The sequence below is a fragment of the Gemmatirosa kalamazoonensis genome (assembly GCF_000522985.1).
Taxonomy (GTDB): Bacteria; Gemmatimonadota; Gemmatimonadetes; order Gemmatimonadales; family Gemmatimonadaceae; genus Gemmatirosa; species Gemmatirosa kalamazoonensis.
Genome location: NZ_CP007128.1, coordinates 1,545,616 through 1,603,286, shown reverse-complemented (window position 1 = coordinate 1,603,286; position 57,671 = coordinate 1,545,616). Strand labels below are relative to the sequence as shown.

Below are 57,671 nucleotides of genomic sequence, written 5' to 3'. Positions count from 1 at the left end.
CCGACGGATCGGGCGCGGCCGACTCGACGAGCGCCGGGTGCCTAACGCGGAGCCACAGGAGCCGGCGGCGCCGCTCCTCGGCGGCCGTGCGGCGGACGACGCCGAACAGCCACGTCTTCGGGTGCGAGCGGCCGTCGAACCGCGCCCGGCCGTCGAGGATCTTGAGGTAAGTCGCCTGCAGCACGTCCTCGGCCTCCGCGCGGTCTCTCCCGCAGCACGCGAGCGCCCAGGCGAAGCACGCGGCGTGGTACCGCTCGAGCGCACATCGGATGTCCGCGGTGTCCATGCGCGTCGCTCGGCGGACGGGTCGAGAATGAGTGGCGCGAGCGACGATTCCATATGACAGCCGGCCGCGGGGCGACTCACCCCCGGCGTCCCACCCCGAACTGGTCGCCGGTGCGCACCGGATCGCGGCCGCGGAACACGACCTCGACGACCTTCTCGCTCGCGACGGGGAGGCCCTGCTCGTCGGAGAGCGCGTGGACGATGCGCTTCGTGCGCGTGTCGACGATCTCGCCGGTGGACGCGAGCGCGAGCCGGCCGTCGAGCGTGAACGTGATCCACCCCGGCTGGTCACGGACCACGATGCTCTGCACGAGCCGCGGCGGCGAAACGGTGGCGTCGAACACGTGCACGCGGCTGTTCGCGCCGTCGCACAGCCAGATCTCGCGCTCGTCGGGCGTGAGGCCCACGCCATGGCTCGGGCAGCCGTGGCGCTTCACCGGCCCCTTCGCGAACCCCGGCACCTCCACGCGGTGCAGCACCTTGCCCGTCTCGAGGTCGCCGATCTCGAAGCCGAGCAGGTCGTTCACGTTGACGTAGCAGCGCCGCTCCGCGCCGTCGACGGTGAACGGCCGGATCACGCCGCCGAACGGACCGACCTGCGACACGACGGCGCGCGTGCGCGTGTCGGCGACGCGCAGCGACGTGGAGCCGAGCCCCGCGAGGTACGCGCGCGCGCCGGCCGCGCCGCAGATCGTGTTGTGCGCGCCGGAGTTCGTGTCGATGCGCGCGAGCACGTCGCCGGTCACCGCGTCGAGCACGCTCCAGAACGGACCCTCGAGCGACGGGAGCCAGATCGCGGATCCGTCGGGCGTGATCGCCATGCGGTCGCAGCCGCGCTCGTACTCGCGGTTCCAGAGCAGCCGGTCGGTGCGGAGGTCGTACGCGAGCAGGCGCGTGATGGTGCTCACGTACACGCGCCCCGCCGCCGCGCTCGCGCAGATCCCCTTCACGTTCTCCACGCTGCCGCCCTTGCCGAGGATCGGCGCGGGGATGCGGCGCAGCAGCCGGAAGCCGTCGGCGATGTCGTAGACGAGGAGGCCGACGCCGCCCCACTCGGTGTAGTTGCGTATGCCGGGCACCGCGACGTAGAGCAGGCTGCGCTCGTCGGCGCGCAGCAGGTGCGCGGCGAGCGCGAGGCTGCCTAACGTGACGAACTCACGCCTGCCGATGCCGTCGTTCACCATGACCTCCGCCTGGGGACGCTACCAAGCTGCCGGCGAGACGCGTGGAACGCCACGGCCCGCGCGTGCTGGCGGCGCCGCGGACGATCCGACATCTTGCCGCACCCGTCCCGACTGGAGGGCACCATGGGAGCCAGCGCCGGAGCAGCCGCTGCCGCCGCCGTCATGCGCGCGACGAAGGCATCGGGCGCCATCGTCCGCATCGAGCCGGCCGACTTTCTCCGACTGCTCGCGCGGAGCGAGACGCGCCTCGTCGTGTCGGCGTACGGTGGGCTGCTCCGGAAGCGCCACCGGTATCTCACGAGCTACAAGGGACTCTTCTTCTTCACGGAGAGCCCCGACGCGCTCGCGCTGCCGCGGGACTGCGAGGTGGTGGCGGCGGACCGGATCTGGGTTCCCGACTGAGCGTCGACGCCCGCGATCACCGCGCGTGGCCGACGATCACCTCGGGCGAGAACCCGAGGAACAGCCCCGTCTCGACGACGCCGGGGCGCGCGCGGATCGCCGCCGCGACGCCTTCGGGGTCGGCGAGACCGCCGGCGAACGTGACGTCGAGGATGAGGTTCCCGCCGTCGGTGCGATACGGCGTGCCGTCGCGCGCGCGGAGCACCGGCTCGCCGCCGAGCGCGCGGATCGGGTCGAGGTGCGTCGTCCAGCCGAACGGCGTGACCTCGATCGGCACCGGGAACGTCGCGCCGAGCCGCTCGACGAGCTTGGACGCGTCGACGACGATGGCGAGGCGGCGCGACGCGGTGGCGACGATCTTCTCGCGGAGCAGCGCGCCGCCGCCGCCCTTGATGAGGCGTCCGTGCGGGTCCACCTCGTCGGCGCCGTCGATCGTGAGCTCGACGCGCGGGTGGCGATCGAGCGTGGAGAGCGGGATGCCTAACGCGGCGGCCTGTCGCTCGGTCGCCTCCGACGTCGGCACGCCGACGATGTCGTGCAGGTCGCCGGCCGCGAGGCGGCGGCCGATCTCGTCGACGGCGAGCTTCGCGGTGGAGCCGGTGCCGAGGCCCAGCACCATGCCGGAGCGCACGAGGTCGACGGCGCGGCGCGCGGCGTCCTGCTTGGCGAGATCCTGAGAGGTGGTCATTCGGGTCGGGTCGGTCGCTGCGTCCGGATGATAGTCGGCGCGTAGATTTCGCGGCATGGCCGACGACCCGCTCGCCCTCTTCCATCCCCTCGTCGCCCGGTGGTTCGCCGAGACGCTGGGCGAGCCGAGCGCCCCGCAGCGCGCCGGCTGGCCCGCGATCGCCGAGGGGCACGACACGCTCATCCTCGCGCCGACCGGCACGGGCAAGACGCTGACGGCGTTCCTGTGGGAGCTGAACCAGCTCGTCGTCGAGGGCGAGCGGGGACCGCTGCCGAACGCGGTGCACCTGCTGTACGTGTCGCCGCTGAAGGCGCTGAACAACGACGTGCAGCGCAACCTCGAGACGCCGCTGCAGCAGCTGAAGGACCGGTTCTGGGAGGCCGCCGCGCCGTTCCCCGAGATCCGTGTCGCGGTGCGCACCGGCGACACACCGCAGAGCGAGCGCGCGCGGATGCTGCGCAAGAACCCGCACGTCCTCATCACGACGCCGGAGTCGCTGCACATCCTGCTCACGAGCGCGCGCGGCCGGACGATGTTCACGCACCTGCGCGCGGTGATCCTCGACGAGATCCACGCCGTGGCCGGCACGAAGCGCGGCGCGCACCTCGCGCTCACGCTGGAGCGGTTAGGCGCGCTCGCGCCGGACGCGCCGCAGCGCATCGGGCTCTCGGCCACGCAGAAGCCGCTGGAGGAGATTGCACGGTTCCTCGGCGGATGTGATGTCCGTGACTCGGGACTCGGGACTCGGGACTCGCGACTCGGGTCGGAAGGGGCCCCGAGTCCCGAGTCCCGAGTCCCGAGTCCCGACGTCCGCTTCCGTCCTGTCCACATCGTCGACTGCGGTCTCGTGAAGCGCATGGAGACCGAGGTCGTCTCGCCGGTCGAGGATCTCGCGCACGTCGAGGGGACGATCTGGCCGAAGACCGCGCAGCTCGTGCTCGACCGCATCCGGGGCGCGCGCACGACGCTCGTGTTCGTGAACAACCGCGGGCAGGCCGAGCGCATGGCGGCGCGCGTGAACCAGCTCGCCGGGGAGGAGGTCGCGCTGCCGTACCACGGGTCGCTGTCGCGCGAGCGGCGCTTCCTGCTCGAGGGACGGCTCAAGGCGGGGGAGCTGCGCGCGCTCGTCGCCACCAGCTCGCTGGAGCTCGGCATCGACATCGGCTCGGTGGACCTCGTGATCCAGCTCCAGAGCCCGAAGCGCGTCTCGAACGCGCTGCAGCGCGTGGGGCGCGCCGGCCATACGTTAGGCGCGGTGAGCCGCGGCACGTTCGTCCCCACGTTCCGCGACGACGCGCTCGAGGAGCTGGCGATCATCGCCGCGATGCAGGACGGCGACGTGGAGCCGACGCGCGTCGTGCAGAACCCGCTCGACGTGCTCGCGCAGCTCATCGTCGCGATGGTCGCGTCCGACGAACCGGAATGGACGGCGACGGGGCTCTACGACTTCGTGCGGCGCGCCTACCCGTACCACGCGCTGACGCGCGCCGCGTTCGACGAGACGCTGGGCATGCTCGCCGGCAAGTATCCGAGCGACGTGACCGCGGAGCTCGACGCGCGCGTGCACTGGGACCGCGTGAGCGACGTGCTGTCGCCGGCGCGCGGCGCACGGATGGTGGCGACGATCTCCGGCGGCACGATCCCCGACCGCGGGCTGTACACGGTGAACCTCCCCGACAAGACGCGCCTCGGGGAGCTCGACGAGGAGTTCGTGCACGAGTCGCGCGTCGGCGACGCGTTCCAGCTGGGCAGCTCGACGTGGCGCATCAAGTCGATCGAGCACGACCGCGTAGTGGTGACACCGGCGCCCGGCGCGCCGGCGCGGATGCCGTTCTGGCACGGCGAGTTCATGGCGCGCTCGCTCCATCTCGCGGTGCGCGTCGGCTCGCTCCGCCGCGCGCTCGACGAGGCGACGACGCTCGACGCCATCGAGACGCTGCAGCGCGTCTATCGCGCCGACCGGCCGACGATCGTGTCGCTCGCCGAGTACGTGCAGAGCCAGCGCGCGATCACCGGCATCGTGCCTGACGAGCGGCGGCTCGTGCTCGAGCACTTCCGCGACGAGGTCGGGAGCGTGCGCCTCGTGCTGCACGCGCCGTTCGGGGGCCGCGTGAACGCGCCGTGGGGCATGGCGCTCGCCCGCCGCGCGCGCGAGCGGCTCGGCGTCGAGGTGCAGGTGCAGACGACCGACGACGGGCTGATGCTGCGGCTCCCCGACCTCGGCGCGGAGCCGCCGGTCGACATCATCCGATCGTTAGGCATCGAGGAGGCGGGGCGGCTCGTGCTCGAGGAGGTCGGGCAGTCGTCGCTGTTCGGCGCGCGCTTCCGCATGAACGCCGCGCGCGCGCTGCTGCTGCCGCGCGGCAACCCGCGCCGCCGCATGCCGCTCTGGCTGCAGCGGCTGAAGGCGGCGGACCTGCTGCAGTCGGTGCGCGAGCACCCGTCGTTCCCCGTCGTGGTGGAGACGTACCGCGACGTGCTGCAGGACGCGTTCGACATGGAGGGGCTGCGCGACGTGCTGGGCCGGCTGGCTGCGGGCGACGTCTCGATCCGCGTCGTGAAGACGGAGGGCCCGTCGCCGTTCGCCGCGTCGCTGCAGTTCGGGTTCGTGATCGACTGGATGTACGGCGACGACACGCCGCGCGCCGAGGCTCGCGCGGCATTGCTGTCGCTCGACCGCGCGCTGCTCGACGAGCTGATGGGCGGCAAGGGCGCCGACGAGGCGACGCTCGCGGTGCTCGACGAGGTGCTCGCTCGGCGGCGCGGCACGGCGCCGGGCCGCCAGGCGCGCGACGCCGACGAGCTGGCGGTGCTCGTCGACCGCGCCGGCGATCTGACGGAGGACGAGCTGCGCGCGCGCGTCGCGCCGCCGACCGAGTGGACGCGCGGCGACCCGCTGGAAGCGCTGACAGGAAGCGGCCGCCTGATCCCCGTGAACATCCCGACAGGAGCGACACGAGAGACGGGGAACAAGACGGACAAGACGGACAGGCATCCCGTCCCTCCTGTTCATCCTGTCCAAGATCTTCGACAGGATGAACAGGATGGACAGGATGACTCGTTCCTGTCGACTCGGCGCTTCGTCCTCGTCGACTCGTATGCGCGATATGCCGCCGCGTTCGGGGCGGGGACCTTGGGCGGCGCCGATCGTGTCCCCGAACCGTTGCGCGCGGCGGTGCTCGAGCCGAAGGCCGCGCGGCGCGAGATCCTGTCGCGCTTCGTCGCGCTCGCCGGCCCGGTGAGCGTCGACGGCGTGCGCGCGCGGTACGACTTCGCTGCGCCGTGGGTGCTGCGCCGCCTCGAGGACATGGAGCGCGCGGGCATCCTCGTGCGCGGCTCCTTCGGTAGCGATCGCGCGGCCGCGCGCTGGTGCTCGCGTCGGCTGCTGGAGCAGGCGCGGCGCCGCGAGCTCGCGCTGGCGCGCAAGCAGATCGAGGCGGTCTCCGTCGTCGACTTCGCGTGGTTCCTCCAGCGGTGGCAGCACGTCGCGCCCGAGGCGCGGCTCACCGGCGCCGACGCCGCGTCGCGCGCGCTCGCGCAGCTCTACGGGCTCGGCCGCCCCGCCGTGGCGTGGGAGCGCGACTACCTGCCGGCGCGCGTGACGCCGTACGATCCGACCGCGTTAGGCATGCTCGCCGCGAGCGGTCGGCTGGCGTGGGCCGCCGAGCCGCCGGCATCGGATACGACGCCCGGGCAGTCGGTGGGACGACTCCGCTTCTTCGAGCGCGGCACGGGGCGCCTCTGGCTCGCGCCGCCGATCGACGACGCGCGGCTCAGCGACGCGGCCCGGCGCGTGCGCGACGCGCTGAAGGCGGAGGGTGCGTCGTTCACGCTCGACCTCGCGGCCGCGTCGGGGCTCGGCCCGCAGCGCGTGCGCGATGCGCTGCGCGAGCTCGTGGCGGCGGGGCTCGTGACGAACGACACGATCGACGCGCTGCGCGACGTGCTGGGGTGGCGGCCGGTGTTCCCCGTGCGGCGCACGGACGAGCCGGACCCCACGCGGTGGCTCCCCGCCGACTTCACGCGGTCGCGCCCCGTCGTGCAGCGCCGCGTGAGCCCGCGGTCGCTCGCGAAGTGGAAGCGCCCCGACCGCCCCGACGCGGCGGCGCGGTGGGGCGGCCGCTGGTCGCTCGTGCACACCGCCGGCACGTTAGGCATCGAGACGGAGGACGGTCCCTCGGGTGCCGAGCTCGTGGCGCGGCAGTGGCTCGCGCGCTACGGCGTCGTGAGCCGCGACTGGTGGCGGCGCGAGCGGCCGGCGGTGTCGTGGCGGGACGTGTACCACGAGCTGAAGCGGCTCGAGTTCCGCGGCGAGGTGCGGCGCGGCTACTTCGTCGCCGGGCTCGCCGGCGCGCAGTTCGCCCTGCCCGACGCGGTGGAGCTGCTGCGCGAGCCGAACACACCGACCGCACCGGCGAGCGACCCGGTGGTGCTCTCCGTCTCCGACCCGTCGAACGTGTACGCGCTCCCACTGGGCCCCGACGTCGCCGTCGACCCGCTCGCGCGGCCGCGCGGCGCGGGCGCGCTGCTCGTCACCATCGGCGGCCGCATCGTCGTGACCGCGGAGGGGCGCGGTGCTCGGCTCCGCGTGCGCGACGACGCGTCGGAGGACGACGTCCGCGTGGCGATTCGGGTGCTGCTCGCGCGGTTGGCGCGGCCGAACGAGCGCGGGCGGCGGCACGACGTCGTCGTGGAGACCGTCGATGGCGAGAGCGCGTCCGCGTCGCGCTGGGCGGCCGTGCTCCGCGAGAGCGGCTTCCGGTCGTCGGGCGGCTCCATGCGGTACTACGCGGACTTGCGGTGACCCGCCCGTGCAGGGCTCCACGTACGAGTTTCTCGAGGACTGAAGAAGGACTGAAGAGAGACTGAAGAAGGACCAAACACAGAAAGCGTTGTCGGTCCTTCTTCAGTCCTCCTTCAGTCCTTCTTTAGTCCTACAACGACACGTACGTGGAGCCATGAGAAGCGCACCTCACCGCGTGAGATAGTACGACACCTTCACGAGGAACACGTTCGCCGGCCGCAGCCGGAACAGGTCCCGCAGATCGCCGCCCGCGTCGGCCGGCCCGTTTCCGTCCATCGGCGTGTTTCCCTGGCGCCCCTGGTTCCACACCGCGAACAGCGTCGACCCGGGCCGGTACTCCCACCGGAACACCACGTTCGACTGCAGCTGCTTGAAGTCGAACCCGCCCGGGTCCGCGGTGACCGACGCATCGCCGTACGGCGCGAACCGCGACGCGTACGATGCCGCGCGCGGCGTGGCCGAGAGCTGCCGCACGTCGGTGTACGTCCCCTTCGAGATGAACGGCTGCGCGTACACCTGCAGCGACACGCTGGGCGCGAACGTGTAGTTCAGCCGTACCGTGGCCGAGCGCGTCGTCTGGTCGAGGTGCGCGAACGTGTAGTGCGCGACGCCCGCGCTGTCGGTGAAGTTGCCGAACCATTGCGCGTCGTCGACGTTGCGCGAGTAGCCTAACGAGAGCGCCGCGCTGAACCGCCCGAGCATCTTGTAGTTCAGCTGCGGGCTCAGGTTCCACGACGTGTGGCGCCCGCCGCTGCCGCGGAAGTAGTTCACGCTCATCGACGGCACCACCGACTTGCGGTCGTCGCCGTTCATGAACAGCCACGGAGCGAGGTACGCGTCCTGCCGCACCGCCGGCCCGCCGCGCGCCGCGCGGTCGTCGTACGTGGCGCCGAGCTGGCCCACCGTGCCGCCCATGTGCCAGCCCCAGTTGTTGCGGAACGTGACGTGAAAGTTCGTGTTGTACGCCGCCTCGAGCGGCAGCCCCGCCGCCGTCCAGTACTGCCACCAGTTGTTGTTCCACTGGAGGCTGTTGTACAGCCTGCGCTGGTGCCGGTCGAAGTAGCCGACCCAGTTGTTCCACGATGCCTGGTCGGCGCGGCGCAGGTATCCGAGGTCGTTCACCTCGAACCCCGGCGAGCGCCGCTGGTACGATGTCTCGAACATGAGATGCTGCCCACCCACCTTGCCGAACCGCACCTCCTCCGCATCGCCGCCGAGCGACGTGCGTGTCGTGTCGAGCGGCAGGTCGGCGTCGGGGCGCTGGTAATAGTGCACGGCGCTCGTCTGCAGCGACGCCACGGCGGTCCGGCTTCCGCGCACCTCGCTCCGGTCGAGCGACCCGCCCACCTCGTACTGGTCGCGCAGGAACCGGTGCCGCCCGTCCACCGCCACGGCGTACGCGCCCGACGCGAGGTACGGCGACACCCACCGGTCGGCGCCGCGGTTCACGGCGGTGACGATCGCGCCTAACGCCGACGCGCCGTGCCGCAGGTCCTGCTGCACGCGCGCCACGGTGAAGTTGGTCCGCGGCTCGTAGGTCGTGTCGCCGGGGCTCGACGCGCGCTGGGTCACCGCGTCGAGCACGCCGATCGTGAGCCCGCGCGGGAACCGGCCGAGCAGCTTCGCCGCGCCGAGGATCGTCGTCGGCTGCTGCGGCACCGTGTCGCCGTAGACGCCCGCGAGCTGCGGCGTGCGGCCGATGCGCCGGCTGTAGTAGAGCCCCTCGCTGCTGCAGTTCACCGCGCTGCAGTTCACGTCGAAGCGGAACAGACCGCGCCCCGCCACGAAGAACGGGCGACGCTCGTCGAAGAACGACTCGTACGCCGAGAGGTTCAGCACCGCGGGGTCGGCCTCCACCTGGCCGAAGTCCGGGTTGATCGTCCCGTCGAGCGTGAGGTTCGACGCGACGCGGTACTTGAAGTCCCCGCCGACGTCCGCGTTCGCGCGGCTCGCGTACCGGTTCGCGACGATGCGCGGCGCCTGGCGCGTGACCACGTACGGCGTCGCCTCCAGCCGACGCGGTGCCTCGAGGTCGTCGAGCCCCGTGACCGTGCCGAACTGCGACACGAACCCCGTCCGCGACTGCCGGATCACCGGCCACGACACGCGCTCGGCGTAGCGGTAGATGTCGCGGTCGATCGTGATGCCGAACGTGTGCGTGCGCTGGGTGCTGTAGCGGAGCTGCGACAGCGGGATGCGGTACTCCGCCACCCAGCCCGACGAGTCGACGCGCGTCGCGACGTCCCACACCGCGTCCCACGCGCCGTCCTCACGGCCGTCGTCGTAGATCGCCTGGTCCATCTTCACGCCCGCGGCGTTGACGCCGAACTCGTAGCCGGTGCGGCGGTCGTGGTACGAGTCGACGAACAGCCACACCATGTCCGACGCCGTGAACGTGTCGCGCCGCTCGAGGATCTTGATGATGCTGTCCGGGTGCGGGTCGAACGCCCGCACGAGCACGTACAGGTTCGCGGCGTCGTACGCGATCTTCGCCTCCGTCCGGAAGCGCGGCGCCTTGTCCTCCGTCGGGCGCCACTCGCGGAAGCCCGTGATCGGCGGCGCCGCGCGCCACACCGGGTCATCGTCGCGGCCGTCGATCTCCGGCGGCGCCGCGGCGCGGACCGCCACGGCCGTCGAGTCCGTCGGTGGCGTCACGACCGGTGGCTGAGCCTGGAGCGCGAGCAGCAGTACTGCCATCCCGACGAGCATGGCGTCCCTCCGCGAGGTCTCGTCTGGGACACCCTACGAGCCGCGAAGGTTGAATGCTTCACATCACATCTTCGTGTTGCTGACGAACGCGAGCCGCTTCCCGTCGGGCGACCACGACGGGACGTTGATCGTCCCCTGGCCGCCGTACAGGTACGCGATGACGCGCGCCCTGCCGCCCGCGATCGGCATCAGCCGCAGCGTGACGTGCTTGTAGAACGGATGGTCGGTCGCCGACACCTCCGGCGGCGGCGGGAACGCGATGTACACGATCCACTTCCCGTCCGGCGACACGTGCGGGAACCAGTTGTTGAAGCCGTCGTCGGTGATCTGCGTCTGCTCGCTGCCGTCCGGCTTCATGCGCCAGATCTGCATGCGGCCCGTGCGCGACGAGTTGAAGTAGATGTACCGGCCGTCGGGCGAGTACTCCGGTCCGTCGTCGAGCCCCTCGGCGGTCGTCAGGCGGATCTCCGCGCCGCCGGCGGTCGGGATCTTGTACACGTCGAACACGCCGTCACGCTGTCCGGTGAACGCCATCCACTTGCCGTCCGGCGAGAAGCCGTGGAAGTACGACGGCCCGCGCTCCGTCACGCGCCGCGGCGTGCCGCCCGTCGCGGGCACCACGTAGACGAGCGACTGCCCGGGGGGCGCACTCTGGTCGCTGATCCCCATCAGCTTCCCGTCGAACGACAGCACGTGGTCGTTGTTGTTCTTGTTCGCGAACGCGGTGTTGATCTCCCTCGGCGCGCGCGACGCGAGGTCGAAGCGATAGAGCTTCCCATCCTGCGCGTAGACGAGCGCCTTGCCGTCGTGCGTCCAGTTCGGCGCCTGGAACGATCCCGCGTACGTGTGGATGACCGTCGCGTTCCCCGACCCGACGTCGAGGATCTCGAGGCGGCTGCCGAGGAAGTCGCGATACGTCCGCAGCTCGGCCCACGCCGGCACCGTGATGCGCACGTTCGAGAAGCGCGCCCGCTCGACGACGGTGTCGTTGTGCGCGCACACGTACAGGCCGACGTACACGGAGTCGGGCAGCGACACGTCGGCGAGCCGAGTCGTGACGAGCGTGTCCCCCCACCGCGCGACCGACATGAGATACACGCCGTCGCGCCGCTCGAGCTGTACGACGGCGTCGGAGGGATCGGACAGGCTGTCGGGCGACACGACCTGCTCGGTGGTCGCGCCGCGCGTGCGCCGCGTCTGTAACGACACGAGCCCGTTGCCGTGCAGCGCGGCGGTGACGTGGGGCCCGTCGGCGTCGAGCGTCGGGCGGATCGTCCATCCGATCTTGCGGTGCGCCTCGACGCCGCGGCCGACGAAGCGCGCGCGGGTCGTGAGGATGAAGTTCCCCGTCATGCGCTTCCACACGAAGTGGAAGTCGTCGCGCCCCGCCCACATGTTCTGCCCCGAGCCCGAGATCACGTACTCCTCGGTCCTCGGGTCGTACCGCACGGTGCCCGGCGTGCGCACGGTGCCGACGTCGCCGTGGCCGTCGAAGAGGCCTAACGGCGCCTGCGCGCCGGCGGTGGAGAGGGCCATGAGCGCGAGCAGGAGGGGAGCGTGACGCACGAAAATCCTCGGGGTGGCGGTCGGACCCGAGCATGCGCCGGCGAACTGCGAACGGCAAGTGCGCCGGCGGTACGGCGCTGACCGTACGGCGCGATGGTGCGCGAACGACGCAAACACCGCTGAACTGCGCCGTACTGCGCGGTTCAGCGGTGTTTGCGATTCGTGCGCCTCATCGCGCCCTATCGTCAGCGCCGCTTCGCCGGCGCCGTCATCAGCGCCGTCGAATCAGTAGAACTGGCGCAACTCGACTCGGGAGTTGTTCAGGAACACGCCGTACAGCCTAACGGCGTCGCCCGAGCGGAGGCTCACGAACTTGTTCTGGTCCGCGCGGCTGACGTTGTACGGCAGCGACACGGTGAGCGTGCCGTAGTTGCTCGTGTTGATCGTGAACAGCCCGTTCGCCTGGTCGATCTGGCGCACCGTGCCGCTGAGCGACTGGACGTTCGCGTTCGACGACGACGTGTTCCCCGACCCCTGCACCGCGGCGTCGACCTGCACGAGGTCCGTGTAGTACGCGTTCCCGTTCTGCTGGATGCGCGCCGTGACCTGGTCGCCGGCGTCGAGCGACGTGACGCCGTAGCGCTGGTTCTGGTAGACGACCTGGGTGTTGTTGTCGTACTGCAGCCCCACCGTCTGGCCGTTCGAGAGCTGCAGGCCGATCTGCTGGTTGCGCGTGTCCACGCCACGCACCGTGCCGCTCACCTGGTTGGCCGCCTGCCCGCCCTGCTGCCCGAGCACGCTGCCGAGGATCTCGCCGATGTTCCCGGCGTTCGAGCACGCGCTCGTCGTCGCCACGAGCGCCAGCGCGAGGAGGGCGGTCCCCCGTCGCGCGATCCTGTCTATGTGCTGCATCCGCTGCATCTGCATCCTGTCCTCCACGTCGAGACCGCCTCGGAAAAGGCAAGGCTGGTGCCGCCATCCGTTCGGGAGGCCGATCCCGTGGGTCCGCCTGCGGGCCTGGCGCGGCCGAGCACGCCTTGATTCGGCGCGCCGGCCAGACCTCCATCGCGGGGACGCGTGTTCGGCGGTACGATACGCGATCACGCGACGCCGAGGACGTGCCGCGATGTCCACCGATATCCATTTCCCGCTGCCGTACGTCGCCCGTCCGGGCGACGTGCTCGTCGAGCTGCCGCACACGCTGACGGCCGCGACGCGGGGGCCGTTCGACGCGCGCGCCCGCTCGGTGCTCCCGTCGGCGACGAGCTTCGCGCGCCACGCGACCGACCCGCGTCTGGTGCTCGACGCCCGCGGCTGCGCGGTGATGGACGAGACCGGCCTCGCCACGCTCTGGGCGCTGCGCCGCGCGGCCGCCGCGGCGGGGGTGGAGATCGTCGTCGTCGACGCGCCGCCCGCGCTCGCCGCGTGGCTCGCGAGCGGCCGCCAGCCGCCGATGCCGCTCGCCTTCCGCAGCGAGGACCCGGAGCCCGCCGCCGTGCCGGCGGCGCCTAACGCTCCGCCCGAGCCGGGCGTCCTCCCGCTCGACGACGCCGCCCGCGCGCGGCTGGCCCGGCGCCGGCGGCGCTGAACCGCGACGCGTGACGCCCGACGAGATCGCGCGGCTCGTCTCGCGCGCGGTCCCCGGCCGGCGCGTCGTCGCGGTCGAGCCGCTCACGGGCGGGTTGAGCAACGTGACCCTCCGCGTGCGGCTCGACCCCCCGCTCGACGTCGTGCTGCGCCGCTACGCGCGCGACCCCGCGGCGTGCGCCAAGGAGATCGCGCTGCTCTCGCGCGTGCGCGACACCGTGCCGGTGCCCGAGGTGCTCGACGCGGCGCCCGACGGCGCGGACGGCGTCGGGCCGTTCGCGGTGCTGCGGTGGGTCGACGGGATCACGTTCCGCGCGCTGAAGCACACGGGCGACCGCGCGGCGCTCGCCACCGCGTCGGCGTCGGTGGGGGCCGTGCTCGGGGCGATCGGCCGGCACGCGTTCCCACGCGGCGGCTGGCTCGACGCGGGGCCCGACGGCCTCGTCGTCGGCGCGCCGCTGCTCCACGGCCCGGACGCCATGCCACGCTTCGTCGACGCGTGCCTCGACTCGCCGCATCTCGTGCGCCGGGTGGACGGCGCGCTGCGCGACGGCGTGCACGCGCTGATGTGGGCGTGGCGCGACCGCCTAACGACGTTGGGCACCGAGCGGCGCCTCGCGCACGGCGACTTCCGCACGCTGAACGTCGTCGTGGCCGAGTCGCGCGGGGGCTGGCGCGTCGCGGCAGTGCTCGACTGGGAGTTCGCGGTCGCCGGCACTCCGCTCATGGACATCGCGAACTTCCTCCGCTACGAGCGCGACGACGCCGCGACGGCGGAGCCGCACTTCTCGCGCGCGTACGTCGCGCACGGCGGCGAGCTGCCCGACGACTGGCGGGCGCTGTCGCGCGTGGTCGATCTCGTGGCGTTGTGCGAGATGCTCGCCCGCGAGCGGACGCCGGACGACATCGGCGCGGAGCTCGCGGGGCTCGTCGCGCGGACCGTCGCGCGCCTCGGCTCACGACACGCGCAGCCCCGGTAGCTCCACCACGAACCGCGCTCCGCCCCCCGGCGCGTCCTCCACCGTCGCCGCGCCGCCGTACTGCGCCATGAGGTCGCGCACGACCGCCAGCCCGAGCCCCGACCCGCCGGCGCCCGAGCGCTGCGCGCGCTCGGTGCGGTAGAACGCGTCCCACACCGCGGCGCGCTCCGCCTCCGGGACGCCGGCGCCCTGATCGTCGACCCACAGCCGCACGCGCGCGCCGCCGTTCGGCGCCGCCACGTGCCGCGCGCCGACGGTCACCGTCTGCCCCTTGGGGCCGTACTTCACCGCGTTCTCGAGGAAGTTGAGCAGCACCTGCCGCAGCGCCTGCGCGTCGATGCGCGCGCGCGTCCCGTCCTCGAGCGACGCCACCACGCGCGCGCCGCGCTCGGCGGCGAGCGGCGCGAACGACTCGATCACCTGCCGCGCCTCGGCGGCGACGTCGGCGGCGAGCGGCGTCACGAACCGCTGGCGGCGGCGCAGGCTCGTGTAGCTCAGGATGTTGTCGACGAGGATCGTGAGCCGCCCCGCCTCCTTCTCGATGATGCCTAACGCGCGGTCCGCCTCCGCCGGCTCCCGCAGCGATCCCTTGCGCAGCAGCTCGGCGAACATGCGGATCTGCGCGAGCGGCGTCCGCAGCTCGTGCGACACGGCGGAGACGAAGTCCCCGCGCAGCTGCGCGAGCGCCGTCTCGCGACGGGCGCGCGCCGCGCGCACGAGGAACACGATGGTGAGCGCGGCGAGCGTCGCGATCGTCGCCAGGATCACCTCCTCGACCGCGATCGCCGGACGCACGCGCGCGAACAGCGCGTCGGTACGCAGCTCCCGCACGAGCGCCCAGCCGAGCGTCGGCACCGGCGCGGCAGCGTACGCGACGCTCGGCGCGTACAGGCCGCGTCCCGCGCCGTGCGCCGCTGCGCCGCCGAGCGCGGCACGCACATGCGGCGGCAGCTCGCCGAGCGCGAACGCGCGGCGCGGCGTCGGCTCGTCGCCGCTGACGGACGTCGACACGACGACCGCCGAGTCGCCGAGCCGCGCGAGCAGCGTCGTGCGGCCGCCGTTCGTGCCCGCGCGGGTGGGGTTCAGCATCGCAAACGTCGTGTCGGTGAGCCGCAGCCGCAGGACCACGGTGCCTAACGACGCCCCCTCGCGCGCGCCCGCCGGTGCCGCGATCGGCGCGACGACGTCGGCGTGCACGCCGCCCGCGTCGACGCCGGTCTCCACGCGCGTCGCACCGGCCGCGCGCCGCGGCGGCGGTGCGCCCGCGCCGCCGGCGATGACCTGGCCCGCCGAATCGTAGGCCCACGCGCCGACGATCGGGCCGCGCGTGTCGATGGCGCCGAGCACCGCGCCGATCCGTGTCGCCGGCTCCAGCGCGGCGACGCGCGCCGCGAGCGCCGCCTGCGCCACGTACGCGTCGCGCCACAGGTCGAGCGCGGGTCGCGTCACGTCGAGCGTGCGCGGGAGCTGCGCGGCCGTCTCGTCGACGAGCGCGCGCCGCACCCACAGCACGCGCGCCGTGATCGCGGCGGCGAGCACGGCGGCGAACAGCAGCGCGCCGAGCGCCGCGCGGCGCCCGATGCGCCACGTCATGGGCGTCTCACGCGTCGCTCACGGGTCGAAGCGGTACCCCGCCTTCCACACCGTCACCAGGTGCCGCGGGTGCGCCGGCACGCGCTCCAGCTTACGCCGCAGCTCCGCGACGTGGATGTCGACGGTGCGCGTGAGCACGTCGGCGGCGTGCCCCCACACGTCGCGCAGCAGCGACACGCGCGACAGCACCTCGCCCGGTCGGCGCACGAACGTGAGCAGCAGGTCGAACTCCTTCGGCGTGAGGGCGACCCGCTCCCCGCCCCGCGTCACGACGCGCGAGCGCGGGTCGATGACGACGTCGTCGAAGCCGAGCGTCTCGTCGGCGCCGTCGGCGTTCGGCGCGTTCGGTGGCTCGGCCGGGCGCGCCCGCCGCAGCAGCGCGCCGACGCGCGCCACGAGCTCCGAGAGCCCGAACGGCTTCGTGACGTAGTCGTCGGCGCCGAGCCCGAAGCCGTGCACCTTGTCGGTCTCGTCGCCGCGCGCGGTGAGCATGAGCACAGGCGCCGTCATCCCGCGCTCGCGCAGCGCGCGCAGCACGCCGAAGCCGTCGACGCCCGGCAGCATCACGTCGAGGATGACGAGGTCGGGGCGCGCGTCGAGCGCCGCGCGGATCCCCGACGGCCCGTCGGCGGCGACGGCGACGTCGTAGCCTTCCCCCTCGAGCGTGCGGCGGAGGCCGAACGCCAGATCGTCGTTGTCCTCGACCAGCAAGATCCTCATACGGGTGGTCCGACGAACTGATGACTAACGGCGGGACGCTGCACGGCGGGACGACTAACGGCGGGACGCCTGACGGCGGGACGACTGACCGCGGGACGACTGACCGCGGGACGACTGACGGCGGGATGGACACGGGGCGGATCGGGATGCGTTCGGAGGGATCCAGCCGGCGTCGGATTGGTACGGCCGCTCGAGCGGCGCGTAGCACCTTGGGCGAAGGGGGGGGAGCCCCCCTGGGACCTAGGTACCGCGCCCGCCGTCGACCGTCCCGCGGTCGATCGTCCCGCCGTATCCATCCCGCCGTTCAGCGTCCCGCCGTGCGGCGTCCCGCCGTTAGTCGTCCCGCCGTGCAGCGTCCCGCCGTGCAGCGTCCCGCAGTCAATCGTCACTGCCTGCACTCCCCGTGCGGATCCGGCTTCGCCCGGTCGACGACGAGCCGGTGGTCGAGGTTCGCGATGCGCACCGCGACGTCGCGCACGAGCGTCGTCACGCGCGCGTAATGGTCGTAGTCGATGTATTGCGGCTCGTCGGTCACCTCGTGGTAGTCGCGGTGGCCGCCGGTGGAGAAGAACGTGATCGGGATGCCGTAGCGCGCGTACTCGTAGTGGTCGCTGCGGCAGTAGTACTGCTCCGGATGTCCGTTCGCGTCGTACGCGTAGTCGAACCGGAAGCCGGCGTCCGTCTCGCGATTGACGCGCTCGATCAGGTCGCCGAGCTCCGTGGAGAGCCGGCGCGAGCCGATGAGCTGCAGGTACGCCGGCCCGCCGCCCGTGACGTCGGACGCGCTGCCGCGCCCGATCATGTCCATGTTGAGCTGCGCGACGATCGAGTCGCGCGGCACCGTCGGATGGTCGGTGAACCACTGCGAGCCATACAGGCCCAGCTCCTCGCCGGTGTGCCACACGAACACGATCGACCGCTTCGGCGCCGTCGGCAGCGACGCGAGCTGCTCCGCGATCTCGAGCAGCGCCATCGAGCCGGAGCCGTCGTCGTCGGCGCCGTTGTAGATCGAGTCGGGGCGCGCGCCGCCGTGGGCGCGGTGCAGGCTGTCGGTGAGCGCGCGCACGCGCCGCTGCTGCGCCGCGGTGAGCGGCCGCTCGGGGCTGTCGGCGCCGAGCGGCCGCGCGACGGTGAGCACGGCGCGCATCGAGTCGTGGTCCACCGGGTTGCGCGTGTAGCCGACGTGATCGTTGTGCGCCCCGAGCGCGACGTACTGACCGCGCATCGCGGGGTCGCTCCCCGGCAGGATCGCGACGACGTTCCGCGCCGGCGCCGGCTGGTCGCCGAACGCGACGTCGCCGCGCACCGTGCGCCCCGGCGCGCCTAACAGCGCGGCACGGAGCGCCCGCGTCACGTACAGGAACACGGGCGCCGGCGTCGCGCCCGTGGTGACGACCGGCGCCTCGCCGTCGGCGAGCGACACCGGCGTGTCGGACAGCGCGCCGCGCACGTCGGGCGGCATGGAGTCGTACGACGCGACGGCGATCCCGGCCGCGCCTCGATAGCGCTTCAGGAGATGCGCGCGGTCGGCCTCCCACCCGCGCCGCACGTCCACGACGACGAGCTTTCCGTTCGCGGCGGCGGGCGCGACGTACGTCGACGAGTCGCCCCACGTGCCGCCGTACACCGTCGCCGCGCCGTCGACCGACCGCTGGGCGGCGCCGGGGTCGCGCACGAGAAAGTCGCGTCCGGCGACGAATCGCGCGCCGTCGACGCCGTCGATCGTCAGCGCGGCGTCCTGCCCGACGCCACGGCGCACGAGCGGCACCTGCTGGAAGAACGAGCCGCCGTCGCCGCCGGGCACGAGGCCGAGGCGGCGCAGCTCGCGCTCGATGTACGCCGTGGCGCGGAGGTTGTCCGCCGTGCCCGCGGCGCGCCCCATCATGGAGTCGGCGGCGAAGACGTACAGCCGGCGGCGCAGATCCGCCGGCGTGATCGCGGCCGTCGTCGGACCGGTGTCGGTCGGCGCCGCCTTCGTCACGCGCTGGCCATGCAGCGCGCCGGGGAGGCAGCAGAGGAGGCTGAGCGTGGCGGCTCTCGGCATGCGCGGCGGACGGTGTCGTCCGGAAGCTAACGACGGGCGACGACGGCGCGCGCTCACCCCTGCACCCGCGCCAGCACCCCCGCGCGCAGCGCGGCGAGCGTGGACGCGTCGAGCCACCGTCCACCGACGAACAGGCCGGCCACCTTGCGCAGGTTCGCCGTGTCGACGAGCGGGTTCGCGTCCAGCAGCACGAGATCGGCGCGCTTCCCGGCCGCGACCGTCCCGGCGTCGGTGCGGCCTAACCACTCGGCCGGGTTGCGCGTCGCCGCCTCGAGCGCGGCGTACGGCGTGAGCCCCGCGGCGACGAACGCATCGATCTCGCGCAGCGCGGCGTCGCCCGGCGCCATGTACAGCTGCGGCGAGTCGGACCCGACGAGCAGCTTGGCCCCGGCGTCGTGCAGCGCGCGCACGATGCGCCGTCGCAGCGTCACGAACGCGGCGCGCCCCTCGGCCGGTGCGGCGAGGATCTGCGCCTTCGCCGGCGCCCACCGCGCCACCTCGGCCGCCGGCAGATAGCGCAGGCCGGGGCGTTGCGCGAGCTGCTCGGGTGTCTCGTCCGACGCCAGCGTCTCGAACAGCGCGAGCGTGGGGCCGTTCCAAATCCCGCGCCTAACGGTTTCGCGCACCACCGAGTCGAGCTTCCGCGCGTCGACACGCGCGAGCACCGCGGGGTCGAGCACGAGCTGCCCCGGCGGCACCGCCACGCCGTCGGCGACGATGGCGGCGATCCAGCCGTCGAGATGCTCGATCTGCTGCCCCGCGGCGTACGCGCGCGCGAGGCCGTACTCCGGCGTCACGTGGCCGACGAGCGCGAGCCCGTCGCGCTTCGCCGCCGCCGCCACGCTGTCGTACGCCTCGGCGGACAGCCCGCCGTGCGTCTTCAGCAGGTCGAAGCCGGCGCGCTTCGCGTCGTCGACCATGCGCACCCCCGCCGCCGGCGACGTCACGCTCCCCCCGTTCAGCGAGGGCCCGGCGACGTACAGCGTGGGACCGAGCACCTCGCCGCGCGCCACGCGGTCGCGCAGCCGGAGCTGGGCCGGCAGGATCGGCGTCGGCGCGGAGAGGCCGCGCACCGTGGCGAAGCCGTTCGCGAGGTAGAGCGCGAGCTGGCGCCCGGCCGCGGTGCCGAGCGACTCGTCGCCGGCCGAGAGGTGCGCGTGCATGTCGACGAGCGCCGGCGCGACGAACTTCCCGCGCCCGTCGATGCGCGCGGCGCCGGCCGGCACCGGCGTGCCGCGCGCCGCGCCTAACGCGACGATGCGGCTGTCGCGCACGACGACCGTCTGGTGCTCGAGGATCCGCTCGCGATCCATCGGCACGACGGTGACGTCGACGATCGCGGCGTACGCCGGCGCGGGGACGTGCGCGAGGACATCGTCGGGCGCGGCCGGCTGCGCGGGGAGCGCGGCGGTCGCGAGCATGGCGAGCGCGGCGGCGAGAGCGGTTCTTCGCATCGGGTCCGTCGGGAGAGGCGCGTACGTGGATGGTGCGGAGGCGCGGCGTGTCGCTGGCCGGTGAACCGCAGAGGGCCGCAGAGGGCCGCAGAGGACGGCAACTTCAACCGCGTCTTACCACAGAGGACACAGAGGACACAGAGGAGAACGTCTTCAAGAAGTTGGTGTCCTCCGTGTCCTCCGTGTCCTCTGTGGTTCAATTCAGAAGGGCAGTCCTCCGCGGCCCTCTGCGGCCCTCTGTGGTTCACTTCAAGAGGCCTCGCGCCCACGGCTCCGCGTGAGGCCGACGAGAATCCTGCACCGCGTCCCACCCTCGGCGAGGGCGCGGAGCGACGGAGGTGGTAAGCGTTTTGAAAGGACTCGTCCGGGCGCGGGACCTAGGTCCCAGGGGGGTCCCCCCCCTGCGCCCAAGGTGCTACGCCGCGACCGCGCCGCAGTACCATTCGGACGCGTGCCATCACATTCCGACGCGTGGAGGGCTCCCCGAGCGCACCCGGGTGTATTGCATGCAAGGGGGCGCGGCTGACCGGCGGCGCTCGTCCGTGTTCACAACCGTACCGCACGACATGCGACCCACGATCCGTCAGCTCACCGCGCTGCTCGGCGTCGCCGCGCTCGGCGCGCCCACGTCGGCGCGCGCCCAGCAGCAGCGGCCGCCGCAGACGCCCGCCCAGCGCGAGGCCCACGCGCGCGGCGTCGGCGACACGTCGATCTTCGCGCCGCTCGACTACACGTCGAGCACCCTGTACCGCAGCGGCGCCGGCCGCCCCGGGCCGCGCTACTGGCAGAACCGCGCCGACTACGACCTGCACGGCACGCTCGACACCGCCGCGAAGTCACTCGCCGGCACCATGACGCTGCGCTACACGAACAACTCGCCGGACACGCTCACGTTCGTGTGGTTCCAGGTCGAGCAGAACGCCTTCCGTGGCAACTCGCTGAACTCGCTCGTCTTCGCCGCGGAGTCGCGCTTCGGCGCGCGCAACTTCGAGGGCGGCGACGTGCTCGATCGCTTCGACCAGGTCGTCGGCGGCAAGCACAGTGCGCTGAAGACGCGCGTCGAGGGGACGATCATGAAGGTCGACCTCGCGCAGCCGCTCGCGCCCGGTGCCACGGCGACGTTCGACGTCGCGTGGCACTTCAACATCCCCGAGCACGGCGCCGACCGCATGGGCCGCGACGGCGCGCTGTACGAGCTCGCGCAGTGGTACCCGCGCGTCTGCGTCTACGACGACCTGCGCGGCTGGAACACCGAGCCGTACCTCGGGCAGGGCGAGTTCTACCTCGAGTACGGCGACTACAACCTCAGCGTCACCGTGCCCGCCGGCTACATCGTCGCCGCGACGGGCGCGCTGCAGAACGCGAGCGAGGTGCTGACGCCGACGCAGGTGCAGCGGCTCGCGCAGGCGTCGAAGAGCGACACGCCGGTGCACATCGTCACCGAGGCGGAGCTGAAGAACGGCTCCGCGCGCCCGCGAAAGACCGGCACGCTGACGTGGCGCTTCGCGGCGAAGAACGTGCGCGACGCGGTGTGGGCGGCGAGCCCCGACTACATGTGGGACGCGTCGAGCTACAAGGGCATCCTCGCCATGGGCTACTACCGGCCGAGCGCGATCGAGACGTGGAAGGACGCCGCCGACATGTCGCGCATGTCGATCCAGGAGTACTCCGAGCGCTGGTTCCCGTACCCGTGGCCGCACATCAGCGCGGTCGAGGGGCCGATCAGCGGCATGGAGTACCCGATGCTCGCGATGGAGAACAAGAGCGAGGACAAGTACGACCTGTACAACGTGATCACGCACGAGATCGGGCACATGTGGTACCCGATGATCGTCGGCTCGAACGAGCGCGCGCACATGTGGCAGGACGAGGGCTTCAACACGTTCATCAACTACTACTCCGAGGGGCGCCGCTTCCCGGAGAAGGGGACGGCGAACGCGCGCGCCCTCGAGAACATGCGCCTCGTCGAGCAGTACATGCAGAACGACGTCGACCAGCCGCTGGAGATCAACCCCGACCGCATCAACCCGGCGCTGCTCGGCGAGAACGCGTACGTGAAGACCGCGGTCGGCCTGCACCTGCTGCGCGAGGAGATCCTCGGCCCCGACGCGTTCGACGACGCGTTCCGCGCGTACACCGCGGCGTGGGCGTTCAAGCACCCGAGCCCGGCGGACTTCTTCCGCACGATGGAGAACGCGAGCGGCAAGCGGCTCGACTGGTTCTGGCGCGAGTGGTTCCTCGAGAACCCGCACTTCGACCAGAAGATCGACACCGTCGCCACGCAGATGCAGGGCGACACGCTGCGCGTCGCGGTGATGTACGGCAACGCCGCCCGCGGCGTGCTCCCGATCCACGCCCGCTTCACGTTCGCCGACGGCTCGAAGGAGGACTTCGACTATCCGGCCGAGGTGTGGAGCACGAACACGTCGCACTACATCCGACGCTACGCGTTCCCGGCGTCGAAGAAGCTCGCGAAGATCGAGCTCGATCCCGATCAGCGGCTGGTCGACATCGATCGGTCGAACAACACGTGGCCGGTGAAGGCGATGTGAGGTAGGGCTGCGTGGCTGCGAGGCGGCGCCGGCGATCGCTCGCCCGTCCCGGCGCACGGCAAGGCCGCCGAACGTGGGGAGGCGGAGCCCGCGGACACCGTCACGACCGGCCGATCGGGTCCGCCAGGCCGCGGGTGATAACGGGGTGATAACGCGGTGGGGGCGCCGCATAGGCTGTCCGGCGTCGCACCGGCCGCCGCTGGCCGTCGACCCGCGCCCCCGACCGGCGCTCCGCGCCTGCCTCCCAGGATCACCCCATGCGACCCGACTACGTCTCGATCGTGCGGTCCACCTGGTCCCTCGCCAAGCCGCACGCCCTGTCGATCGGACTCCACTTCTACGAGCGGCTGTTCGAGCTCGACCCCTCGCTGCGCCCGATCTTCCCGTCCGACCTCGACGCGCAGGTCGCGAAGCTGATGCAGACGCTCGGGGTCGCCGTCGGCGCCATCGACCGGCTGGAAACGCTGACCCCGGCGCTGGACGCGCTCGGCAGGCGCCACGTCGCCTACGGCGTGAGCGACCACCACTACGACGTCGTCGGCCGCGCGCTGCTCGATACCCTCGCCTCGACGTTCGGCAGCGCGTTCACCGCCGATGTCCGCGCGGCGTGGACGGAGACGTATCTCACAATTACCAACGTGATGCGACGCGCCGCCTACGCGGCGGCCGCCTGATCGCCTGATTGAGGACCATACGATGATGCACTCCTCGGAGCGCCACCTCGCCCGGGCGACGTGGGCCGCCGCGTCGGCCGACCCGGAGCGATTGCTCGCCCACTTCTTCGACCGGCTCTACCTGCTCGATCCGTCGCTGCGGCTGCTCGTCATCGGCGAGGATCCGTCGGCGCAGGGGCGCACGCTGCTCCACACGATCGGGGTGGCGGTGATGCACCTCGACCGGCTGGACGGGATCGTCGCGCGGCTGCACGGCGACGGCGACCTCGACGACGGCGGCGTGGTCGGTGCCGCGCTGCTGTGGGCGGTGGAGCAGTCGCTCGGCCCCGCCCTCTGGACGCCGCCGGTCCGCGTGGCGTGGCAGCACTGCGTCGCGCTGCTCGCCCGTAGCCAGCGGTCGCCGTCGGTCGGGCGCTCGGCCCGCGTCGCCTGAGGCCGGGCGTGACACCCGACGAACGTCGTCTCCTGCAGGAGAGCTGGCCGATGCGCTCGCGTGGACGGTGAGCGTGCTCGACACCCCCGAGCAGCTCGTGCCGGCGCCGCCGCGTGGGCGCAAGCGTACGGGCTGCTCGCCGGCGTCATGCGCCGCGCCGCGGATCACATGCGCTCGTCCGCCGACGGGCCGTACATCCCCGGCACGGGCACGTCGAGCAGCCGGAGGTAAACGCTGAGCTGCCCGCGGTGGTGCACGAGGTGGTTGATGCCGAGCGTGCGGAACGCCGCGACGCGCGGCATCGCGAAGATCACGTGGTCGCCGCGCCGGAACGTCCACTGCCGCTGCCACGCCGCCTCGTCGGCCACCGCCGCGATCGACTCGCGCACGCTCGCCACCGTGGCGTCGAACCGCTCGAGCAGCTCGGCGCGGCTCGTCACCTTCGCCGGTGGGGCGCCGTCGCGCGCCAGGATGTCCAACTCGTCGCGGCGCACGACCGCGTTCTGCAGCCCGATCACCATCGCGACGTGCGACGCGAGGTCGCCGAGCGAGGCGCTCTTCGCATGCGGCTTCCAGTTCCAGTGCTCGTCCGGCACGCGCTCGAGGATGCGGCGCGTGGACTGCATCTCGGCGTCGAAGTCGCCGAGCCCGAGCTGCTGCAGCGACGGGGCGGTGGCGGGTGCGGTCATCGGGGCGATCGCGTTGAGGTGAAGTGTGGCCGGTCGTGCACGATATGCGGCGGGCACGCGATGCGGGAGCGCCCCTCACGACTCCACGTACGAGTGCACGTGGGACTGAAGCAGGACTGAAGAAGGACCAACACTTCTTGTTGGAGTTTCCTTCTTCAGTCCCTCTTCAGTCCTTCTTCAGTCCTATACAGACTCGTACGTGGAGTCGTGAGCCCCACACCGAGGGTCGCGTCCCGCCGGGAGCGACGCTAAGCTGTGCCGCGCGCCCCGCCCGCACCGACCCTCGTCCCCACCGACGTGTCGCTCCGCCGTCTCGCTCTCGCCTCGCTCGCGCCGCTCGCGCTCGCCGCCCAGCAGCCCGTCACGAAGGACGCGCGCCCGCTCGTCGGCTTCACGCCGGCGAACGCGGCGCGGGAGTCGGCCGCCGAAGCCGCCGCCATCGCGCGTCCCGATCCGGCGCGCGCCCGCGCGCACTCGCGCGCGCTCTCCGCGGAGACGCACGTCGCCGGCACGCCGGCGCAGGCGCGCACGCGCGACTACGTGATCGCCGAGATGAAGAAGCTCGGCCTCGAGACCGAGGTGCGCGCGTACCGCGTGTGGATGCCGCACGCGACCGCGGTGCACGTGTGGCGCCTAACGCCCGACGGTCGATCGGAGGAGCTCGCGCTCGCCGAGCCGCCGGTGCCGGGCGACTCCACGTCGTACCTGCCGCAGTACCCCACCGTGAACGGGTCGAGCGCGGCCGGCGACGCGACCGGCGACGTGGTGTACGTCAACTACGGTCTCATCGAGGACTACGCGCAGCTCGACTCGGTCGGCGTGTCGGTGCGCGGCAAGGTGGTGCTCGCGCGCTACGGGCGGTCGTTTCGCGGCATCAAGGCGCGCGAGGCGGAGAAGCGCGGCGCGGTCGCGCTCCTCATCTACAGCGATCCCGCCGACGACGGCTACGTGCGCGGCGACGTGTATCCCGCGGGACCCATGCGCAACGCGAACGGCGTGCAGCGCGGCTCCGTGTTCAACGGCGACGGCGATCCGTGCACGCCGGGCTATCCGAGCCTGCCGAACGCGCCGTGCGTCTCCGCCGACCGCATGGGCGTGCCGCACATCCCGGTCGTGCCCATCTCGTACGGCAACGCGGCGCGTCTGCTCGAGCCGTTAGGCGGCGCGGCGATACCCGCGTCGTGGCAGGGCGGGCTGCCGTTCCGCTACCACGTCGGCCCCGGTCCGGTGCGCGCGCGCGTGCAGGTGCGCGACGACTCGGCGACCGCGGCGTACAAGACGATCTGGGACACCTTCGGTGTCGTGCGCGGCGCCGAGCTGCCCGACGAGCTGGTGATCATCGGCGGACACCGCGACGGCTGGGGCCCCGGCGCCGCCGACAACGTGAGCGGCACGGTGAGCGTGCTCGAGGCGGCGCGCGCGGTCGCGGAGCAGCTGAAGGCCGGCCACCGCCCGAGACGCACCATCGTGTTCGCGACGTGGGACGCGGAGGAGTGGGGGCTGGTCGGATCCACGGAGTACGTCGAGGACGACTCGCTGCGCCTCGCGCGCCACGCCGTGGCCTACCTCAACCAGGACGTCGCCGCGCAGGGGCCGGCGTTCGGCGGCGGCGGCTCGCCGTCGCTGCGCGCGGTGCTGCGCGACGTCGCGTCGACGGTGCCGGATCCGAGCGGCCGCGGGAGCGTGTACGACGTGTGGCGCCGCCGCGCGGGCGTCGTGGACACGGCGACGCCGAACATGGGCGATCCCGGCGGCGGCAGCGACTTCGCCGGCTTCTACAACCACCTCGGCATTCCCATCGCGGAGTGGGGGTTCGGCGGCGCGGGCGGCGTGTATCACTCGCAGTACGACTCGTACGCGTGGATGACGAAGTTCGGCGATCCCACGTACGCGTACCACGCGGCCGCGGCGCGCGTCGCCGCCGGCATGGTGCTGCGTCTCGCCGACGCCGACGTGCTCCCGTACGACTACGTGGAGTACGCGCGCACCCTGCGACGCTACGTCGGCCCGATCGTGCGCTCGCTCGCCACGCGCGGGTGGACGGGGACGCCCGGCGGCGCGCAGCCGAGCCTCGCGCCGGTGTCGGCCGCGCTCGACCGCATGGAGCGCGCGGCCGCCGACTTCGCCGCCGCGCGCGACGCGCGTCTCGCCACGCCTAACGCGCCGACGCGCCAGTCGCTCGCCGCGGCGAACGAGGCGCTGAAGCAGGTGGAGCGCGCGCTCACCCGCCCCGAAGGGCTTCGCACGCGGCCGTGGTTCCGCAACCTCGTGTACGCGTCGGACGAGGACAACGGCTACGCGAACATCCCGCTGCCGTCGGTGAGCGAGGCCGCGCGCGCCGGCGACCGCACACTGCTGGAGCGCGAGATCGCCGACCTGGCCGGCCGCATCGACGCGGCGACGGCGGCGCTCGGCCGCGCGGTGGAGGCGCTGCGATGACGCGGACGCTCGTCGCGATCGGCGCCTCGCTCGCGCTCGCGCGCGCGGCGCAGGCGCAGGTGAGCCTCGGCCTCCTCGCCGGCGCGAGCTACTCGCGTCCCATCGGCGGCGCGGAGGCGATCCAGTCGGGCACCACGGGCCCCGTGGTCGGCGGATCGCTGCGCGTGTGGGGGACGCAGCGCGTGTCGCTGCAGTCGGAGCTGCTCTTCGTGAGGAAAGGGTTCACGTTCGCCATGCCGACGACGGGCGGCGTGGGAAGCGAGTCGGTGCAGGTCGACTACCTCGAGGTGCCCGTGATGGTGCGCCTGCACATCCCCACCGGCCGACGGGTGCTCGCCCACGTCTTCGCGGGCCCGTCGTTCGCCACGCGGGTGCGGTGCGACGTGGAGCTCGCCGGTCCGCGCGCGACCACGAGCGGCGTGTGCGACGGATCGGGCAAGCAGATCGCCGGACCGTTCCAGGAGGTGAACCCGCTGTCGCTCGGCCTGATGGGCGGCGGCGGCGGCTCGGTGGCCTTCGGCGAGCGCCAGATCCAGCTCGACCTGCGCTACGGCATGGGGCTGACGAAGGTCTCGCCCGGCTCCAGCGCGCGGCACTCGACGATCATGCTCGTCGCGAGCTTCGAGTTCGGGATGAACGATCAGTGACGCGCGACGCGTGACGCATCTGCCTAACGGCGCGCGTCACCCGTCACTCGTCACGCGCTCTCGGCAGGGTCAGCGTGAACGTGCTCCCCTTGCCGACCTCGCTCTCCACCGTGAGGTCGCCGCCCATGCCGCGCGCGAGGTCGCGGCTGATGGCGAGGCCGAGGCCCGTGCCCTCGTGCCGGCGCGTGAGCCCGGCGTGCACCTGCACGAACGCGTCGAACACCGCCTCCTGCTTGTCCGCCGGGATGCCGATGCCGGTGTCCGAGACGCGGATCAGCACCACGTCGGGGCGCGCATCATCGTTCACCACCTCGACGCCCACGCGGCCGCCGGCCGGCGTGAACTTCACGGCGTTCGACAGCAGGTTGAGCAGGATCTGCCGCACGCGCTCGGCGTCCGCGCGCACCGACACGTCGCTTCCCGGGCCGCCCGGCAGGCGCACGTCGAACGTGAGCTGCTGCGCGACGACCTGGGGCTCGATCATCGGCACCACGTCGGCCACGAGGCCGGCGAGGCGGATCACGCGTAGATCGTACTCCACGCGCCCGCCCTCGATGCGCGCGAAGTTCAGGATGTCGTTGATGAGCGTGAGCAGGTGCCGCTGGCTGCGTCGGATGCGCGCGAGGTCCTCGCGCTGCTGCTCGGTCACCGACCCGCGCAGGCCGAGCTCCATGAGCTCCGCGTAGCCGCCGATCGCGTTCAGCGGCGTGCGCAGCTCGTGGCTCATCGACGCGAGGAACTCGCTCTTCGCGCGGTTCGCCTCCTCGGCCCGCTCGCGCGCGGCGTCCGCGTCCGCGCGCGCGTGCTCGAGATCCGTGATGAGCCGCTGGCGCTCGGCGGCCGTGTGCTCGACCTCGCGCTTCGCCGCTTCGAGCTCCATCACGCGGCGCGACAGCTCCTCCGCCGTCTCCTGGAGCTGCTCGTTCGCGACCTCCATCTCCGCCGCCTGCTCCTGCAGCTGCTCCTGCGAGACCTCGAGCTCCGCGGCCTGCTGCTGGAGCTGTTCGTGCGTGATCTCGAGCTCCGTCGCCTGCTCCTGCAGCTGCGCGGCCTGCATCTCGAGCTCCGCGGCCTGCTCCTGCAGGCGCTCGTTCTGCACCGACAGCTCCTCGGCCTGCTCGGCGAGCTGCTCGCGGTCGCGCAGCGCGTGCTCGTACAACCGCGCGCGCTCGAGCGCGAGCGCGGCACGGCGCGCGAGCTCGGACGCGACCTCGACGTCCCGCTCCGTGTAGCGGCGCTCGCTCTCCGCGGACACGAAGGTGATCGCACCGAGGACCGACGGCGCCGCATCCGTCGCCGGGCGCGGCGCGCCGTGGGGCAGCTCGAGCTGCGCGACCGCCTCCAGGATCGGCACGACGATGTACGAGCAGAGGCCCAGCGTCTTCAGTGCCGCGAGGTGTTCGGCGTCGCGCGCCGAGGCCTCGAGCAACGCGGCCGGGATCTCGCGCACGAGATCGGGACGGCCGGTGCGCAGCACGTGCGGCACACCGTGCGGCGCGTCGCTCGCGTCCGGGTACCGCTCGGCGAGCCGCAGCGCGAGCGCGACCTTCTCCGGGTCGCGGTGCTCGACGGCGACGCGGTGCGTGCCTAACGATCCGTCGGGGCGCCGCTCGGCGAGATCCACCGCGCACCAGTCGGCGAGCGTGGGCACGGCCGCGCGCGCCGCGGCGGCGAGCGCGGGCTCCACGGCGAGCGCGCCGCCGAGCAGCTCGCCGGCGCGCGCGAGGATCGCCATCGCCTCCTCGTTGCGCGTCGCATCGTCGACGTCGGTGCACGTGCCCAGCCATCGGACCACCGCGCCGGCCGCGTCGCGCAGCGGTGCCGCGCGGCCGAGGAACCACCGGTACGCGTCGCCCGCTTCCTTCAGGCGAAAGCGCGCGTCGAGCGTCTCGCCGGTGTGCAGTACGCGCCGCCACGCGGCCGCGGCGGCGTCGACGTCGTCGGGGTGCAGCCCGTCGAGCCAGCTTCCACGCGGCGACGCGCCGTTGCCGTCGTCGTCCGGACGCGCGCTGCCGGTGAACGCGTACCAGCGCTCGTTGAAGTAGTCCACGGTCCCGTCCGGCCGCGCCGACCACACGAGGTGCGGCATCGCTTCGGCCATGAGACGGAACGTGAGGTCGGGCGGCGCCGGATGCAGCGCGCCGGCCGCGACGCGCGTCGACGCGTCGACCGGCTCCAGCATTCCCTCGATGTCGGTCGGACCATCCATGTCACTGCTCCGTACGTCGCTGCGGACCGGCTCCTGGACGGTCCTCCTCTGAGGTACCCGGACGGTATCGGGACGTGCCGGCGAAGTGAAGCGTACGTGCGCGTCACGGTGCGATGCGTCACGGGGGGCTGCGTCGCGTTCGCATGGTACGGCGACCGGTCGAACGTGGTGCTATGATGGGCGTGGGGGGGGAGCCCCCCAGGACCTAGGTACGGACCTGGGTACGCGGTCGTACCGTTCACCCGCTCATGCTCCGCACTCCGATGCGTCCCTCGCCCGCGCTCGTCGTGCTGTCGCTCGCCGCGTCGTCGCTCGTCGCGTCGCCCGTTCTCTCGTCGCTCGGCGCACAGTCCACGCCCACGGAGCGCGCCGCCGCCGCGCAGGTGCTCACCGAGATCGACGCGCTGCAGGCGCGCATCGCGCCCGCGCCGCTCGCGCGCCGGATGGCCGAGCGCGCCGACGCCGACCGCGACCGCGTGCTCGCGCGCGTGGAGTCGTACTGGACCGGCGGCATGCAGGGGCTCAGCGACTGGATCGGCCGCCACCCCGAGGTCGGCTTCAAGGAGGTGCTCGCCGTCGACACGCTCACGAAGGTGCTGCGCGCGGCCGGCTTCCGCGTCGACACCGGCGTGGCGGGGCTGCACACCGCGTTCGTCGCGCGGTGGGACTCGCCGGCCGGCACCAACGGGCCGACGTTGGGCCTCATCGGCGAGTACGACGCGCTGCGCGGCACGCAGGGCGACTTTCACGGCGACCAGCACAACGCGCAGTCGCCGGTGGCGATCGCCGCGGCGCTCGCGCTGAAGGACTACATGACCGAGAAGCGCGTCCCCGGCCGCATCGCGATCTACGGCACGCCGGGCGAGGAGGTGGACCCGCCGGCGAAGACGATCATGTGGCGCGCCGGCGTGTTCAAGGGCGCCGACATCCTCGTGCGCAGCCACTCGACGACGCGCACGACGCGCGCGCGCGCGGGGTTCGGCGTGTGCTGCCTGAACATCAACTCGGTGAAGTACGTCTTCAAAGGACGCCCGTCGCACCAGATGAGCTCCTGGAACGGGCGCAACGCGCTCGAGGCGGCGGTGATGTTCTACACCGCGGTCGACCGGCTGCGTCCGAGCTTCCGCCCCGAAGCGTCGATCCAGGGGATCATCCCCGAGGGCGGCGCGGCGCCCAACGTCGTGCCCGACCGCGCGCGGGTGGAGTACTACATCCGCTACCCCGACGAGATCTACCTCGCGCACATCGACTCGATGATGGCGAACGCGGCGCGCGGCGCGGCGCTCGCGATGGGTGTGGAGGTCGAGATCGAGCACGTCGGCGAGTACCGCGACGGGATCTCGTTAGGCTCGCTCGAGGAGCTGCAGTTCGCGTACGCGCGCAAGCTCGGCGCGCCGAAGCTCGTCGACGAAGCGGAGCGGCCGTCGGGCTACGAAGAATCGGGGTGGGTGTCGCGCGAGATCCCGGGCGTGGGCGTGCGCGTGGCGAGCTCGGAGCACGCGAACCACACCTACGAGATGACCGCCGACAACTTCACCGCGATGGGACACACCGCGTTCCTCATGGACGCGAAGGTCGAGGCGGCGGTGCTGTTCGACTTCCTCACGAACGCGTCGTTCCGCGCGACGGTGCAGACCGAGCAGAAGACGATGGCGGCGCTGTTCGACCGGTACGTGGCGGGGCTGCGGGAGGCATACGCGCCGGAGCTGAAGCCCTAGGGCAGGAGGGCAGGAGGGCAGGAGGGCAGGAGGGCAGGAGAGTCGTTAGGCTCTCCTGCCCTCGCGCGTTTCGCGCGCGCCCTCCTGCCCTCCTGCCCTCGCCGTGCTACCGCATCCCCGACGCCGCGCACGCGTCCGCGCCCGGCGGGTCGGCCGCGCCGTACGTCGAGCGCACCAGCCGCGCCGCGCCGCCGTCGTTAGGCAGCACGAGCACGAACAGCGACGCGTACTGCGCGTCGCACAGATCCTTCATCGCCGGACCGCCGAGCGCGCGGATCACCGCCGGGATCGTGTTGCTGTGCTCCACGACGAGCACCGTGTGGCCGCGGTGCTTGCCGCGGATCGCCGCCGCGACGGCCGCCGCGTGCTCCGGCGCGCCGCCGGCGCCGATGGGGACGATCTCCGGCGTGAGCCCGGCGCGCGCGGCGAGCGGCGCCGCGGTGGCGCGCGTGCGCGCGTACGGCGTGCTGAGCACCGCGTCGACGTGCGCGTCGGCGAGCGCTGCGGCGAGCGCCTGCGCGCGTGCCTCGCCCGCCGGCGTGAGCGCGGGATCCGTCGCCGGCTCGGCGGCCTTCTCGGCGTGGCGCACGAGGACGACCACCGTGGGGGCGGCGGCCGTGGCGTCCTTCGTCACGGGCTGCGCGGCGATCCCCGCGTACGAGGGGATGACGACCGTGACGGCGAGGGCGAGGAGCGGTGCGAGGCGGCGCGACATCGGCGATGGGCTGGTGCGTCGGAATGCGACGGCACGCGTCGTTCTGATACCGCGGTGCGCGCCGCCGAGTGGAACCTTGGGCGAAGGGGGGGGAGCCCCCCTGGATACTAGGTACCGCGCGCGCTCAGAGCCCGAGTCCGACGTCGAGGATCCAGAGCACGCGCCGCGCGCCGCTCGTCGGCACGAACGCACCGAGCCGCGGCCCCACCGCGAGGAGCGGCAGCACCTGCACCTCGGCCCCGGCGTACGTGCGCGGCGGGCCCACCATGCGCCAGGTGCGCAGCGCGCTCGCTCGCGCCGTCACGAACGATCCGAACCCGCCGCGCAGCGCGTACGCGTAGCCCACCGACGCGCGGCCGCCGCGCAGCCCCGGCTCGACGAGCAGCACCGCGCCGCTCGCCGCGTCGTGGCGCGGATCCTCGCCGAGCCACACGCCCACCGACGCCGACGCGCGCACGGGACCGGCGACGTGCAGCCCGAACACCGGCTGCTGCGCGCGCACCGGAGCGGCGAGCGCGAGCCCGAGCGCGAGCGAGGAGAGATGTCGGACGGATCGCATGGCGACGAACCTCGCTGCCTCGCGCGCCGCACGCCAGCCCGTCACGCCAGGTCGCCAGTGAGCCAGCGTCGACGACGCGGCTCGGGAAACCGCTCGATCGCGTAGCGCAGCGTCGTGCGCGGCAGCCGCGCGTAGTGCCGACGCATGAATCCCTCGGCCGCCGCGGCGTCGCGGTGCCACGTCTCGCGCAGCATCCATCCGACCGCCTTGTGAATGAGATCGTGCCCGTCGTCGAGCAGCCGCTCGGCGATGTGCAGCGCGGGACGCATCTCGCCGAGCCGGATGTGGTGGAGCGTCGCGATCATCGCGATGCGCCGGTGCCACAGCGACGGCGCGCTCGCCAGTCGGTCGAGCAGCGAGACGTCGTCTGACGACACGTGTGGGCCGACGATGCGCGCCGCCGACGCGTCCACGAGATCCCAGTTGTCGACGCGCGTGTCGGGCGACAGGTAGACGTCGAGGATCCGGCGCCGCAGCTCGGCGTCCGCGCCGTCGTGCGCGTCGACGAGCAGCAGGATCGCGAGCAGCCGCTCCTCGTGCCACTCGGACCGCAGCAGCGCGACGACGTCGTGGAACGGGAGCGTGCGATGCGAGCGCGCGAGCCGGCGCACCTGCGGCACCGTGAGGCCGAGGAACCGGTCCCCTTCCCCATACTGGCCCGGACCGACGCGGAAGAAGCGCGCCGCGCCCTCCGCCCGCGCCGGATCGGCGAGCGCGCGCACCTCGGCGACGAGCGCCTGGAGCGTCACGGCCGGTGGCGCCACGACCACGCCGCCGGCCCGCAGCGTACCGGGAGACCGTGCTCGTGCCGAGGTCGAACGAGACGGGCGCGTCATCAGTGCAGCCCCACCTGCCCCTTGACCGACGCGAACAGCTTCGCCGAGTCGTAGCCGACGCCGTCCTTGAACACCGTCTCCACGTTCTCCACGTCGGCGATGCGCGCCGACGGATCGCCGCGCACGACGACGAGATCCGCGCGCTTGCCGACGGCGATCGAGCCGACGCGGTCCGCGCGGCCGAGGTAGCGCGCGCCGTGCAGCGTGCCGACCGTGATCGCCTCGAGCGGCGTCAGACCCGCCTCGACGAGCAGCTCGAGCTCGCGCGCGTTCGAGTAGCCCGCGACGACGCCGCCGTAGCCGGTGGGATCGGTGCCCGCGAGGAGCAGCCCGCCGGCGCGCAGGAACTCGCGCTCGAAGCGCATCTCCTTCGCGAGCAGCATCGTCCACGGCGACGCCGGCTGCGACGCGATCGCGAGGCGCCGGCGGAGGTACTGCTCGCGCGCCTCGGGGAGCATCGCGTCCAGCGCACCGTTAGGCGCGGGCGGCCGGTTCGGCGCGAACGTCTCGAACACGGTGAGCGTCGAGGTGAGCGCGACCTTCCGCGTCGCGAGGTCGCGCGCGAGGGCGACGATCGAGTCGTCCGGCGCCGCGGCGACCGACGCCTGCTGGTTCGCGGGGCACGCGTCGGGCGTCTTGCCGGCGGCGAAGTCGCTCGCCACGACGACCCCGTGCTCCAGGTTGTCGATGCCTAACGCCGCGGCCTCGCGGAACGTCACCGAGCAGAGGTGGCCGGTGATCTTGAGCCCGCGCCGGTGCGCCTCGTCGGCCGCGACCTTCAGCTCGGCCCGCGTGATGTGCATGTACGCCTTGAACGACGTCGCGCCGCGGTCGGCCCAGTGCGCGACCATCTGCCGCGCGTCGTCGGGACCGGTGAGCGCGTGCACCTGGTAGATCGGCAGCCCCGGCCCCTCGAGGTACGGCGCGGTGACGTCGAGCGCCGGGCCTAACGCCCGCCCCTCGTCGATCGCGCTCTTCAGCTCGAGGTCCGCGTAGCCCACCATGTTCCCCGCCGTGCGCGCGGTGGTGACGCCGCCGGCGAGGTAGAGGCGCGGGAAGCTGAACGCCTGCTCGTTGTACACGGTGCCGCCGCCCGACGGGTAGAACATGTGCTCGTGCACCATCACGAGCCCCGGCAGCACCGTGCGTCCCGCGAGATCGATCGTGCGCGCGCCGGCCGGCACCACGACCGACGCGGCGTCGCCCACCGCGCGGATGGCGCCGCCCTCGATGACGATCGTCTGGTCCGCGCGCGGCGGCGCGCCGGTGCCGTCGATCACGCGCGCGTGGGTGAGTGCGACGACCGGTGCGTCGACGCTCACGAACGGCCGCAGCTCGGCCGCGAGCGCGGGCTGGGCGGCGGCGTTCGTCACGGCGCTCAGCGTGACGGCGGGGACGAGCGCGGCGAGCCGCGCGGCACGGATGGCGTCAGGCATCTCGCGGGGTCGGTTCGCGGTACCTAGGTCCCGGGGGGGCTCCCCCCCCTTCGCCCAGTATTGCACCGCCGGAATCTCGCTCCGGTACCATGCGAGCGCGCGACGGATCCCGCGAACGCGTCAGCGCCCGTCACACGGCAGCGCGAGCAGCTGCCGCCCGAGCGCCCGCAGCGCCCGCGGCACCGGTCCGCCGCGCGGCAGCGTCGTCACCTCCGGCCGAGTGACACCGACGCGCCACTCTACCGACTCGGCCGCGTCGGTCGACGCATCCCAGATGAACCCGCGCTGCCCGCCGCCGCGCGCGCGCCGCACCAGCTCCACGCGCCGGATCGTGTCGCGCGCGGCACGCACGAACAGCACCGTGCGCGAGCCGTCGGCGAGCCGCGCGCGCAGCCGCCGTCGCACGGCGCTCGTGTCGCGCCGCAGCAGCGGCTCGCACGACGCGACATCGGTGTCGCGCAGCGCCTCGCGCGTCAGCACCGCGCGCACCGCGAACGCCTCGGCCAACGCCGGCGGCAGGCTCGCGAGCGCCGCGCTGTCGCCACGCACACTGTCGGCGACCGAGCGGGTTGCGCGCGCGGCGTGCCCCGACGGTCGGTCGCAGGCGGTGAGTAGCGCCGCGAGCGCGACGACGGCGTCGGACGCGGAGACGCGGAGAACGCGGAGAACTGCCTTGGCTGTGTGCGTTGACCGCAGAGGACGCAGAGGACGCAGAGGAAACCAACAAGAATTGGTTGTCCTCTGCGTCCTCTGCGTCCTCTGCGGTTCGATACAAGAAACAGCTCTCCGCGTTCTCCGCGCCTCCGCGTGAGCCACGTACAGCCCGTCCCATATCGTCACCCGCCCGGCTCCGCGTTCGCCCGGTGCACGAGCTCGCGGATGCGCGCCTCGTCCGTCTCCTCCCACGCGCCTTCGTCGTCGGGCAGCGGCTTGCGCAGGCGGATGGCGCCGTTCGCGGACGTCATCTCGGTGCGCGTCAGTCGACTGCCGCGCACGTGCACCTCGCGCACGCCGGTGCGGCGCACCAGCTCGGCCACGTGCGCCTCGCGTATGCCGCCGCCGGCCAGCACGGTGAGACGGTCCGCGGCACGCCGCACGAGCGCGGCGATCGCGTCGGCGCCCTCGATCGCCGACGGCGCGCCGCCGGACGTCAGCACGCGCGACACGCCGCAGGCGACGAGCGCGTCGAGCGCGGCGTCGCGGTCGGCCACGAGATCGAACGCGCGGTGGAACGTCACCGGCAGTCCCTCGGCGGCGTCGACGAGCGCGCGCGTCGCCGCGTCGTCCACCGTGCCGTCGGGCCGCAGCGCGCCGATCACCACGCCGTCGGCGCCGAGCCGCCGGGCGGCGATCACGTCGCGGCGCATGACGTCCAGCTCCTCGGCGGAGTAGACGAAGCCGCCACCGCGCGGTCGGACGATGACGAACACGGGAACGCGCACGCGCTCCTTCACCGCCGCGATCATCCCCGCGCTCGGCGTCGTGCCGGCGTCGTGCAGCGCGTCGCACAGCTCCACGCGCGCGGCGCCGCCACGCTCGGCCGCCACGGCGGAGGCGACGGAATCGATGCAGGCTTCGACGACGACGGGCATGGCGGAACGATAGCCGCCGTCGTCAGCGCGCGGCCCGCCTCGCGCGACAGACCGGCTGCTCGCCCGCCATGAGCACACCGGCGACGGCACCGGCGACGGGCAGCGTCACCGACGCCATCGCCCTGGCCTTGTGATGCGCGCGCGTGTCGCCGTGCAGGCCGTCGCCGAGCTCCCCGGGTAAGTTCACGAGGAAGGCGACCAGGCTCCCGCTCGAGAAGCCGAGCATGCCGTTCACGACCCGCGCCGCGCGACACGACACGGCGCCGAGCGACGATCGCCCGGAAACGGTGCGCATCGCTCTCGGGCAGAACGGCAGCCTGTGCGCGAGTGGAACGTCCGCGTACGAGACGACCCCGACGACCGCTCCGACGACGCCGACGCCGAGGAACGTGTCGCGTGACGGCAGGTGGCCCGGTGTCATCGACAGCGCCGCCAGGTCACCCATCACGTAGCCCATGTAGCCCCCGATCCCGAGCACCGCGGCCCGCGAGAGCTGGCAGCCGGCGTTGAGCCGGAATGCCTCCTGGGACACGACGGCGGCCGACGAATCGCCGGCGACGAGGGCCCCCGTCGGGTGCGCGATGGGACCGCGTTGCGCGCTGTCGGGCTGCTGCGCCCTGAGTGTCGTCGATGCGCACGCGGAAACGAGCAGCAGCGCGACGGCCCGCGCGAGGCCGTCGTGGATTCGGGGAGGACGCACGTCGCACCCGTGAAGCGGACGCCGGTGCTCGTACGGTCGCCGCGTCGTCGCGGCTCAGTACGCTGCCGGGCGCCGAACATATCGGCGCGCTACCTCGACCGACAGGGCGTTCGGCGGTGCGCGTCGAACGCGCCGGCCGTCGCGCCGGCGAGCGGGAGCCCGATCACGATCATCTTCCGGTCGCGCCGTCGGTGCGCCTTCGTGCGGCCGCCGAGGAACTCGAACACCGTCACCGTCGGCGCGACGACGGCGGCGGCGACCGAGCCGCTCGACATGCCGAGCATCCCCGCGGTGATCTGCGACGCCCGACAGCCGATGGTGCCGTTCGGGGAGCGGCCGGAGATCGTGCGCATCTCCGCCGGGCAGAGCGGGATCGGCCGAGGCAGCGGCTCGAACATCGCCCACGCCACCGCCGTGGCGGCGCCGACCGCCTCCGCGCCGAAGACGATCGCCGGCGGGCCGTGCCAGCTCCGCACCGTCACGTGCGTGAGGCTGCCGGCACGGTACCCCTGGTACGCGGCCATGCCGAGCACCGCCCCGCGCACCATCCGGCACCCCTGCTCCGAGCGGAGCGGCGCCACGGAGTCGAGGCGGACGCCGGCGGCGCGGACGGCGGAGTCGATCCGCGTGAAGATGACCGCGGCACGCTGGACCGGGCCGCGCGACAGGGTGTCTCCGCGTTGCGCGCGGAGTGGCGGCGTCGTGGTGAGGACCCAACCGGCGAGCGCCAGCACCGTCAGCGTCCGGTGCGAGACCCGCGACCGTTCGAACGCGACGTGCATACGTCCTCCTGCATTGAGGACGTGGCTCCCGAGTGCAGATCACGCGCCGACCGCGACCGCTATGTGACGAACCGCGTCGCCCGAGCGAGCGCGCGCCTGACGCGTGGCGCGGGACCGGACCCACTGTCGCCCGGTGGTGACACCGCTGTCGCCGCGGAGGGACGCCGCCCTCGGGCGAATGAACGTCCGTGGCAGGTAAAGCGTAGTAGATGTGGAGCTTGCGCACGCGGCGGGTGACCCCCGCCGGTGGCACCCTCTTGGCGTTGCGCACTCGAGCGTCTCGCCAGATCGTGGAGGAGGCCACGCCGTTCTCGTCGCGCAGGTCGCCGGCCCGCTTGGCCGATCACATGTGCCGGGGAAGTCCCATGTCGCGTCACCGTTTCGGCAGTCGCACGTCGCTCTCGGCGCTCTCGCTCGTCGCGTGTCTCGCCGCACCGGCCGCGGCGGCGCTCGCTCAGGGCGGGGGGCCTGGCAAGGGGTTCCTGCTCGGCACACCGGTCGGGTCGCTGTCCATCCGGGCGGGGTACGACCACGCCACGGCGGGCAGCGACATCTTCACCGACCCCTCCACGATCGGGAAGCTCACCCTGTCGAAGGGCGATTTCAGCGCGCCGTCGCTGGCGGCGGACATCGGCGTCCGGATCTCCGACCGGCTCGACTTCGTGCTCGGCAGCTCGTACGCGGGCAACCGGACGCGGTCGCACTACCGCGACTTCACCGAGACGGTCGGCAGCAACCAGAACGCGGAGATCGAGCAGACGACGACGTTCCAGCGCGTGCCGATCACGGGGAGCCTCAAGCTGTACCTGACGCCGCGCGGCCGGTCGATCGGGAAGTTCGCCTGGGTGCCGAGCCGTCTCTCGCCGTACCTCGGCGGCGGCGGCGGGTTCATCTGGTACCGCTTCCAGCAGCAGGGCGACTTCGTCGACTTCAACACGCCGAACACGCGGATCTTCACGGCGACGTTCGAGTCGTCGAACTGGACGGGTGAGGCGCACGCATTCGGGGGCTTGGATTACACGCTGAATCCGCGACTCGCGCTCACGGCGGAGACGCGGTATACGTGGGGGCGCGCGGGGCTCAGCTCGGATTATGCGGGCTTCCAGCGCATCGATCTGTCGGGGCTCGCAGCGACGGCCGGCCTGACCGTCCGATTCTGACCGAGGAGCAGACCATGAGAGCACGGATCACGTACACGCTCGCGGCGACGCTCGTCGTCGGCGCCCTCGCGTCGACCACGGCCGGGGCCCAGAGCGGCGCCCAGACCGACACGCGCTGGCGGGCGTTCGTCGGCTGCTGGCAGCCGGTGTCGCCGGACAACGCCATCACGACGACGGACGACGCGAAGGCGATGCGCGTCTGCGTCGTGCCGAGCGGCGGCCCGTCCGAGGTCGACGTCATGAACGTCGTGAACGGCAAGGTGGCCGAGCGCACGCACGTCGACGCGACGGGTGCGAAGCACGAGATCGGCCGCGAGGGATGCACCGGGGTCGAGAGCGCCGAGTGGTCGGCGGACGGCCTGCGCGTGTACCTGAAGGCCGACCTCACCTGCGACGGCGTGAAGCGCTCGACGAGCGGCATCCTCGCGTTCGCGCCGAGCGGCGAGTGGCTCGACGTGCAGGGCGTGACGACGGGGAAGAACAGCGGCGTGCACGTCACGCGCTATCGCCCGGTGACCGACCTCGCGGGCCTGCCGGCCGAGGTGACGAGCCGGATCTCCGGCGCCGCGCTGGCGGTGAGCACCGCGCGCGGCGCGGCGGCGGGCCCGATCGGCCCCGAGGACGTCACCGACGCGGTGAAGCACGCGCAGACGCCGGTCGTCGAGGCGTGGCTGCTCGAGCGCGGCCAGGGCTTCGCGCTCGACGCGAAGGACCTCGTGTCGCTCGCCGACGCGGGCGTGCCGGGGAGCGTGACGGACCTCATGGTGGCGCTCACGTTCCCGAAGACGTTCGCGATCAACCGCGGCTCGCGTGACGCCGACCTGCTCCGCCCGTCGAACGCGTCGCAGGGGAACGTCGTGAGCGGCCGGACGATCCCGGTGTACATCGACCCGTACGGCTACTCGCCGTTCGGCTGGGGCGCGTACGGGTCGTACTACTCGCCGTATGGCTACCGGTACGGCTACGGCAGCCCGTACGGGTACCCGTACGGCGGCTACGGCTACGGCTACAGCGGCCCGATCATCATCGTCCGCAACGGCGACACGCCGGCGACTCCGAGCACGAACCCGCGCGTCGTGCGCGGCCAGGGCTACACGGAGAACCGCTCGGAGCCGTCGGTGTCGCGCGGCAGCGGGTACACGAACGCCGGGTCGAGCAGCTCGTCGGGCAGCTCGTCGGGATCGTCGTCGACGCCGTCCAGCTCGACCGGCTCGAGCAGCTCGGGCGGCGAGCGCACCGCGCACCCGCGGGTGCCGTGACGAGCGCCCAACGACGTTAGGCAGCGCACGCGACGGCGGCTCGGGATCGAGCCGCCGTCGGCGTTTTCACCCGTGGACGACGCGGTTCACCGGGTTCACGCGGCCGCCGTGCGCTGCGGGTTCCACGTGTGCGTCTCGTCGCGCGCCTCGCGGCACCAGGCATAGAGCGCGTCGTACAGCACGAAGCCGTGGCGGAGCATCTCGTGGTCGTCGCGGAAGAGGCGCGACAGGCCGAGCGAGATCGCGAGCAGCCCGGCCGCCTGCGGCGCGAGGTCGAGCCGCGCGGTGTCGGCGCCGCGCACGATGGTCGCGATCGTGTCGAGCGCGGGATCGTCGACGGCGTACTTCGCGAGGAACGCGTCGAAGCTGCAGCGCGGGCCGTCGTGCGACAGCTCCACGCCGTCGACGTCGAACGGGACCGCGCCCGTGCGCGCCGCCTCGGACGCGACGTCGTCCGGCGGCACGAACAGGAACTCGGCTTCCGCGTCGATGAAGCGCGCGACGAGCCACGGGCAGGCGACGCGGTCGATCTTCGGGTGCTGGCGCGTGATCCACTGCATGGCGCGACCTCCGATGGGTGGGCCTCAGGTGCCTAACACGAGCGCGACGCCGCGGCCGAGCGCGCACGCCCGCTCGTAGATCACGGCCGCGGCGGCGACGTCCTCGAGCGCGGTGCCGGTGCTGTCGAACACCACGACCTCGTCGTCGCGCAGGCGGCCGGGCCGGCGGCCGCTCACCACGTCGGCGAGCTCGCCGCGCACGTCGTCGCGCCGCATCGCACCGGCGTCGAGCGCGTGGTGCAGGTCGCCGATCGCGGCGCACTGCGCGAGCACGTCGACGACGACGGCGCTCGACGCGAGCAGCGCGGGCGTGAGCTCCTGCTTGTCCTCCGCGTCGGCGCCGACGGCGGCGACGAACGCACCGGCGCGCACGTCGCCCGCGTCGAGCAGCGCGCCGCGCGCGGTGGTGCACGTGACGACGACGTCGCTCGCCGACGCCGCGGCGCGGTGGTCGGCGGCCACCTCCACGGGGATCGCGAGCGCGCGCGACAGCTCGTCGGCGAACGCGCGCGCCGCGGCCGCATCGTGGTCGCACGCGTACGCGCGCGCGAGCGGCCGCACCCGGGCGAGCGCGCGGAGCTGTGCGCGCCCCTGCACGCCGCAGCCGACGACCGTCACGGTGCGCGCGTCGACACGGGCGAGGTGCCGCGCGGCGACGGCGGTCGCGGCGGCGGTGCGGAGCGCCGTGAGCGCGCCGGAGTCGAGCAGCGCGAGCAGCGAGCCGTCGGCGGCATCGTGCAGCGCGACGACGCCCTGGATGGTGGGGAGCCCGCGGCCCGCGTTGCCGGGGAAGTTCGCGTTCACCTTCGCGGCGTAGTACGGCCGCCCGCGCCGCAGCCCGGCGACCTTCACGTGGAAGCCGCCCTCGGCGGCGCGCGTCCCGAGCACACCGGCCGGCAGCACGTAACCCGCGGCGTGGGCGCGGAACGCGTCCTCGACGGCGTCGATGCACGCGTCGAGGTCGAGCAGGGCGACGACGTCGGCGCGCGTGAGGACGAGCGTGTGCGCTTGCGTGGGCGGCATCGAGCGCGGGTGCGGGGCCCCCACGATGATACAAGCGTATCATCCGCGCAAGAGGGCGACCAGCGCGGCCACGACGTCGGGCACCGGACGCTCGCCGTCGATCCAGGCGATCCCCTCCTCCGGCGCCGGCTCCTCGAGCGTCGCGAGCTGGCTGTCGAGCAGCGATGGGGGCGCGTAGTGGCCGACGCGCGTGGCGAGCCGCCGCGCGAGCTCGGCGCGGCTCACGTGCAGATACGCGAAGCGCACGGCGCCGCTCGGCGCGTCGGGCGGCACGAGCGCCTCGCGGTAGCTGCGGCGCAGCGCCGAGCAGGCGAGCACGAGATGGTCGCCGCGGGCGAGCGTGGCGCGCACGGCCTCGCGCAGCGCGGCGAGCCACGGCGCGCGGTCGGCGTCGGTGAGCCCCTCGCCCCGCCGCATCTTCTCGACGTTCGACGCGGGATGGAACGCGTCGGCGTCGGCGAACGGCCAGCCCAACGACTCGGCCAGCCGCTCGCCCACGGTCGTCTTGCCGGCGCCGGCCGGACCCATGAGCACGACGACGTTCGGCGCCACGGGAGATGCCTAACGACTACGGCGTCGCCCGATCGTAGCCCTGGCGGATGCGCTCGGGGCGCTGGATCAGGTTCTCGACGAGGAACTCCATGCGGCGGTTCGCGTTCAGGCTGCTGTGGCCGAGGTCCGGCCCGGCCTGCAGCTCGAAGCTCTTGCCGGCGGCCTGCAGCGCGCGCACGAGCTGCATGGTGTTGTTCGTGTGGACGTTGTTGTCGAGCGTGCCGAAGTAGAGCATGAGCCGACCGCGCAGGTTCTTCACGTACGTCATCGCCGCGCCCTTGTCGTAGCCCTCGGCGTTCTCCTGCGGGATCCACATGTACCGCTCGGTGTAGATCGTGTCGTAGTTGCGCCAGTCGGTCGGCGGCGACTCCGACGAGGCGACGGCGAACACGTCGGGGTGGCGGAGGATCGACATCACCGCCGAGTAGCCGCCGTACGACGTGCCGTAGATGCCGACGCGGTTGCGGTCGACGTACGGGCGGCCGTAGAGCGCCTTGATCCCCTCGGCCATGTCGTCGATCTCGGTCTGGCCGAGCTTCATGTAGATCGCGTCGAGCGCGCGGCGGCCGAGCCCCGGTGCGGCGCGCGACGACAGCGAGACGACGATGAAGCCGTACTCGGTGAGCGGGTTGCCGGCGCTGAACGTCTCGGTGGGCACGTTGCTCCCCGACTCCGGGCCGCCGTAGACCGCGGTGAGCACCGGGTACTGCTTCGACGGATCGAAGTTCGACGGGAACCAGATCTCGCCGTAGAGCGTCGTCTTGCCGTCGGCGGCGAGGTAGCTGTACAGCTCCGCCTTGCGGATGCCGCGCTGCTCCATCTGCGATACGTCGCTCGTCGCCAGCTCGGCGACGGCCTTCCCGGACGCGGCATCGACGAGGCGCGACACCGGCGCCCGGTCGTGCGTCTGCGCGACGTCGACGAAGAACCTGCCGTCGGGCGACACGTCGACCTGGTGCGCGAAGGCAGCATCGGTGAGGCGGCGGTCGCCGGTGCCGTCGAGCCTCACGCGATGGAGCTGCGTCTTCAGGTAGTTGTCGCCGTCGCGCGCGAGGTACCAGAGCGCGTTCGCGCGCTCGTCGACGCGCACGATGCCCGCGGCCTCGAACGGGTTGCGCGTGAGCGTCTTCAGCAGGCGGCCGTCGAGATCGTACAGATAGTAGTTCTTGAAGCCGGTGCGCTCCGACTCCCAGATGAACCGGTTGCTGTCGGCGAGGAAGCGCATCGTGGGATGGTTCTCGAGCCACCCGGTGGGCCACTCCTCGTGGATGATCGCGCGGCACGCGCCGGTCGCCGCGGAGCAGGCCGCGAGCTCGAGAACGTTCTGGCGGCGGTTCGTGCGGTGGATGAGCAGATCCTTTCCGTTAGGCGCCCAGCGCACGTCGTACACGTAGTGGCCGACGACGTCGTTCGTGAACGGCTTGCCGTCGCGCACGTCGATCTTGCGGCTCTGCTTCGTGGCGACGTCGTACACGTACAGCTCGACGACGGGGTTCGGCACGCCGGGCTTCGGGTACGCCTCGACGTCGAGCGTCGTCTGGAGCTTCGTCTCGTTCTGCGTGATGTAGAAGTCGGGGACCTGGCTCTCGTCGAACCGGAAGTACGCGAGCCGGTCGCCCGACGGGCTCCACCACATCGCCGTGGTCTGGCCGAGCTCCTCGCCGTAGACCCACGACGCGGTGCCGTACTTGGTGCGCGTCTTCTCGCTGCCGTCGGTCGTGACCGCGACCTCGTTCGCGCCGGCCGCGTCGCAGACGTAGACGTTGCGGTCGCGGTAGTGGGCGAGGAGCTTGCCGTCCGGCGAGGCGGCGACCGGGCGCTGGCGCCCCCGCTCGGGCGGCGGGAGCATCGCGCCGCCGCAGCCGCGCATCGGCTCCCCGCCCCCGCGACCGAGGAACGGCGGGGGGCCGGCCGGCGTGGCCGCGGCGTCGCCGGCGAGGGTGCTCCTCGTCTTCGACGCGAGGTCGAGGCGGTAGCGCGTGCCGCTCGCGGCGTAGTCGAGGAAGCGCCCGTCGGCCGACCAGGTGACCCCGCTCGGTGGGACGACGCCCCGTCCGCCCGCAGCGCGCCCGAAGCCGAAGCCGCCGAGGACGCTCCCGAGGCGCACGGCGCCCTGGTAGGACGGGAGCATCTGCTGGTAGCGGTCGTAGCCGGGCATGGACGGCAGCCGGTCCTGCGCGCCAGCGCCGGTGGCCACGAGGGCGAGGAGGGCGACCGAACTTGCGTGGAAGCGACGCGGGGACATGCGCGCGGATCTCCTGTGGGCACGGAAGGGGGGGACGGCGGCGAGCCGTGCACAAGGATACGCGCCGCCGGGGTCTCGCGTTCAGCGGCCGGCGAGGGCGATGAGGCCGAGGAGCAGCGGCCCGTGGACGACGAACGCCGCCGGGAGGAGCGCGGCGAACGCGCCGGGGCTCACCCACCGCTCGCGCGCGGCGCGCCACAGCAGCCACGCGCATCCGGGCAGGTTGAGGGCGAGCGCCGTCACCAGACCGGGAGAGTAGCCGCGGAGCACGACCACCGCGGCGGCGACGTGCGACGCGACGTTCACGAGCAGCACCGCCGCGACGAGCAGGGCGAGCCACCGCGCGCCGCCCGATCGGGGCCGCCGCTCCGCCCACAGCACGACGGCGACCGGCACGACCGTCGCCGCGCCGAGCGCGACGAGCAGCTGCCGCTCGGTGATCGACGCGGCGAGCGGGGCGAGCACCGGCGGCACCCGCGCGCGCACCGCGGGCAGGTAGTGCCCGAACGTCAGCGCCTCCTCGGCGTTGTGGAGCGGCACGAGGGCGGCGAGGATCCGGAGCGGCGGTCGACGCGGCACGGTCACGGCTCCTAACATACGTCCATGACGATTCCCATCATCCTCGGGCTTGTCGCGCTCCTCCTCGTGGTGGTGCTGGCGACGACGATGCGCGGCCGCGGCACACCGACGGCGGCGGGGCGGCAGAGTGGGCTCATCGTGATCGTGCTGCTCGTCGGCGCTGGACTCGTGTTGTACTACGTGTTCGGCCGCTGATCTCGTTGCGGCGCCGATGCCGGCGGCTGCGATACGGCGCTGCCGGTGCTGCGCGATGTTGCGCAAACGACGCTCAAATCGCTGAACCACGCAGTACGGCGCCGTGCCGCGATGTGAGACGTCGTTCGCGCATCATCGCGCCTCATCGTGAGCGCCGTATCGCCGGCGCCGTCCCGGCGCCCGTCAACCCTTCCCCTTCGTCCTCGTGTCTCTCCATCGTCGCGACTTCCTGAAATCTTCCGCCGCCGTTGCGGCGGCCACCGCGCTCGGCGCGCGCGAAGTCACCGCCGCGGCTCCGAGCGCTCCGCCGACTGCCCCGGGCGACCCCGCGATCCGCGAGCTCGCCATGAAGGCGCTCGACGCCGCGCGGGCCGCGGGCGCGGACTACGCCGACGTGCGCGTCGGACGGTACCGGTCGCAGTTCGTCGCCACCCGCGAGCGGCGCGTGCAGGGCATGGCCGACTCGGAGACCGTGGGCGTGGGCGTGCGCACGCTCGTCGGCGGCGCATGGGGGTTCGCGGCGACGCGCGAGCTGACGGCGGACGGCGTGACGGCCGCGGCGCGACAGGCGGCGGCGCAGGCGAAGGCGAACCGCTCGGCGCTCGTGCGCCCGGTGACGCTCGCCCCGGTGACGCCGACGCCTAACGGCGAGTGGGCGAGCCCGATCAAGGTCGACCCGTTCACCGTGCCGGTCGCCGACAAGGTCGCGCTGCTGCTCGCCGCGAACGAGGCGGCGCTGAAGGCGGGCGCGCGGTTCGTCAGCTCGGCGCTCAGCTTCCTGCGCGAGGAGAAGACGTTCGCGTCGACCGACGGCACGTTCACCGTGCAGACGCTCTTCCGCGCGTCGCCGAACATCAACGTCACCGCTGTCTCGTCGGACAACTCCGACTTCCAGTCGCGCAACTCGGCGGAGATCGCGCCGCGGGGGCTCGGCTACGAGTACGTCACCGACAGCGACCTCGTCGCGGCCGCCGGGCGCTACGCGGCGGAGGCGCAGGAGAAGCTGAAGGCGAAGCCGGTGGACGTCGGGCGCTACGACCTCGTGCTGCACCCGTCGAACCTGTGGCTCACGATCCACGAGAGCGTCGCGCACCCGACGGAGCTGGACCGCGCGCTCGGCTACGAGGCGAACTACGCGGGGACGAGCTTCGTCGCGCCGCCGGAGAAGGTGCTGGGCACGATGAAGTACGGCTCGTCGCTCATGAACATCCAGGCCGACCGCTCGCAGGTCGGGTCGCTCGCCGCGTGCGGGTGGGACGACGAGGGCGTGAAGCCGGAGACGTACACGATCATCAGGAACGGCGTCGTCGTGGACTATCAGACGACGCGCGAGCAGGCACCGTACCTCGACTGGTGGTACAAGAAGCAGGGGAAGGCGGTGCGCTCGCACGGGAACTCGTACGCGCAGTCGTGGAGCGACGTGCAGTTCCAGCGCATGCCTAACGTCAGCCTCCTGCCGGGCGACAAGGAGCAGTCGTACGAGGACCTCATCGCGGCGACGGACCGCGGCATCGCGATCGTCGGCGACGGGTCGTTCTCGATCGACCAGCAGCGCTACAACGGGCAGTTCTCGGGACAGGCGTTCTACGAGATCCGCGGCGGCAAGATCGTCGGCATGCTGAAGGACGTGGCGTACCAGTTCCGTACGCCGGAGTTCTGGGGCGGCATGGACATGATCGGCGGCAAGGCGAGCTACTTCCTCGGCGGCGCGAACAACGACGGGAAGGGACAGCCGGCGCAGGTGAACGCGGTGAGCCACGGGTGCGTGCCGGCGCGCTTCCGCAACGTCAACGTCATCAACACGGGGAGGAAGGCATGAGCGGGCCGAAGTCGCTCCTCACGGCGGCGGCGGCGCCCCGCGTGCTCTCGCGCGACGAGTGCGAGGCGATCGCGAAGAAGCTGCTGTCGTTCGCCACGGCCGACGAGACGAGCGTCAGCGTCGGCAGCGGCACGCGCGGCAACACGCGCTTCGCCGTGAACCAGATCTCGACGTCGGGCGACGCGTTCGACGCGAACGTGAGCGTGCGCTCGTCGTTCGGGCGCCGCTCCGCCGCGGCGGTGACCAACGCGTTCGACGACGCGTCGCTGAAGGCGGTCGTGGAGCGCGCCGAGGCGCTCGCGCGGCTCGCGCCGGAGGACCCGGAGTACGTGCCGCTGTTGGGCCCGCAGGAGTACCGCGACACGCCGGGCTGGGTGGATTCGACGGCGGGCCTCGACCCCGCGGCCCGCGCGGCCGCGGTGCGCGCGGTGACGGAGCCGGCGCGGGCGGCGGGGCTCACCGCGACGGGCTTTCTGGAGACGAACGCCGGCGCGACCGCGCTCGCGAACTCGAAGGGGCTGTTCGCGTATGCGCGACAGACGCGCGTCGCGATGACGACGACCGTGCGCACGGCCGACGGCACCGGCTCGGGGTGGGCGGGGGGCCAGGCGAACGACTTCACGCGGCTCGACCCCGCCGCGTTAGGCCGCACGGCGATCGACAAGGCGCGCCGCTCGGTGAACCCGGTGGCGATCGAGCCCGGACGCTACACGGTAGTGCTGGAGCCGACGGCGGTCGGCAACCTGGTGCAGCTCATCGCCGGTGCGCTGAGCGCGCGCGCCGCCGACGAGGGACGCTCGTTCATGTCGAAGCCCGGCGGCGGCAACAAGATCGGGCAGAAGGTGGTCGACGAGCGCGTCACGATCGTCTCCGACCCGTACGATCCTGCGGCGCCGGGCACGCCGTTCGCCGGCGACGGGCTGCCGACGCAGGCGATCACGTGGATCGAGAACGGCGTCGTGAAGAACCTCGCGTACGACCGCTACTGGGCGCAGAAGACGGGACACGCGCCGACGGGCGGCGGCTTCGGCGCGGGGCTCCGCATGTCGGGCGGCGACGCGTCGCTCGAGGATCTCATCGCCTCGACGGAGCGCGGGCTGCTCGTCACGCGCTTCTGGTACATCCGCCCGGTGGATCCGCGCACGATCCTGTACACGGGGCTGACGCGCGACGGCACGTTCCTCATCGAGAACGGCAAGATCACGAAGGCGGTGAAGAACCTGCGCTACAACGAGTCGCCGATCTTCCTGCTGAACAACCTCGAGGCGATGGGCCGGCCGGTGCGGGTGAGCGCGAGCGAGGACGGGAGCCCGGGGCCGGCGATCGTGGTGCCGCCGGTGAAGGCGCGCGACTTCAACTTCACGTCGCTGTCGGACGCGGTGTAGCCGTTCGTTCGAACCGCAGAGGACGCAGAAGGCCGCAGAGGACTGCGCATGATGTCCTCTGCGGCCCTCTGCGTCCTCTGCGGTTCATCACACCGTCGCTTGCGGTGCAAACGCTCCGAGGCCATAGATTGTCTATCCCATAGGCCATCTATGACCACACCGAAGCGCGAGCTGCTCCCCGGCACGCTCGACATGCTCATCCTGAAGACGCTCACCGTGCAGGCGATGCACGGCTACGGCATCGCGCAGGAGCTCCAGCGCCGCTCCGACGACGTGATCCGCGTCGAGGAGGGGTCGCTCTACCCCGCCCTGCAGCGCATGCGGCAGAAGGGATGGATCACCGCAGCGTGGGGGCAGACGCCGAACAACCAGCGCGCGCGCTACTACACGATCACGCGCGCCGGCCGCAAGCAGCTCGGCGAGCAGGAGGCGGGGTTCGCGGAGCTGATCGCCGCGATCCAGCAGGTCCTGGGATCCACCTGACACCCTCGAGGCGCACGATGCGCGAATGGCTGACGCGGGGCCGCGACTGGCTGCGGCGCGACGCGCTGGACGCGGAGCTCGACGAGGAGCTGGCGTTTCACCGCGCGCAGCTCGAGCGCGATGCGCGCGCCGCGGGGGCGAGCGCGGACGAGGCGGCGTGGGCCGCGCGCCGAGCGTTGGGCAGCACGCTGCGCGCGAAGGCCGCGGCGCGCGAGCGGTGGTCGCTTCCCGCGCTCGACCGCGTGCTGCACGATGTCCGCTACGCGCTGCGCGGGCTCGCGCGCTCGCCCGGCTTCACGCTCGCCGTGGTCGTCACGCTCGGCCTCGGCCTCGGCGCGAACGTCGCCATGTTCGGCGTGGTCGACCGGCTGCTCTTCCGGCCGCCCCCACTGCTGCGCGACCCGGCGACCGCGCACCGCGTCTACGTCTACGTCACACGGCGCGGCGAGGAGACACCAGGCGGCGGCTCGCAGTACGCGCGCTACCGCGACGTCGCGACGTACACGCACTCGTTCGCCAGCGTGGCCGGCTACGCGCTGCGCGAGATGCCGATCGGCACCGGCGACGCGACGCGCCAAATGCAGGTGGGTGTGGTGAGTCCGAGCTTCTTCGGCTTCTTCGATGCGGCGCCGACGTTGGGGCGCTACTACACGGAGGCCGAGGACCGCCCGCCTTCCGGCGCGCCGGTGGTCGTGCTGAGCTACGCGTTCTGGCAGACACGCTACGGCGGCCGCCGCGACGTGTTGGGCACCACGCTGCCGATCGGATCGACGACCTACACGGTGATCGGCGTCGCGCCGCGTGGCTTCGTGGGACTGTGGCCCGACCAGCCGCCGGCCGCGTTCGTGCCGCTCGCCGCGTACGCCGCCTCCGAGGGGCCGCGGCTGACGGCGAGCTGGTGGACTTCCTACGGCTGGGGGTGGATGTCGACGCTGGCGCGGCGCAAGCAAGGCGTGTCGACGGCCGCGGCGAACGCGGACCTCACCAGCGCGCTGCGACGCAGCTTCGAGGCGGCCCGCGAGCAACAGCCGGGGTCACCGCCGCTGAGCGAGCTGCGCCCGCGCGGCGAGGTGGGATCGATCCTGTTCTCGCGCGGGCCCAACGCGTCGCCCGAGTCGAAGGTGGCGACGTGGGTGGCGGGGGTGTCGGGCGTCGTGCTGCTCATCGCGTGCGCGAACGTCGCGAACCTGCTGCTGGCCCGCGCGCTGCGCCGCCGCCGCGAGATCGCGCTGCGGCTCGCGCTCGGCGTCACGCGCCGCCGCCTGCTCGCGCAGCTGTGGACGGAGTCGATGCTGCTCGCGGTGCTGGGCGGCGCGGTGGGGCTCGCGGTGGCGCACTGGGGCGGGGCGGTGCTGCGCGCCCTGCTCCTCGAGAAGAGCGAGGCGCCGGCGGGGATGCACGATCCGCGCACGGTGTGGTTCGCCGCGGGGGCAGCGCTCGCCACCGGCGCGCTCATGGGGCTCGCGCCGATGGTGCAGGCCGGGCGCGTGCGGCTCACGTCGGATATCCGCGCGGGCGCGCGCGGCGGGATCGCGCGGCGCGAGTCGCGCCTGCGATCGGTGCTGCTGGTGGTGCAGGGCGCGCTGTGCGTGTCGTTGCTCGTCGGCGCGGGGCTGTTCGTGCGCAGCCTTCGCCACGTGCAGCAGGTGCGACTCGGCTACGACGTGGACCCGGTGCTGCTGGTGGACCTCAGCATGCGCGGGCTCAAGCTCGACAGCGCGCGCATGGTGGCGCTGCGCGGCCGGCTGCTCGACGCGGCGAAGGCGACGCCCGGCGTGCAGTCGGCGAGCCTGCGGATCTCGGTGCCGTTCTGGGACTACCGCAACCAGTCGCTGTACGTCGAGGGGATCGACTCGGTGGCGCGGCTCGGGCAGTTCTACTACAACGCGGTGGGGCCGGAGCACTTCGCGACGGTGGGCACGCGCGTGATCCGCGGCCGCGCGATCGAGCCCGGCGACCGGGACGGCGCGCCGCGCGTGATGGTGGTGAGCGAGTCGATGGCGCGCGTGCTGTGGCCGGGGAAGGATCCGTTAGGCCGCTGCGTGCGGCTGCGTGCGGACACGGCACCGTGCACGCAGGTGGTCGGCGTGGCGGAGAACATCAAGGCCGACGAGCTCGGGGCCGAGCCGGACTTCCACTACTACTACGTGCCGGCGGCGCAGTTCGCGCCGCAGACCGGGGGGCTGTTCGTGCGCGTGCGTGCGGACGCGGCGCGGATGCGCGAGACGCTGCGGGCGCGGCTGCAGCGCGAGATGCCGGGCGCGTCGTACGTGACGGTCACGCCGTTCTCGGACGCCGTGGGCGAGCGCAAGCAATCGTGGCGGCTCGGCGCGACGATGTTCGTGGCGTTCGGCGCGCTCGCGCTCGTGATCGCGGCGGTGGGCCTCTACAGTGTGATCGCCTACGACGTCGCGCAGCGCGCCCACGAGCTGAGCGTGCGGGTCGCGCTCGGCGCCCGCGCGCGCGACGTGGTGCGGCTCGTCGTGGCGCGCGGCGTGTACTTCGCGCTCGCCGGCATCGCGTTGGGCGCCGGCGCGGCGCTGCTCGCCGCGCGCCGGCTGCAGCCGCTGCTGTTCGAGCAGTCGGCGACGGATCCGTCGGTATACCTGGCGGTCGGCGCGGCGCTGCTGCTCGTCGCCGTCGCGGCGAGCGCGTCGCCGGCGCTCCGCGCCTCGCGCGCCGATCCCAACGCCGCGCTGCGTACGGAGTAGAGCATTCGTAGTGCTCCGCTCGAATTGAACCGCAGAGGACGCAGAGGGCCGCAGAGGACTGCCTCTTTGAATTGAAGTTGACGTTCTCTTCGACAGGTTCGAGGTGACAGGCGAGTACTCTGGGGATCCAAGGGCGATGTAGAGGATCTCGAGATCTTTTCAATCGCACTTGGATCCCCAGGGTACTCGCCTGTCACCTCGCCCCATCGGTGTTCTCTGCGGCCGGCGTGCCTAACGTCTGACGAAGCGCACGTTCCGCGCGCGCTCGCCCGCGCTCACGAGCATGTCCGTGACCCGGCCATGCCGGTCGCGGGCGAAGCGGAGGAACAGCCCGCCCGCGCGGAACGCGTCGTCGAACGCGGGGACCGCGCGGGCGGAGTCGCCGAGGGCGGAGCGCAGCACGATCGCGGAGTCGGCGCCGCCCGGGGGGTCGACGCGCCAGGTGACGCCCAGCTCGTCGCTCGCGTACGTGCCGGTGTACTTGCGCCAGTCGCGCGTGCGCACGGGGGCGACGCGGCCGTACGCGCTCGGCGGCGCGCCGGGAATCTCCAGGCGCAGCGTGTCGGCGGCGCGCGAGAGCGCCACGGCCGACGGCGTGCCGGTGAGCTGGAACCGGCCGGCGCCCAGCGGCGCCAGCTCCACCGAGTCGGTGGGCCCGCGCAGGTAGTACAACTTTCCGCCGCGCGCCGAGATCGATCTGACGGTCATCGTGCGGTCGTTGAAGAACGCGCCCGCGTAGCGATCGACCGACTCCGCGCTCGCCGGGGCGACGACGGTGGGAGCCGCCGCGACGGCGGGCCGGTCGGCGGCGACGAGGTCGGGGAGGAACACGTCGGCGACCTGACGCGCGAGCACGCTGGCCGACTTCGCGTTGTCGTTGCACAGCACGGCGACGGAGAACCGTCGCGCCGGCATGCGCAGCAGGTGCGTGTTGTAGCCGCCCAACGAGCCGCCGTGCTCCACGATCGGCTCGCCGCGATAGACGCCGTGCTGCAGCCCCGCGCCGTACGCGATGGTGGTGCCGTCGCGCAGCCGGCCGCGCATCGCCTCGAGCGTGAGCCACTCGGCGCCGCCCACGCGCGGGTCCCAGAAGTTCCCCTCCCACCGCGCCAGGTCCTCGACCGTGGAGAATAGGCCGCCGTCGCCGACGACGTCGAAGTACGGCACGGCGAGCCGGTAGCCGCCGCCCGCCGCACGCGCGTAGGCGAGCGCGCGGTCCTTCACGAGCTGATCGTGCCGGTCGCGGAACTGCGTGGACGTCATGCCTAACGGCCCGAAGATGCGCTCGCGCGCGAAATCGCGCAGCGACTTCCCCGACACGCGCTGGACGACGATCGACAGCAGGACGTAGCCGGTGTTGCTGTACGAGTACTGCTCGCCGGTGGGGAAGTTCAGCGCGCGCTGCTTCGCGACGGTCTCCAGGAACTCGGCGATCGTGATCGGGTGGTCGTCGAGGCCGCGCAGCGAGAACAGCGCGAGGTAGTCGCGCAGCCCGCTGGTGTGCGTCATGAGATGGCGGAGCGTGATCGGCGCGCCGTAGCTCGGCAGCTCGGGGACATACTTCCTGACGTCGTCGTCGAGCGACAGCTTGCCGTCGAGCACGAGCAGGTCGATCGCCGCCGCGGTGAACTGCTTCGACACCGACGCGAGATAGAACGGCGTCGATCGCGTGATCGGCACGTCGTGCTCGAGGTCCGCGGTGCCGTAGCCGCGCGCGAACAGCACCTCGCCGCTGCGCGCCGCGGCGACGGCGCAGCCGGGGGTCGACGGCGTGGCGAACGCGAAGATGGAGTCGACGCGCGCGTCGACGGGCTGCGCGGCGACGGCGGCCGGCAACAGCAGGGCGAGGACGAGGCGGTGGCGCATCGGCCGACGCTACCGCCGCGTCCCGTCACCCGCAATCGGTCACAGGTAGCTGAGCCACGGCGACCGCCGCTCCGCGCGCACGCGAGCGAACCAGCGACACGGGAAGTACAGCGCCGTCACGCAGAGCGCGAACACGAGATAGAGCAGTGGCAGCGGCCACGTGTAGCCGGCCGGCTGCTGGCCGGGCGCCATGGGATGGTTCGTGAAGAGCCACGGGTCGACGCGCCCCTCGCGGACGAGCGACACAATGCACGCGGCGACGTGGATGAGCGGGATGTGCAGCAGGTAGTAGAACAGCGGCACACGACCGAACGTCGCGACGACGTCGGCGACGCGTCCGCGCGCGCGCTCGGCGAGGCCGACGCCGACGAGGATCGGGCCCAACGTCATGAGCAGGAAGAGCAGCGACGCGGGATACTTGCTGGTGGCGAGGAACGCGAGCGCCGCCGGCATGCGGCTGCCGTGCCACGGCCGCGGGTCGCCGTAGACGTCGAGCGCGCGCAGCGCCAGGAACGCCGCCGTGAGCGCGAGGCCGAGTCGGAGACAGATCGCGCGGCGCCGCTCCGACGGCAGCCGCGTCACCGCGCCGAACGCGTAGCCCGCCATCATGACGCCGATCCAGGGCACGATGACGAACAGCACGAGCAGCGGGGTTCCCCGCACCGGGCCGCCCTCGTACACGATCGGCGCGAGCGGGCCGGATACCCGTCCGATCGCCGGGCCGAGGAGGTTGTGCAGCGCGATGATGCCGACGCCGATCGCCGCGTTCGCGCGCAGCGGCAGGTGCACGCACGCCGCCATGAGGATCATGCACCAGCCGAGCATCCAGATCACGCCGGCCAGCATGTAGTGCGACCAGTCGGCGTTGAACGTCCACGCGAGGCGGATGACGGTGAGCTCGAGGAGCACGAGCCACGCGCCGCGCGTGAGCAGGAAGCGCGACAGCGCGCCCTTGCTCGCGAGCTTCTCGCCGTGCAGGTACGCCGACGTGCCGGCGAGGAACACGAACGCCGGCGCGACGAAGTGCGTGATCCAGCGCGTGAAGAAGATCCCCGGTGTGGGCCCGCCCGCGGGGAGGCCGGAGTAGACGCGCACGTGGTCGATCGCCATGAGGATCATGGCCACGCCGCGCACGACGTCGATCGACATGACGCGCTCGCGCCGCGTCGCGGCGGGGACGGGCTCGACGTGCGGGTCGTAGGTCGCCGGACGGGATCCGAGTGCGGTCGCCATGGCTTCTCCTCTTTGCTCGGTGGGCTCACACGGAGGCGCGGAGAACGCGGAGAACTGCAACACACTCGTGTTGGTTTTCTCCGCGATCTCCGCGGCTCCGCGTGAGACGCCGTTCGTCGCGTTTCCGCGTGGGATGATGCGCCCCGTCCGTCCCTCGGCCAGACCCGTGTCCGCGAGCGGCGCTCGGCGTGCAGCGAGCGGTCAGCCCGACGATCGTCGGATCGCGTCGACCACGACCTCGCGCCGCCGGCGGCTCACCGGCACGCGCGTGCCGTCGCGCAGCACGAGCACCGTCTCGCCCGACGACTCGGCGCGCAGCTCACGCACGCGGTCGATGTTGACGATGGCCGAGCGGTGCGCGCGGACGAAGCGCGACGCGTCGAGCCGCTCGGCGAGCGAGGCGAGCGACTCGCGCAGCAGGTGACGGCGGCCGCGCGCGTGCACCGCGGCGTAGTAGTCGTCGGCCTCGATCCAGTCGATCTCGTCGAGATCGAGCAGCAGCTCGCCGCCGGCGACGGGGACGAGCAGCCGCCGCGGCGTGGGCGCCGCACCGCGCAGCCGCTCGCGTGCGCGCTCCATCGCGTCGAGGAACCGCGCCTCCTCCACGGGCTTCACGAGATAGTCGAGCGCGCGGGCGTCGAACGCGCGCACGGCGAACGTGTCGTACGCGGTGAGGAACACGACCGCCGGCACGAAGCCCGGACCGAGCTCGCGCAGCACGCCGAAGCCGTCGAGCTCCGGCATCTGCACGTCGAGGAACACGAGGTCGGGGCGGCACGCGCGCAGCACGCGCAGGGCCTCCTCGCCGTTGCGCGCTTCGGCCACCACCGTCACGTCGCGGTGCGGCGCGAGGAGCTGGCGCACGCCGCGGCGCGCGAGCGGCTCGTCGTCGGCGATGACCGTGCGGATCACGTGCGGTTCGATAGGTGCGAGATTGGAGGCGAGTACAGCAGGGGATCCTGCGATCCTCTCGATCTCGGGATCCCCATGGGTACTCGTCTCATGCCTGCGACCTCGCGAGCGGCAGGCGAATCGTCGCCAGCGTGCCGCCGCTCGCCGCACGCCCGATCTCCAACCGCGCCGCGTCGCCGAACATCGTCTCCAGCCGCGCGCGCACGTTCGCGAGACCGACGCCGGCGCCGGCGGTCGCGGCGTCGTAGCCCGGCCCGTCGTCGCGGACGCCCAGCAGCAGCGTGTCGCCCTCGACGTGCGCGGAGATCTCGATGGTGCCCGCGTCGGCGCGCCCGGCCACGCCGTGTCGCACGGCGTTCTCGACGAGCGGCTGCAGCACGAACTCGGGCACGAGCGCGTCGCGCGCCGCGTCGTCGACGGCCCACTGCACCCGCAGCCGATCGGAGAAGCGCACCTGCTCGATCGCGAGATAGCGCTGGAGGAAGCGCAGCTCCTCGTCGAGCGGCACCTGCTGGCGTGGCTCGCCGTGCAGCACCTGGCGCAGCACGCCGCCGAGCAGCTCGAGCATGCGCGACGCGGCCTGGGTGTCGTGGTCGCGCACGAGCACCTGGATCGCGTTCAGGCTGTTGAACAGGAAGTGCGGGTTGAGCTGCATGCGCAGCGCGCCGAGCCGCGCCTCGGCGAGCTGCTGGGCGAGCCGCGCGCGCTGCGCCTCGCGCTCGCGCGCCTCCACGAAATACGTGAACGCGTAGACGCAGCCGAGCACCGTGAAGTACATGAACACCGACCACGGCACGCTCGTGAGCACCCAGCTCGCGTACGCGCCGCGCATGTCCCGCGGGTCCGCCGGGTAGTGATGGATCGCCGCGCCGAGCAGCACGCCTAACGACGCCCAGCCCACGCAGAGCGCGGCCGCTCCGGCGGCGTGCGCGGCGACGGCGCGTCCGATCCGGTCGCGGCGCAGCGGGAAGCGGCGCGCGAGCACGTACGTGATCGGCGTGAGCGCGCCGAGGAACAGCCACTCCGCGCCCTGGAACACGACGTCGCCCCAATCGACGCCGGGGCGCGCGTCGAAGCGCTGCTTGGCCCACGTCTGGAGCGCGTCGAGCACCGCGGGCACGACGCACGCGGCCGCGATGAGCAGCCAGTACGGGCGCGGCTTCGGCGCATCGGCCCCTGGGCTCACGGGCTCACGCTCGCCGCGAGGGCGTGCCAGCCCGCGAAGCCGTGCACCGCGGCCACGAGGCGCCGCGCGTCGTCGAGCGTCAACGTGTCGAGCGGCGCGGCGGCGGGGTCGTCGCCCAGCCGGCGGCGCACGAAGCGTCGCACGCGCGCGGTGCGCTCGGCGAGCGGCGGCCGGTCCCAGAGCAGCGGGCGGCGCCCCTGGAACAGGTCGATCATCGTGTCGAGCGGCGCGCCGTCCGCGCTGTGATACGCGGCGACGAGATCGCGCGCCTGCGCCTCGTAGAACGCGAGGTCGCGTGCGGGGAGCGGGCGGCCCGCGGCGACGTCGCGCAGCAAGCGCACGACGTCGTCGTGCCCGCGGCGCGTCGCCCAGGCGAGCGGCGTCGCCCACGGCGGGTCGTCGGGGAGCTCGAGCCGCGCGCCGCGCCGGAGCAGGAGCTCGGCCATGCGCGCCTGGCCGCTCCGCGCCGCCCAGGCGAGCGGCGTGGAGCGCCACTCCGCGTCGCGCGCGTGAATGTCGGCGCCGTGGTCGAGGAACAGCGCGGCGCTCTCGACGTCGCCGTGGTC

Annotated in this window: 47 protein-coding genes (2 of these 47 only partly in view); 17 read left to right on the top strand and 30 right to left on the bottom strand. The window is 72.8% G+C overall.

Annotated features, from left to right (window positions below):
• Both J421_RS07020 and J421_RS07015 read right to left on the bottom strand, forming a co-directional pair.
• On the bottom strand, positions 1-286 hold the 5' portion of the coding sequence (locus J421_RS07020; protein ID WP_025410465.1) for an RNA polymerase sigma factor. It extends 212 nt beyond the left edge of the window; only the first 286 of its 498 coding nucleotides appear in the window; it begins with the start codon at positions 284-286; the stop codon falls past the left edge of the window.
• Positions 287-362: 76 nt separating this feature from the next.
• Entirely contained in the window at positions 363-1,466 is a 1,104-nt protein-coding gene (locus tag J421_RS07015) for a YncE family protein (RefSeq protein WP_148306193.1), read from the bottom strand.
• Between the two features lie 165 nt (positions 1,467-1,631).
• On the opposite strand from J421_RS07015, the gene J421_RS07010 reads away from it, so the two are divergent.
• The gene (locus J421_RS07010) at positions 1,632-1,871 is read left to right on the top strand and encodes a hypothetical protein (protein ID WP_104022349.1); all 240 of its coding nucleotides are present in this window, start codon (positions 1,632-1,634) and stop codon (positions 1,869-1,871) included.
• Between the two features lie 16 nt (positions 1,872-1,887).
• Here the strand turns inward: J421_RS07010 and rpiA are convergent, their stop codons facing one another.
• Positions 1,888-2,559, bottom strand: coding sequence for a ribose-5-phosphate isomerase RpiA (rpiA, locus tag J421_RS07005; protein ID WP_025410462.1), 672 nt, complete (start codon positions 2,557-2,559; stop codon positions 1,888-1,890).
• A 55-nt stretch (positions 2,560-2,614) separates the two neighbouring features.
• Here rpiA and J421_RS07000 point away from each other — a divergent pair, with 55 nt between their 5' ends.
• Complete coding sequence (locus J421_RS07000) at positions 2,615-7,363, top strand: DEAD/DEAH box helicase (RefSeq protein WP_104022348.1); 4,749 nt, start codon at positions 2,615-2,617, stop codon at positions 7,361-7,363.
• Between the two features lie 168 nt (positions 7,364-7,531).
• On the opposite strand, the gene J421_RS06995 is transcribed toward J421_RS07000, so the two are convergent.
• The 3 genes from J421_RS06995 to J421_RS06985 form a co-directional block, all read right to left on the bottom strand.
• Positions 7,532-10,072, bottom strand: a complete 2,541-nt coding sequence (locus tag J421_RS06995) for a DUF5916 domain-containing protein (RefSeq protein ID WP_025410461.1) — start codon at positions 10,070-10,072, stop codon at positions 7,532-7,534.
• Positions 10,073-10,135: 63 nt separating this feature from the next.
• Positions 10,136-11,638 carry a TolB-like translocation protein gene (locus J421_RS06990; protein ID WP_201773115.1) on the bottom strand — a complete coding sequence of 501 codons (1,503 nt, stop codon included), beginning with the start codon at positions 11,636-11,638 and terminating at the stop codon, positions 10,136-10,138.
• Positions 11,639-11,863: 225 nt separating this feature from the next.
• The gene (locus J421_RS06985; protein ID WP_158508671.1) at positions 11,864-12,490 is read right to left on the bottom strand and encodes a hypothetical protein; all 627 of its coding nucleotides are present in this window, start codon (positions 12,488-12,490) and stop codon (positions 11,864-11,866) included.
• A 214-nt stretch (positions 12,491-12,704) separates the two neighbouring features.
• Here J421_RS06985 and J421_RS32635 point away from each other — a divergent pair, with 214 nt between their 5' ends.
• A complete protein-coding gene (locus J421_RS32635) occupies positions 12,705-13,166 on the top strand; it encodes an STAS domain-containing protein (protein ID WP_025410458.1) in 462 nt (153 codons plus the stop codon).
• A 10-nt stretch (positions 13,167-13,176) separates the two neighbouring features.
• Complete coding sequence (locus J421_RS06975; RefSeq protein ID WP_025410457.1) at positions 13,177-14,145, top strand: phosphotransferase family protein; 969 nt, start codon at positions 13,177-13,179, stop codon at positions 14,143-14,145.
• Here the strand turns inward: J421_RS06975 and J421_RS06970 are convergent.
• The 4 genes from J421_RS06970 to J421_RS06955 all read right to left on the bottom strand — a co-directional run bounded on the left by J421_RS06970 (position 14,122) and on the right by J421_RS06955 (position 19,956).
• The gene (locus J421_RS06970) at positions 14,122-15,738 is read right to left on the bottom strand and encodes a sensor histidine kinase (protein ID WP_025410456.1); all 1,617 of its coding nucleotides are present in this window, start codon (positions 15,736-15,738) and stop codon (positions 14,122-14,124) included. The two genes, J421_RS06975 and J421_RS06970, sit on opposite strands and share 24 nt — an antisense overlap.
• A gap of 18 nt (positions 15,739-15,756) precedes the next feature.
• On the bottom strand, positions 15,757-16,458 hold the full coding sequence (locus J421_RS06965) for a response regulator transcription factor (RefSeq protein WP_025410455.1): 702 nt from the start codon (positions 16,456-16,458) through the stop codon (positions 15,757-15,759).
• A gap of 385 nt (positions 16,459-16,843) precedes the next feature.
• Positions 16,844-18,502, bottom strand: coding sequence for a M28 family peptidase (locus J421_RS06960; RefSeq protein ID WP_025410454.1), 1,659 nt, complete (start codon positions 18,500-18,502; stop codon positions 16,844-16,846).
• Between the two features lie 53 nt (positions 18,503-18,555).
• Positions 18,556-19,956, bottom strand: a complete 1,401-nt coding sequence (locus tag J421_RS06955) for an amidohydrolase family protein (RefSeq protein ID WP_148306191.1) — start codon at positions 19,954-19,956, stop codon at positions 18,556-18,558.
• A gap of 566 nt (positions 19,957-20,522) precedes the next feature.
• On the opposite strand from J421_RS06955, the gene J421_RS06950 reads away from it, so the two are divergent.
• The 3 genes from J421_RS06950 to J421_RS06940 all read left to right on the top strand — a co-directional run bounded on the left by J421_RS06950 (position 20,523) and on the right by J421_RS06940 (position 23,615).
• Positions 20,523-22,508: a M1 family metallopeptidase gene (locus J421_RS06950; RefSeq protein ID WP_025410452.1), complete on the top strand. Its 1,986-nt coding sequence runs from the start codon at positions 20,523-20,525 to the stop codon at positions 22,506-22,508.
• A 257-nt stretch (positions 22,509-22,765) separates the two neighbouring features.
• Entirely contained in the window at positions 22,766-23,182 is a 417-nt protein-coding gene (locus J421_RS06945) for a globin family protein (protein ID WP_025410451.1), read from the top strand.
• A gap of 22 nt (positions 23,183-23,204) precedes the next feature.
• Positions 23,205-23,615 carry a globin family protein gene (locus J421_RS06940; protein WP_025410450.1) on the top strand — a complete coding sequence of 137 codons (411 nt, stop codon included), beginning with the start codon at positions 23,205-23,207 and terminating at the stop codon, positions 23,613-23,615.
• Between the two features lie 164 nt (positions 23,616-23,779).
• Here the strand turns inward: J421_RS06940 and J421_RS06935 are convergent, their stop codons facing one another.
• Entirely contained in the window at positions 23,780-24,304 is a 525-nt protein-coding gene (locus J421_RS06935) for a DinB family protein (protein ID WP_104022345.1), read from the bottom strand.
• A gap of 297 nt (positions 24,305-24,601) precedes the next feature.
• Between J421_RS06935 and J421_RS06930 the strand changes: the two genes are divergently transcribed.
• A complete protein-coding gene (locus J421_RS06930) occupies positions 24,602-26,743 on the top strand; it encodes a M20/M25/M40 family metallo-hydrolase (protein ID WP_025410448.1) in 2,142 nt (713 codons plus the stop codon).
• Complete coding sequence (locus J421_RS06925; RefSeq protein WP_025410447.1) at positions 26,740-27,390, top strand: outer membrane beta-barrel protein; 651 nt, start codon at positions 26,740-26,742, stop codon at positions 27,388-27,390. The genes J421_RS06930 and J421_RS06925 overlap by 4 nt, the downstream gene beginning before the upstream one ends.
• 43 nt (positions 27,391-27,433) lie before the next feature.
• Here the strand turns inward: J421_RS06925 and J421_RS06920 are convergent, their stop codons facing one another.
• Complete coding sequence (locus J421_RS06920; RefSeq protein WP_025410446.1) at positions 27,434-29,599, bottom strand: ATP-binding protein; 2,166 nt, start codon at positions 29,597-29,599, stop codon at positions 27,434-27,436.
• 248 nt (positions 29,600-29,847) lie between these two features.
• On the opposite strand from J421_RS06920, the gene J421_RS06915 reads away from it, so the two are divergent.
• A complete protein-coding gene (locus tag J421_RS06915; protein WP_025410445.1) occupies positions 29,848-31,317 on the top strand; it encodes a peptidase dimerization domain-containing protein in 1,470 nt (489 codons plus the stop codon).
• A gap of 106 nt (positions 31,318-31,423) precedes the next feature.
• Here the strand turns inward: J421_RS06915 and J421_RS06910 are convergent, their stop codons facing one another.
• The 8 genes from J421_RS06910 to J421_RS06875 all read right to left on the bottom strand — a co-directional run bounded on the left by J421_RS06910 (position 31,424) and on the right by J421_RS06875 (position 37,937).
• Positions 31,424-32,032, bottom strand: coding sequence for a histidine phosphatase family protein (locus tag J421_RS06910; protein ID WP_025410444.1), 609 nt, complete (start codon positions 32,030-32,032; stop codon positions 31,424-31,426).
• A gap of 124 nt (positions 32,033-32,156) precedes the next feature.
• Positions 32,157-32,591, bottom strand: a complete 435-nt coding sequence (locus tag J421_RS06905) for a hypothetical protein (protein WP_148306190.1) — start codon at positions 32,589-32,591, stop codon at positions 32,157-32,159.
• 41 nt (positions 32,592-32,632) lie between these two features.
• Positions 32,633-33,355 carry a DNA alkylation repair protein gene (locus J421_RS06900; protein WP_201773114.1) on the bottom strand — a complete coding sequence of 241 codons (723 nt, stop codon included), beginning with the start codon at positions 33,353-33,355 and terminating at the stop codon, positions 32,633-32,635.
• 71 nt (positions 33,356-33,426) lie between these two features.
• On the bottom strand, positions 33,427-34,863 hold the full coding sequence (locus J421_RS06895) for an amidohydrolase family protein (protein WP_025410441.1): 1,437 nt from the start codon (positions 34,861-34,863) through the stop codon (positions 33,427-33,429).
• A 120-nt stretch (positions 34,864-34,983) separates the two neighbouring features.
• Positions 34,984-35,412, bottom strand: a complete 429-nt coding sequence (locus J421_RS06890; RefSeq protein WP_025410440.1) for a hypothetical protein — start codon at positions 35,410-35,412, stop codon at positions 34,984-34,986.
• A gap of 287 nt (positions 35,413-35,699) precedes the next feature.
• A complete protein-coding gene (locus J421_RS06885; protein WP_025410439.1) occupies positions 35,700-36,455 on the bottom strand; it encodes a copper homeostasis protein CutC in 756 nt (251 codons plus the stop codon).
• 22 nt (positions 36,456-36,477) lie between these two features.
• Entirely contained in the window at positions 36,478-37,155 is a 678-nt protein-coding gene (locus J421_RS06880) for a hypothetical protein (RefSeq protein ID WP_025410438.1), read from the bottom strand.
• An 89-nt stretch (positions 37,156-37,244) separates the two neighbouring features.
• On the bottom strand, positions 37,245-37,937 hold the full coding sequence (locus tag J421_RS06875) for a hypothetical protein (RefSeq protein ID WP_025410437.1): 693 nt from the start codon (positions 37,935-37,937) through the stop codon (positions 37,245-37,247).
• 365 nt (positions 37,938-38,302) lie between these two features.
• Between J421_RS06875 and J421_RS06870 the strand changes: the two genes are divergently transcribed.
• Together J421_RS06870 and J421_RS06865 are read left to right on the top strand one after the other, a co-directional pair.
• On the top strand, positions 38,303-39,097 hold the full coding sequence (locus J421_RS06870; RefSeq protein WP_025410436.1) for an outer membrane protein: 795 nt from the start codon (positions 38,303-38,305) through the stop codon (positions 39,095-39,097).
• Between the two features lie 14 nt (positions 39,098-39,111).
• Entirely contained in the window at positions 39,112-40,356 is a 1,245-nt protein-coding gene (locus tag J421_RS06865; RefSeq protein ID WP_025410435.1) for a hypothetical protein, read from the top strand.
• A 95-nt stretch (positions 40,357-40,451) separates the two neighbouring features.
• Here J421_RS06865 and J421_RS06860 read toward each other — a convergent pair whose 3' ends face one another.
• The 5 genes from J421_RS06860 to J421_RS06840 form a co-directional block, all read right to left on the bottom strand.
• Positions 40,452-40,916: a chromate resistance protein ChrB domain-containing protein gene (locus J421_RS06860; RefSeq protein ID WP_025410434.1), complete on the bottom strand. Its 465-nt coding sequence runs from the start codon at positions 40,914-40,916 to the stop codon at positions 40,452-40,454.
• Positions 40,917-40,940: 24 nt separating this feature from the next.
• Positions 40,941-41,939: an ornithine cyclodeaminase family protein gene (locus J421_RS06855; protein ID WP_025410433.1), complete on the bottom strand. Its 999-nt coding sequence runs from the start codon at positions 41,937-41,939 to the stop codon at positions 40,941-40,943.
• A 39-nt stretch (positions 41,940-41,978) separates the two neighbouring features.
• Positions 41,979-42,491, bottom strand: coding sequence for a gluconokinase (locus tag J421_RS06850; RefSeq protein WP_025410432.1), 513 nt, complete (start codon positions 42,489-42,491; stop codon positions 41,979-41,981).
• Between the two features lie 16 nt (positions 42,492-42,507).
• Positions 42,508-44,736 carry a DPP IV N-terminal domain-containing protein gene (locus tag J421_RS06845; protein ID WP_104022343.1) on the bottom strand — a complete coding sequence of 743 codons (2,229 nt, stop codon included), beginning with the start codon at positions 44,734-44,736 and terminating at the stop codon, positions 42,508-42,510.
• Between the two features lie 81 nt (positions 44,737-44,817).
• On the bottom strand, positions 44,818-45,315 hold the full coding sequence (locus J421_RS06840) for an HXXEE domain-containing protein (RefSeq protein ID WP_158508670.1): 498 nt from the start codon (positions 45,313-45,315) through the stop codon (positions 44,818-44,820).
• Between the two features lie 24 nt (positions 45,316-45,339).
• On the opposite strand from J421_RS06840, the gene J421_RS32630 reads away from it, so the two are divergent.
• The 5 genes from J421_RS32630 (at position 45,340) to J421_RS06820 (ending at position 51,908) form a co-directional block, all read left to right on the top strand.
• Positions 45,340-45,510 carry a hypothetical protein gene (locus J421_RS32630; RefSeq protein WP_158508669.1) on the top strand — a complete coding sequence of 57 codons (171 nt, stop codon included), beginning with the start codon at positions 45,340-45,342 and terminating at the stop codon, positions 45,508-45,510.
• Positions 45,511-45,715: 205 nt separating this feature from the next.
• Positions 45,716-47,329, top strand: a complete 1,614-nt coding sequence (locus J421_RS06835) for a TldD/PmbA family protein (RefSeq protein ID WP_025410429.1) — start codon at positions 45,716-45,718, stop codon at positions 47,327-47,329.
• On the top strand, positions 47,326-48,714 hold the full coding sequence (locus tag J421_RS06830; RefSeq protein WP_104022342.1) for a TldD/PmbA family protein: 1,389 nt from the start codon (positions 47,326-47,328) through the stop codon (positions 48,712-48,714). Before J421_RS06835 ends, J421_RS06830 begins: the two co-directional genes overlap by 4 nt.
• A gap of 150 nt (positions 48,715-48,864) precedes the next feature.
• On the top strand, positions 48,865-49,197 hold the full coding sequence (locus tag J421_RS06825; protein ID WP_025410427.1) for a PadR family transcriptional regulator: 333 nt from the start codon (positions 48,865-48,867) through the stop codon (positions 49,195-49,197).
• Between the two features lie 17 nt (positions 49,198-49,214).
• Entirely contained in the window at positions 49,215-51,908 is a 2,694-nt protein-coding gene (locus J421_RS06820) for an ADOP family duplicated permease (protein WP_025410426.1), read from the top strand.
• 231 nt (positions 51,909-52,139) lie between these two features.
• Here J421_RS06820 and J421_RS06815 read toward each other — a convergent pair whose 3' ends face one another.
• The 5 genes from J421_RS06815 to J421_RS06795 all read right to left on the bottom strand — a co-directional run.
• Positions 52,140-53,774: a serine hydrolase domain-containing protein gene (locus J421_RS06815; RefSeq protein WP_025410425.1), complete on the bottom strand. Its 1,635-nt coding sequence runs from the start codon at positions 53,772-53,774 to the stop codon at positions 52,140-52,142.
• 39 nt (positions 53,775-53,813) lie between these two features.
• Positions 53,814-55,007, bottom strand: coding sequence for an acetyltransferase domain-containing protein (locus J421_RS06810; RefSeq protein WP_025410424.1), 1,194 nt, complete (start codon positions 55,005-55,007; stop codon positions 53,814-53,816).
• Between the two features lie 201 nt (positions 55,008-55,208).
• On the bottom strand, positions 55,209-55,919 hold the full coding sequence (locus J421_RS06805; protein WP_025410423.1) for a LytR/AlgR family response regulator transcription factor: 711 nt from the start codon (positions 55,917-55,919) through the stop codon (positions 55,209-55,211).
• An 88-nt stretch (positions 55,920-56,007) separates the two neighbouring features.
• Positions 56,008-57,105, bottom strand: coding sequence for a sensor histidine kinase (locus tag J421_RS06800; RefSeq protein WP_025410422.1), 1,098 nt, complete (start codon positions 57,103-57,105; stop codon positions 56,008-56,010).
• Positions 57,102-57,671: the 3' end of an ankyrin repeat domain-containing protein gene (locus tag J421_RS06795; protein ID WP_025410421.1), read on the bottom strand. It continues 1,422 nt past the right edge of the window; 570 of the gene's 1,992 nt are visible here — the last part of the coding sequence; its start codon lies beyond the right edge, outside the window; the stop codon is at positions 57,102-57,104. Before J421_RS06795 ends, J421_RS06800 begins: the two co-directional genes overlap by 4 nt.

What these genes read in the sequence shown, in the direction of transcription:
- J421_RS07010 (WP_104022349.1), top strand. Translation starts at nt 1,632, where the DNA reads ATGCGCGCGACGAAGGCATCGGGCGCCATCGTCCGCATCGAGCCGGCC.
- rpiA (WP_025410462.1), bottom strand. Translation starts at nt 2,559, where the DNA reads ATGACCACCTCTCAGGATCTCGCCAAGCAGGACGCCGCGCGCCGCGCC.
- J421_RS07000 (WP_104022348.1), top strand. Translation starts at nt 2,615, where the DNA reads ATGGCCGACGACCCGCTCGCCCTCTTCCATCCCCTCGTCGCCCGGTGG.
- J421_RS06995 (WP_025410461.1), bottom strand. Translation starts at nt 10,072, where the DNA reads ATGCTCGTCGGGATGGCAGTACTGCTGCTCGCGCTCCAGGCTCAGCCA.
- J421_RS06985 (WP_158508671.1), bottom strand. Translation starts at nt 12,490, where the DNA reads ATGCAGCACATAGACAGGATCGCGCGACGGGGGACCGCCCTCCTCGCG.
- J421_RS32635 (WP_025410458.1), top strand. Translation starts at nt 12,705, where the DNA reads ATGTCCACCGATATCCATTTCCCGCTGCCGTACGTCGCCCGTCCGGGC.
- J421_RS06970 (WP_025410456.1), bottom strand. Translation starts at nt 15,738, where the DNA reads ATGACGTGGCGCATCGGGCGCCGCGCGGCGCTCGGCGCGCTGCTGTTC.
- J421_RS06965 (WP_025410455.1), bottom strand. Translation starts at nt 16,458, where the DNA reads ATGAGGATCTTGCTGGTCGAGGACAACGACGATCTGGCGTTCGGCCTC.
- J421_RS06960 (WP_025410454.1), bottom strand. Translation starts at nt 18,502, where the DNA reads ATGCCGAGAGCCGCCACGCTCAGCCTCCTCTGCTGCCTCCCCGGCGCG.
- J421_RS06955 (WP_148306191.1), bottom strand. Translation starts at nt 19,956, where the DNA reads ATGCGAAGAACCGCTCTCGCCGCCGCGCTCGCCATGCTCGCGACCGCC.
- J421_RS06950 (WP_025410452.1), top strand. Translation starts at nt 20,523, where the DNA reads ATGCGACCCACGATCCGTCAGCTCACCGCGCTGCTCGGCGTCGCCGCG.
- J421_RS06945 (WP_025410451.1), top strand. Translation starts at nt 22,766, where the DNA reads ATGCGACCCGACTACGTCTCGATCGTGCGGTCCACCTGGTCCCTCGCC.
- J421_RS06940 (WP_025410450.1), top strand. Translation starts at nt 23,205, where the DNA reads ATGATGCACTCCTCGGAGCGCCACCTCGCCCGGGCGACGTGGGCCGCC.
- J421_RS06935 (WP_104022345.1), bottom strand. Translation starts at nt 24,304, where the DNA reads ATGACCGCACCCGCCACCGCCCCGTCGCTGCAGCAGCTCGGGCTCGGC.
- J421_RS06925 (WP_025410447.1), top strand. Translation starts at nt 26,740, where the DNA reads ATGACGCGGACGCTCGTCGCGATCGGCGCCTCGCTCGCGCTCGCGCGC.
- J421_RS06920 (WP_025410446.1), bottom strand. Translation starts at nt 29,599, where the DNA reads ATGGATGGTCCGACCGACATCGAGGGAATGCTGGAGCCGGTCGACGCG.
- J421_RS06915 (WP_025410445.1), top strand. Translation starts at nt 29,848, where the DNA reads ATGCTCCGCACTCCGATGCGTCCCTCGCCCGCGCTCGTCGTGCTGTCG.
- J421_RS06910 (WP_025410444.1), bottom strand. Translation starts at nt 32,032, where the DNA reads ATGTCGCGCCGCCTCGCACCGCTCCTCGCCCTCGCCGTCACGGTCGTC.
- J421_RS06905 (WP_148306190.1), bottom strand. Translation starts at nt 32,591, where the DNA reads ATGCGATCCGTCCGACATCTCTCCTCGCTCGCGCTCGGGCTCGCGCTC.
- J421_RS06895 (WP_025410441.1), bottom strand. Translation starts at nt 34,863, where the DNA reads ATGCCTGACGCCATCCGTGCCGCGCGGCTCGCCGCGCTCGTCCCCGCC.
- J421_RS06885 (WP_025410439.1), bottom strand. Translation starts at nt 36,455, where the DNA reads ATGCCCGTCGTCGTCGAAGCCTGCATCGATTCCGTCGCCTCCGCCGTG.
- J421_RS06875 (WP_025410437.1), bottom strand. Translation starts at nt 37,937, where the DNA reads ATGCACGTCGCGTTCGAACGGTCGCGGGTCTCGCACCGGACGCTGACG.
- J421_RS06870 (WP_025410436.1), top strand. Translation starts at nt 38,303, where the DNA reads ATGTCGCGTCACCGTTTCGGCAGTCGCACGTCGCTCTCGGCGCTCTCG.
- J421_RS06865 (WP_025410435.1), top strand. Translation starts at nt 39,112, where the DNA reads ATGAGAGCACGGATCACGTACACGCTCGCGGCGACGCTCGTCGTCGGC.
- J421_RS06860 (WP_025410434.1), bottom strand. Translation starts at nt 40,916, where the DNA reads ATGCAGTGGATCACGCGCCAGCACCCGAAGATCGACCGCGTCGCCTGC.
- J421_RS06855 (WP_025410433.1), bottom strand. Translation starts at nt 41,939, where the DNA reads ATGCCGCCCACGCAAGCGCACACGCTCGTCCTCACGCGCGCCGACGTC.
- J421_RS06845 (WP_104022343.1), bottom strand. Translation starts at nt 44,736, where the DNA reads ATGTCCCCGCGTCGCTTCCACGCAAGTTCGGTCGCCCTCCTCGCCCTC.
- J421_RS32630 (WP_158508669.1), top strand. Translation starts at nt 45,340, where the DNA reads ATGACGATTCCCATCATCCTCGGGCTTGTCGCGCTCCTCCTCGTGGTG.
- J421_RS06830 (WP_104022342.1), top strand. Translation starts at nt 47,326, where the DNA reads ATGAGCGGGCCGAAGTCGCTCCTCACGGCGGCGGCGGCGCCCCGCGTG.
- J421_RS06825 (WP_025410427.1), top strand. Translation starts at nt 48,865, where the DNA reads ATGACCACACCGAAGCGCGAGCTGCTCCCCGGCACGCTCGACATGCTC.
- J421_RS06820 (WP_025410426.1), top strand. Translation starts at nt 49,215, where the DNA reads ATGCGCGAATGGCTGACGCGGGGCCGCGACTGGCTGCGGCGCGACGCG.
- J421_RS06815 (WP_025410425.1), bottom strand. Translation starts at nt 53,774, where the DNA reads ATGCGCCACCGCCTCGTCCTCGCCCTGCTGTTGCCGGCCGCCGTCGCC.
- J421_RS06810 (WP_025410424.1), bottom strand. Translation starts at nt 55,007, where the DNA reads ATGGCGACCGCACTCGGATCCCGTCCGGCGACCTACGACCCGCACGTC.